The 49,476-nt window shown below is 69.6% G+C and carries 38 protein-coding genes, 4 pseudogenes and 1 riboswitch (1 of these 43 running past the window's edge); of the genes and pseudogenes, 24 read left to right on the forward strand and 18 right to left on the reverse strand.

Annotated elements, in window-relative coordinates; translation table 11 throughout:
• A protein-coding gene (locus tag IE274_RS21215) for an XRE family transcriptional regulator (RefSeq protein ID WP_190117405.1) crosses the window boundary here: on the forward strand, positions 1–116 show its 3' end. The gene continues 442 nt to the left of window position 1, outside the view; the window shows 116 of its 558 coding nt (coding positions 443–558); its start codon lies off the left edge, out of view; it ends in the stop codon at positions 114–116.
• 186 nt (positions 117–302) lie between these two features.
• Here IE274_RS21215 and IE274_RS21220 read toward each other — a convergent pair whose 3' ends face one another.
• Positions 303–683 carry a hypothetical protein gene (locus IE274_RS21220; RefSeq protein WP_190117406.1) on the reverse strand — a complete coding sequence of 127 codons (381 nt, stop codon included), beginning with the start codon at positions 681–683 and terminating at the stop codon, positions 303–305.
• A 131-nt stretch (positions 684–814) separates the two neighbouring features.
• Between IE274_RS21220 and IE274_RS21225 the strand changes: the two genes are divergently transcribed.
• On the forward strand, positions 815–4,711 hold the full coding sequence (locus IE274_RS21225; protein WP_229909697.1) for a CHAT domain-containing protein: 3,897 nt from the start codon (positions 815–817) through the stop codon (positions 4,709–4,711).
• 125 nt (positions 4,712–4,836) lie between these two features.
• On the opposite strand, the gene IE274_RS21230 is transcribed toward IE274_RS21225, so the two are convergent.
• Positions 4,837–5,496, reverse strand: coding sequence for a class I SAM-dependent methyltransferase (locus tag IE274_RS21230; RefSeq protein ID WP_190117407.1), 660 nt, complete (start codon positions 5,494–5,496; stop codon positions 4,837–4,839).
• Positions 5,497–5,929: 433 nt separating this feature from the next.
• On the opposite strand from IE274_RS21230, the gene IE274_RS21235 reads away from it, so the two are divergent.
• A complete protein-coding gene (locus IE274_RS21235) occupies positions 5,930–6,601 on the forward strand; it encodes a DUF4232 domain-containing protein (RefSeq protein ID WP_190117408.1) in 672 nt (223 codons plus the stop codon).
• 100 nt (positions 6,602–6,701) lie between these two features.
• Here the strand turns inward: IE274_RS21235 and IE274_RS39560 are convergent, their stop codons facing one another.
• Positions 6,702–6,971 (reverse strand): hypothetical protein, encoded by a 270-nt coding sequence (locus IE274_RS39560; RefSeq protein WP_198897841.1) that lies wholly within the window; start codon positions 6,969–6,971, stop codon positions 6,702–6,704.
• 175 nt (positions 6,972–7,146) lie between these two features.
• Here IE274_RS39560 and IE274_RS21245 point away from each other — a divergent pair, with 175 nt between their 5' ends.
• From IE274_RS21245 to IE274_RS21265, 5 genes are all read left to right on the forward strand, one after another.
• Positions 7,147–11,370 (forward strand): glycosyl hydrolase family 18 protein, encoded by a 4,224-nt coding sequence (locus IE274_RS21245; RefSeq protein ID WP_190117409.1) that lies wholly within the window; start codon positions 7,147–7,149, stop codon positions 11,368–11,370.
• Positions 11,371–11,865: 495 nt separating this feature from the next.
• Positions 11,866–13,779, forward strand: coding sequence for a twitch domain-containing radical SAM protein (locus tag IE274_RS21250; RefSeq protein ID WP_190117410.1), 1,914 nt, complete (start codon positions 11,866–11,868; stop codon positions 13,777–13,779).
• A 33-nt stretch (positions 13,780–13,812) separates the two neighbouring features.
• Positions 13,813–14,382 carry a hypothetical protein gene (locus IE274_RS21255; RefSeq protein WP_190117411.1) on the forward strand — a complete coding sequence of 190 codons (570 nt, stop codon included), beginning with the start codon at positions 13,813–13,815 and terminating at the stop codon, positions 14,380–14,382.
• A 6-nt stretch (positions 14,383–14,388) separates the two neighbouring features.
• Positions 14,389–15,291 carry a DUF6734 family protein gene (locus IE274_RS21260; RefSeq protein WP_190117412.1) on the forward strand — a complete coding sequence of 301 codons (903 nt, stop codon included), beginning with the start codon at positions 14,389–14,391 and terminating at the stop codon, positions 15,289–15,291.
• An 88-nt stretch (positions 15,292–15,379) separates the two neighbouring features.
• Positions 15,380–16,291 (forward strand): DUF6734 family protein, encoded by a 912-nt coding sequence (locus tag IE274_RS21265; RefSeq protein WP_190117413.1) that lies wholly within the window; start codon positions 15,380–15,382, stop codon positions 16,289–16,291.
• A gap of 5 nt (positions 16,292–16,296) precedes the next feature.
• Here the strand turns inward: IE274_RS21265 and IE274_RS21270 are convergent, their stop codons facing one another.
• Positions 16,297–17,343, reverse strand: a complete 1,047-nt coding sequence (locus IE274_RS21270; protein ID WP_190117414.1) for an LLM class flavin-dependent oxidoreductase — start codon at positions 17,341–17,343, stop codon at positions 16,297–16,299.
• Between the two features lie 594 nt (positions 17,344–17,937).
• On the opposite strand from IE274_RS21270, the gene IE274_RS21275 reads away from it, so the two are divergent.
• Complete coding sequence (locus IE274_RS21275; protein WP_190117415.1) at positions 17,938–19,116, forward strand: acyl-CoA dehydrogenase family protein; 1,179 nt, start codon at positions 17,938–17,940, stop codon at positions 19,114–19,116.
• Between the two features lie 132 nt (positions 19,117–19,248).
• Here IE274_RS21275 and IE274_RS21280 read toward each other — a convergent pair whose 3' ends face one another.
• Together IE274_RS21280 and IE274_RS21285 are read right to left on the reverse strand one after the other, a co-directional pair.
• Positions 19,249–20,283 (reverse strand): erythromycin esterase family protein, encoded by a 1,035-nt coding sequence (locus IE274_RS21280; protein WP_190117416.1) that lies wholly within the window; start codon positions 20,281–20,283, stop codon positions 19,249–19,251.
• A gap of 285 nt (positions 20,284–20,568) precedes the next feature.
• Positions 20,569–21,753: a serine hydrolase domain-containing protein gene (locus IE274_RS21285; protein ID WP_190117417.1), complete on the reverse strand. Its 1,185-nt coding sequence runs from the start codon at positions 21,751–21,753 to the stop codon at positions 20,569–20,571.
• 259 nt (positions 21,754–22,012) lie between these two features.
• Between IE274_RS21285 and IE274_RS21290 the strand changes: the two genes are divergently transcribed.
• Positions 22,013–23,212: a serine hydrolase domain-containing protein gene (locus tag IE274_RS21290; protein WP_190117418.1), complete on the forward strand. Its 1,200-nt coding sequence runs from the start codon at positions 22,013–22,015 to the stop codon at positions 23,210–23,212.
• A 254-nt stretch (positions 23,213–23,466) separates the two neighbouring features.
• Here IE274_RS21290 and IE274_RS21295 read toward each other — a convergent pair whose 3' ends face one another.
• The 4 genes from IE274_RS21295 to IE274_RS21310 form a co-directional block, all read right to left on the reverse strand.
• Positions 23,467–23,700, reverse strand: coding sequence for a hypothetical protein (locus IE274_RS21295; protein WP_190117419.1), 234 nt, complete (start codon positions 23,698–23,700; stop codon positions 23,467–23,469).
• Between the two features lie 43 nt (positions 23,701–23,743).
• Positions 23,744–24,682: a sigma-70 family RNA polymerase sigma factor gene (locus IE274_RS21300; RefSeq protein ID WP_190117420.1), complete on the reverse strand. Its 939-nt coding sequence runs from the start codon at positions 24,680–24,682 to the stop codon at positions 23,744–23,746.
• Between the two features lie 10 nt (positions 24,683–24,692).
• Positions 24,693–25,907 (reverse strand): NAD(P)/FAD-dependent oxidoreductase, encoded by a 1,215-nt coding sequence (locus IE274_RS21305; protein WP_190117421.1) that lies wholly within the window; start codon positions 25,905–25,907, stop codon positions 24,693–24,695.
• Between the two features lie 335 nt (positions 25,908–26,242).
• Positions 26,243–26,887 (reverse strand): dihydrofolate reductase family protein, encoded by a 645-nt coding sequence (locus IE274_RS21310; protein WP_190117422.1) that lies wholly within the window; start codon positions 26,885–26,887, stop codon positions 26,243–26,245.
• A 333-nt stretch (positions 26,888–27,220) separates the two neighbouring features.
• Here IE274_RS21310 and IE274_RS21315 point away from each other — a divergent pair.
• From IE274_RS21315 to IE274_RS21325, 3 genes and pseudogenes are all read left to right on the forward strand, one after another.
• Positions 27,221–28,023 (forward strand): annotated as a pseudogene (locus IE274_RS21315) (phosphotransferase).
• A gap of 188 nt (positions 28,024–28,211) precedes the next feature.
• Positions 28,212–28,727 carry a GNAT family N-acetyltransferase gene (locus tag IE274_RS21320; protein WP_190117423.1) on the forward strand — a complete coding sequence of 172 codons (516 nt, stop codon included), beginning with the start codon at positions 28,212–28,214 and terminating at the stop codon, positions 28,725–28,727.
• A gap of 165 nt (positions 28,728–28,892) precedes the next feature.
• The gene (locus tag IE274_RS21325) at positions 28,893–29,435 is read left to right on the forward strand and encodes a GNAT family N-acetyltransferase (protein ID WP_190117424.1); all 543 of its coding nucleotides are present in this window, start codon (positions 28,893–28,895) and stop codon (positions 29,433–29,435) included.
• Positions 29,436–29,645: 210 nt separating this feature from the next.
• Here IE274_RS21325 and IE274_RS21330 read toward each other — a convergent pair whose 3' ends face one another.
• The 3 genes from IE274_RS21330 to IE274_RS21340 all read right to left on the reverse strand — a co-directional run bounded on the left by IE274_RS21330 (position 29,646) and on the right by IE274_RS21340 (position 31,524).
• Positions 29,646–30,386 (reverse strand): class I SAM-dependent methyltransferase, encoded by a 741-nt coding sequence (locus tag IE274_RS21330; protein WP_190117425.1) that lies wholly within the window; start codon positions 30,384–30,386, stop codon positions 29,646–29,648.
• Between the two features lie 95 nt (positions 30,387–30,481).
• The gene (locus IE274_RS21335; RefSeq protein WP_190117426.1) at positions 30,482–30,853 is read right to left on the reverse strand and encodes a hypothetical protein; all 372 of its coding nucleotides are present in this window, start codon (positions 30,851–30,853) and stop codon (positions 30,482–30,484) included.
• The gene (locus tag IE274_RS21340; RefSeq protein ID WP_190117427.1) at positions 30,850–31,524 is read right to left on the reverse strand and encodes a TetR/AcrR family transcriptional regulator; all 675 of its coding nucleotides are present in this window, start codon (positions 31,522–31,524) and stop codon (positions 30,850–30,852) included. The genes IE274_RS21335 and IE274_RS21340 overlap by 4 nt, the downstream gene beginning before the upstream one ends.
• A gap of 72 nt (positions 31,525–31,596) precedes the next feature.
• Between IE274_RS21340 and IE274_RS21345 the strand changes: the two genes are divergently transcribed.
• From IE274_RS21345 to IE274_RS21365, 5 genes and pseudogenes are all read left to right on the forward strand, one after another.
• The gene (locus tag IE274_RS21345; protein ID WP_190117428.1) at positions 31,597–32,259 is read left to right on the forward strand and encodes an O-methyltransferase; all 663 of its coding nucleotides are present in this window, start codon (positions 31,597–31,599) and stop codon (positions 32,257–32,259) included.
• Between the two features lie 44 nt (positions 32,260–32,303).
• Positions 32,304–32,791, forward strand: a pseudogene (locus tag IE274_RS21350) (hypothetical protein); the annotation flags it as partial.
• A 19-nt stretch (positions 32,792–32,810) separates the two neighbouring features.
• Complete coding sequence (locus tag IE274_RS21355; RefSeq protein ID WP_190117429.1) at positions 32,811–33,581, forward strand: MBL fold metallo-hydrolase; 771 nt, start codon at positions 32,811–32,813, stop codon at positions 33,579–33,581.
• A 183-nt stretch (positions 33,582–33,764) separates the two neighbouring features.
• Positions 33,765–34,358: a DUF8453 domain-containing protein gene (locus IE274_RS21360; RefSeq protein WP_229909698.1), complete on the forward strand. Its 594-nt coding sequence runs from the start codon at positions 33,765–33,767 to the stop codon at positions 34,356–34,358.
• Positions 34,359–34,417: 59 nt separating this feature from the next.
• Positions 34,418–34,692, forward strand: a pseudogene (locus IE274_RS21365) (helix-turn-helix domain-containing protein); the annotation flags it as partial.
• 76 nt (positions 34,693–34,768) lie between these two features.
• On the opposite strand, the gene IE274_RS21370 reads toward IE274_RS21365, so the two are convergent.
• Positions 34,769–37,141 (reverse strand): ABC transporter permease, encoded by a 2,373-nt coding sequence (locus IE274_RS21370; RefSeq protein WP_190117430.1) that lies wholly within the window; start codon positions 37,139–37,141, stop codon positions 34,769–34,771.
• The gene (locus IE274_RS21375) at positions 37,138–37,860 is read right to left on the reverse strand and encodes an ABC transporter ATP-binding protein (protein ID WP_190117431.1); all 723 of its coding nucleotides are present in this window, start codon (positions 37,858–37,860) and stop codon (positions 37,138–37,140) included. The genes IE274_RS21370 and IE274_RS21375 overlap by 4 nt, the downstream gene beginning before the upstream one ends.
• Positions 37,861–38,101: 241 nt before the next feature.
• Between IE274_RS21375 and IE274_RS21380 the strand changes: the two genes are divergently transcribed.
• A complete protein-coding gene (locus IE274_RS21380; RefSeq protein ID WP_190117489.1) occupies positions 38,102–39,397 on the forward strand; it encodes a sensor histidine kinase in 1,296 nt (431 codons plus the stop codon).
• Complete coding sequence (locus IE274_RS21385) at positions 39,394–40,131, forward strand: response regulator (protein ID WP_190117432.1); 738 nt, start codon at positions 39,394–39,396, stop codon at positions 40,129–40,131. Before IE274_RS21380 ends, IE274_RS21385 begins: the two co-directional genes overlap by 4 nt.
• Positions 40,132–40,252: 121 nt before the next feature.
• Here the strand turns inward: IE274_RS21385 and IE274_RS21390 are convergent.
• Positions 40,253–40,465: pseudogene (locus IE274_RS21390) on the reverse strand (transposase); the annotation flags it as partial.
• Positions 40,466–41,267: 802 nt separating this feature from the next.
• Between IE274_RS21390 and IE274_RS21395 the strand changes: the two are divergent.
• The 3 genes from IE274_RS21395 (at position 41,268) to IE274_RS21405 (ending at position 44,923) form a co-directional block, all read left to right on the forward strand.
• Positions 41,268–42,179 (forward strand): alpha/beta fold hydrolase, encoded by a 912-nt coding sequence (locus IE274_RS21395; RefSeq protein WP_190117433.1) that lies wholly within the window; start codon positions 41,268–41,270, stop codon positions 42,177–42,179.
• A gap of 240 nt (positions 42,180–42,419) precedes the next feature.
• Entirely contained in the window at positions 42,420–44,681 is a 2,262-nt protein-coding gene (locus IE274_RS21400; RefSeq protein WP_190117434.1) for a hypothetical protein, read from the forward strand.
• Complete coding sequence (locus IE274_RS21405; RefSeq protein ID WP_307822152.1) at positions 44,678–44,923, forward strand: hypothetical protein; 246 nt, start codon at positions 44,678–44,680, stop codon at positions 44,921–44,923. The genes IE274_RS21400 and IE274_RS21405 overlap by 4 nt, the downstream gene beginning before the upstream one ends.
• Before the next feature lie 136 nt (positions 44,924–45,059).
• Here the strand turns inward: IE274_RS21405 and IE274_RS21410 are convergent, their stop codons facing one another.
• Positions 45,060–45,815 (reverse strand): transglycosylase SLT domain-containing protein, encoded by a 756-nt coding sequence (locus tag IE274_RS21410; RefSeq protein WP_190117435.1) that lies wholly within the window; start codon positions 45,813–45,815, stop codon positions 45,060–45,062.
• 4 nt (positions 45,816–45,819) lie between these two features.
• A riboswitch (cyclic di-AMP (ydaO/yuaA leader) is annotated at positions 45,820–45,976 on the reverse strand.
• A gap of 1,529 nt (positions 45,977–47,505) precedes the next feature.
• On the reverse strand, positions 47,506–48,135 hold the full coding sequence (locus IE274_RS21415) for a HutD/Ves family protein (RefSeq protein ID WP_190117436.1): 630 nt from the start codon (positions 48,133–48,135) through the stop codon (positions 47,506–47,508).
• A 34-nt stretch (positions 48,136–48,169) separates the two neighbouring features.
• On the opposite strand from IE274_RS21415, the gene IE274_RS21420 reads away from it, so the two are divergent.
• Entirely contained in the window at positions 48,170–49,351 is a 1,182-nt protein-coding gene (locus IE274_RS21420; RefSeq protein WP_229909699.1) for an alcohol dehydrogenase catalytic domain-containing protein, read from the forward strand.
• The last annotated feature ends 125 nt before the right edge of the window (positions 49,352–49,476 follow it).

Raw genomic sequence — 49,476 nt, forward strand, 5'->3', positions numbered from 1 at the left:
CCAACCAGGCGGCGGAGTTCCCCACGATGCTGCCGCACGCCATCGGCGCTGAGGGCGGCCCTTGCGAGATCTTGGGGATCTTCGACCGCGACGCCCGCCGCGGCCACCCGGCGTAGCGGAACGACGTCAGAGCCAAGCCGCCGCGCGGAGTGAATCTGTGCCAGGTACCGCAGGGCCGTCGGGGCTTGATCCACGCCCCGTAACACTGCCCGGATGACTGCGGTGATCATGGCGAAGGCGTCGGCCCCGCCGGAATCCCCACCGGCGCGGGACCGCGGCCGCGTCGTCGCGAGGGGGACCGCTCAGGGGCGCGACATCCGCGTCCACGCCAAGGCCTTACGGGCGGCGAGAAAGCCCGCGATCTTGAACGCCAGTTCGTGGGAGCCGAACCTGTCGGCGCGGGCGCGCCGCAGCACCACGCGAGTGGCGGTCACGACTCCGTGCTCGGGCAAACCGAGTTGCTCCTCGATCCCCGCCGCGACAGCCGCGAAGAAACGGGGCAGGTCCTCGGCAGGTTCGTACTCCACCGTCAGCCCTTGGGCTACCTCGAAGGCGAAGCCCTCGGCCGCGGGCTCGAAATCCACTGCTATCTCCGCGAAGTGCGGCGCGCAGTTCTGCTTCTGATGCAGCACGCGCACACCGCGGATCGGATACGGCGGAAACCGGGGCGTCGCTGACGTCATGCTGGAACGCTACTGGCGTTCGGCGCCCCAGGGATCCCCCCTTGCCCGACAGGATCGGCGGCATGACGTCACGGCTCCGTACCCGGCTTGGCCACCGGGGGCATGGCAGTTCAACTGCCCCCGCAGGGTGCATGATTGCGACCCTTGGTGGCGGGGCGGCGGCCCTGACGTACGGAGACGAGGCAGACGGCACGACGGGGGATCCGATGGCCGACAAGGGCGGGCGGGGAGACGACGACAGGCGGGCGGAGCTGCGGGAGCGCGCTGACGACGCCGTTCTCGAGGTCCGACGACTGCTGGACGACCCCGACGGTGCGGGGTCGGCCGTGGAGGAATTGGTGCGGACGGGAGAGCGACTGTTCGCAGTCGAGGCCGAGTTGAAGGCGAACGACGAGAGTTTCTCCCACGTCTTCGTGCACCTGGGCCTGCTGCTCGGCGCGTACTGTCTGGTCAAGCGTGAGACCGCGGCGTCCGAAGCCGAGGTGCGGGCGGAGGCGCTACGGCGGCTGCGGTGGGCGAACCGCAAGGGGTCGCTCACCGATCAGCTCGCGGTCGAGGCCCGCATGATGCTGGTCTTCCTGCTCGTGCCCTGGGCCCTGCCCCGTACCGACGGCACCCGCACGGCTCTGCTGGACGCGCTGCTCGCCGTGGCCGACGAACGGGTACTGACGGAGGCGTTGCGCCGGGACCTCACCGAGGCCGGAGAGGTGGTCGACCGCATCGCCGAGGCACCGGTCAGCCAGAAGTTCCGCCGACGGACCGCGGACATCAAACGGGACATCGAGCAGATGCTCGCCCCTGGGTCCGCTTCCTCCGGCTCGGATCCGGACGGGTCCGGCTCCTCCACCGTCCCCGTAGCCGGTGCGGAGGCCGCGCTGTTCGACGCCGTCCGCGGTCTGGTGGTTCTGGCGGGCTCGTGCAGCACCCGGCAGTTCACGCGCGTACTTCTCAGCCTGGTCACCACGTTGTCGTCCGGGCGTGACAGCGACTTGGCGGAGGTTCTGGGTCTGGTCCCGGAAGCCGCACCCCTGCTGCGCCAGGCGGCCCTCGGCAGGGAATCGGGCGCCGACGGCGTGCGCCGGGCCGCCGACCTGGCGCTGAAGGCCCGCCGCGCGTTGCCGGCCGAGGCGCCCGAGCGGGCCCGGGTCGCGAGGCTGCACGCCTACCTACTGGTCGCGTTGGAGATCCTGACGCCAGGACCGGTCGACTTCAACACCGTGGAGCGACCCACGCCGGAACCGGACGGCGACAGCCGCGACCGCTTCGAGGACTGGCCGATCGGCCTCACCGTGGACCCCGGGGTGATCCCTCATCCCGACGGCCCGCTACGTGATTTCGTCGCCCATCTCGGCATTCGCGAGCGCCACATGGTGGCCACCTTCGACCTTCGGCTGGCGCAGCGGACCGGTGATCCGGGCTATCTGGAGGACGCCGCCATCCTGCTCAGGGAGGCCGTCGACGCGAGCTCCACCGGCTCCTGGTGGGCCCTGACCCTGCGGGCGGAACTGGGCGAGGTACTGGAGCACGCCGCCACGGCCGGCGGCAATCTGTACGACGCCGAAGTCTCCCTGGCCACGCTGCGTGATCTGCGCGCCGCCCTGGAACGCGACGGCTCGGTGCCCGCCGACGCCCCGTTCGCCCTCGAACTCGCGCTCTCCGCCGCCGACCGCGAGTTGGACCACGCGCGGCGCAGCGAAGAGCACGAGGCACTACCACGCCTGCGCGAGGAGCTCCGTGGCCGGTACGCGGCCCTGCCGCCGGACAGCAGTTGGCGCGGGAAGCTGGCGGAGCGGCTGAGCCGGCTCGGCAAACTCGGCGCGCAGGCGAACCAGGCCACCGGACGACGGGTGCCCGCAGCGGCCGGGAGACCCGAGCACATCAGTGAGCCAGAAGGCATCGGCCTTGAGGGCTCCGAGCCGGATGTGCCAGACGTGCCGGATTTACCTGACGTATCGAACCGCCCGATCGCCGAGATGCGCCGCGATCTTGACGATCCGGAGTCGTATCGCGAGCACGAGTACGACCGGCGCGCCGCGCTCGGCCTGCGGCTGCTCCTCGCCGTGCTGGGCGGCGAGGAACCCCCGGCACTGCTGGACGAAGCCATCACCGAGCTGACCCGAGCCCGCGCGCTGCTCGTCCAGGGGCGTGGCAGAGCACACCGCGTGGACGTCCTGGCGAAGCTGGCCGAGGCCCACATCGTGCGCGCCGCGCAGGGCGGCCCGCACGCCGACGCCGACAGAACGGCGTTCGTGGAGTTCACCCGCGAGGCGCTGGGCGAACTGGCCGCCGACGTCCTGCTCCAGATCGGCGCCGACCACGGGTTGTCCGCGGCCCTCAGCGGCGCCGTACTGGCGCGGCGGCTGGCGTTCGTCGCCTTCCGCACCCGGCGTCCCGCCGACGCGGTGGCCGACCTGGAGAAGGGGCGGGCCCTGGTGCTTCAGGCCGCTGCCGCGTCCCGAGGCATCCCCGAACTCCTCGACGCCGCCGGCCACACCGAACTGGCCCGGCAGTGGCGCGCCCAGGTCCCCACAGGCCGGCTCCGGCCCAGGACCGACGGCGCTCCGCCGCCCCGGCCTACCGAGGACGCACCAGCCGCGCCTGCCGGGGAGACATCACCCGTACCCGACAAGGGCCCACCACCCCTGTCGCCCGACGATCCATCGATCCCCAGCGGCCTGCGGCGCAAGGCACTGACCGCGCTGGGCGTCGGCCCCGGCGCTCAAGAAGGGCCGAGTGTCCGGCAGTTGGTGGGCGCGACGGATGTGACCGAGCTGGCCGCCGGCCTCGCCGCCACGGACACCGACGCGTTGGTCTATCTGGTACCCGGCATGCCCCTGCCCAACGGCCCGCTCCCCGGCTACGCGCTGATCCTGCGCCCGGACGCAGGTCCGACCGCGCTTCCTCTGCCCACGTTGATGGCCCCGGGCAGCGCGCCCCTGGAGCGATACCTCGACGCGGCGGCGGAACGCTCCCGGGCGCTCACCGACCCGGACGCGGCCCCGTCGCGGCGTGCCACCTGCGAGAGGCACTGGCAGGACGCGCTGAGCACCCTGTGCGAGTGGGCCTGGCGGTCAGCCATGGAACCGGTGCTCACGGCCGTACGTCCGGCCCTTGCCGCCCAGGGGCCACTGGCCCCGCCACCGCGGATCGTGCTGGTGCCCTGCGGTCGGCTCGGCGTCGTACCGTGGCACGCCGCGCGCATCCGCGGCCTCGGCGAGCACAGCCACCGGTACGCCTGTCACGAGGCCGTCCTCAGTTACGCCCCGTCCGGCGCCCAGTTCCTGGCCGCGGCCGCACGGCGCCGGATGGCTCCTGCCACCGGGCGGCAGGTCCTCGTCGCCGACCCGGAACTGACCCTGCCCTGGGCAGCGGTGGAGACGGCGGCCCTGCGGTCCGTCTGCTACCCCGAGGCGCTCCGCTACGGTGAGTTCCTCACCACTGACGAGGTACGCGACGCCGAGGGCACACCGGCGGAACTGCTCGCCGTGCTGCCCGGTGGTGCGTCCCCGGCGTCCGTGGTCCACCTGTCCTGCCACGCCCTTGCCGCGCCGCGCCCCACCGACTCCGCGCTGTGGCTGGCGAGTCCGCCCGGCGCGGGGGAGGGCGCGGGACGGCTCACCGTGGCCGCGATCCTCGACGGCGCCGCGGGGCGCCGACCGGACGCGGCGGGCCCACTGGTCGTGCTCAGCGCCTGCGAGACCGACCTGAGCACGCGCCACCACGACGAGGCGCTGACCCTCGCCACCGCACTGGTCACGGGCGGTGCCGCCGATGTCGTGGGGTCCCGCTGGGCGGTGCGCGACGGCCCGGCCTCCGTGATGATGGCGGTCTTCCACCACCACCTCACCGCGGGCGGACTGGCCCCGCCGGACGCCCTGCGCGCCGCCCAGTTGTGGATGCTCAACCCGCACCGCAAGCCCCCGTCCACCCTCGACGGCCTCCTCCGCCACGAGGCCACCCGCCCCGACCTCCACCACCTCCAGCACTGGGCGGCCTTCACCCACCAGGGGAATCCGGCGGCGCGGTGAGAGGGCGGGGCGGATCCCGCCGCACCGGGCTGGCCCAACGGCAGCAGCCGCAGAACCGTGACCTACTCGGACAGCTTCAGCGGCCCACGGGGAAGTAGCAGGGCCACCGCGAACGGATGCGAACCTCATGGCCGTTCGGGCTTGTGGGCAAGGAAGGTGGCGAAAGCCCTCTCGGTCCCTTCGCGGGGTTCCTCGACCAGACGGGCGGTGAGGCCGAACCCCACCTGCTTCAGCAGCTCGGCAATCCGATCAGGCGGCAGCAGGTAGGACGCGTAGGACACCGGATGACCGCCGTATGCCCGGGTGGGACGCAGGTGCTGGTCGGGCCCCACATGGCCGGCCAGCATCAAACAGCCTCCCGGCGCGAGGGTGCGGTGGAACTCGCCGAACACCACGGGCAGCAACGCCGGTGGGGTGTGGTGGGTGGAGTAATACGCGAGGATGCCGCCGAGCCGGTCGTCCTCGATCGGGAGCGAGGTCATCGAGCCGACACTGAAACGCAGATCCGGGTGGGCCCCACGGGCCAGCTCGACCATGGCGGGCGACAGGTCTATGCCGAACGCCGGCACTTGCCGCCCGGCAAGGTAGGCCGTGACTCTTCCGGGCCCGCATCCCAGGTCGGCGACGGGCCCGAGGCCGGCCGTTCGCACGACCTCGGCGAAGACGTTCAGCATCCCTCGCGACAGCGGATCCAGCTCCGCCGGCGGCTTCACCTGGTCGAAGTAGTCCGAAGCGACAGTGTCGTACGACTCCTGGACGGCTGCGAGGTGGGAGAGATCAGGCATGCGGGCGACTCTAGTGAAGGGCCCGCAGCCTGAAGGGCAGGACATGACAAGCCTCCTCCGTGCGGGAATCGACCAGCGTGCTGCACGGATGGACGAGGAGCGTTGTGCACGGCCGAGCCTCGGCCGCTGTCGACCGGTCCGTCGACGTCGTCCGCGCGGTGTTACGACTACTGCGTCGCCCGTGCGTTGACGTCCAAGAACGTCCTGGACGCCTGACCGCGCTGCGACGTTCATGAACGTCCTGGACGCCTGGCCGCGCTGCTTGGTCCGCCCGGCGGGCCGAGCGCACCGTCATGGACCGGCTGGCGCAGGTGGCGCGGGCCAGGCCGCACGCCCGTGACAGAACGCAGACACCGCGGAGCACCACCTGTAACTCGGTGCGGGATACAAATACTCCCGACCGCACGCGCCGCGCTACCTCTGGGGGAACACCATGAAGCACACCCGCGTCACCGCACTCGCCGCCATGGGCCTTGCCGCCACCCTCTCGCTCACCGCCTGTGGCGACAACTCCGGCAAGGACTCGTCCTCCAAGGGCTCTTCGTCTTCCTCTTCGGGCTCCTCGTCCTCTTCTTCGTCCTCGGACGGCTCGAAGCCGGAGGGCGGCTCGGGCTCCGACGGCTCGGAGGCCGGCAACGCGAAGTCCGGTTCTGGCGAGGGCACCGAAGACCGCGCCGGTACCGCGAACGGCGAGACGAAGACCGACGGCAAGGTCGCGTTCTGCAAGACGGCGGACCTGGCGATCGACGCTGCGGATGCCGCGCCCGACGAGGCCACCGGCAGGATAGACATCACCATGATCAACCGGGGCTCGACCACCTGCTCGGCGACGGGCTTCGCGGGCGTCGACATCAAGGACACCGACAACACCTCGAACCCCATCGAGCGCGGCCACGCCCAGCCGCGCGTCACCACCCTGAAGCCCGGCGACGCCGCTGTCTTCAACCTCTCCTACGACATCGACGGCAGCGGCGACGGCCTCGCGAGCCCGACCAACCTCCAGGTCACGCCCCGCCCGAGGTCGCTGCTTGGCGTGACGCTCCGGCCCGGACCCGGATGGTCGTCCCCGGCTACGACCCGGCGCACGACGCCGAACACTGTATGACGGGCGGCTCGCTCAAGGAGTGGTTTGACGCCCTGGTGCACGTGCGCGAGGTCACGCCGACGCAGTTCCTCTCCTGGCCAGGCGGCCCGCACCCAGGTCCTCACCGGCTCGTCGGCCGGGTGTTGGGCGGGGACGCCGTGGCGCCAGCCGCCGGTCGCCACCAGGTCCTGCCGCGCCACCCGGCGGGTCCGGGTAGTTCGGATTCGAGGCGGCGCTGCAGTTCGCTGAGGGTCTCGCGTGCGAGGCCGAGCCTTTCCGAGTCGAGGCCTTCGGTGGTGCGCAGTGCCAGGTGGGTGTAGGCCGCCTGCATCCTGCGCAGTGCGGCGCGGCTGGTCGGGGTGACTTCGAGCAGGCTCGCCGACCTCGCCATCTGAACAGCCGTCAGGAGCCGATGTCCGGTGACGCTGCTCTGCGGCGTAACCGGGCTTCGCCGCGGCGTTCATAGGACGTTGATCAATAAAGGATCGCTCCTCGCGAGTCTTCACCACGGGCGCGTCCGCGCCCGGAATCGGCAAGAAGACCGGCAAGAAGAAGGGAGCATCCCTGTGCGTAAGAGACGCACGGCGGCTGCCTGGTGCGCGGCACTGGCCTTCGCCCTGCTCGCGACCCCCGCGGTCGCGGCGGACGGCCCGGAAGGGCCCACCAGACCAGACCGCCCCGAGAAGCCGCGGCCACCGGCGGCGAAGGCGACCGGCGGGGCGGGGGCTCCGTCGGCGACGGCGGGCACGGAGGCCGCCGCGGCGGCCGACGAAGGACCGCCGACCGACGGGAAGTTCTACATCCAGAACGCCTCCAGCGGCTACCACATGTCGGCGACCGACAACCCGGTCGCCACCCACCGCCCCAAGGGTGACGAGGACCAACAGCAGTGGGAGTTCACCCGGAACGCCGACGGCACGTACAAGATCAAGAACCCGGACCGGGACGGACAGTGCGTGACCGAGTGGGAGCACGCCATGGGTCCCAGGATCCGCATCGGTCCCTGTGACGCCGAGAAGACCAACTGGGAATTCCGGCACGACAAGGGTGATCGGTACCGCATCCACGTACCGGGCTCGGACCGCAGGCTGTGGGGCGGGCCAAAGAACGACTCCTCGGTCTGGGTGGACACTTCCGACCCGGACGCCGAGAAGCAGAACTGGTACATCACGCCGATCAAACCGCCGAAGTCGCCGATGCCGTCGGATCCGACACTCGACGACATGACGTTCCTGACGACGCACAACGCGTTCTTCAACTCGGAGGACTCGCCGCCGCTCGGGTTTCCCAACCAGCCGCACTCGGTGGAACGTCAACTCCGGGACGGCGCGCGGTCGGTGATGCTCGACGGGCACTACGCCAACGGGCGCGTGCGCATGTGTCACGGCAGCTGCCTGGGCGGCGAAGTCAGCTCGACCGTGACGTTCTCCAAGATCTTCGAGGACATCATCGCCTACATGCGGGAGGACAAGGAGGCCGTCGTCACCATCTTCCTTGAGGACTACACGACCGCGGAGCAGTTGGAGAAGGAGCTCGGCGACGACCTCGCCCCCGGCACCGACGCGGCCAAGATGGTCTTCCGGCCCGACGTCGAGGACGTGAAGGAGAAGGGCTGGCCGACCGTCAAGTCCATGGTCGACTCCGGCAAGCGCCTGCTCCTGTTCACCGGCGACCGGCAGGCCCAGGGGCAGGACTACGGCAAGAACAAGCTGGGGTTCATGTTCGAGGAAGACTGGATCGTACAGAACTACTGGTCGATGGGGCCGGGTCTCGGCAACAGCGACTGGAGCTGCTACAGCCGGTGGGCGGCTCCGCTCCTCAAGGAGGACAAGAACTTCCGGCGCCTGTACGTGATGAACCACTTCCGGGACGCCCCGATGGATCCCACCTACCGCACCGACAACGAGAAGCTCCAGGACCGCGCCGAGCGCTTCTGCACGCCCGCCGCGCGCAAGAAGCCGAACTTCCTCGCGGTCGACCAGTACAAGGACGGCGACCCCATGGCCGCCGTCAAGGCCTTGAACCAGTACACCTACCACGGCGACACCCCCGGCATGGGCGGCACCCCCGAGACCCCGCCGTCCACGGGTGGCGCCGGTGACCCCATGGACAACGCCACCGACGACCGCTCCGCCAAGCCCTCCACGTCCGGCCCGCACGAGCGGTGCCGCCCCGAGGGGCTCGCCGCGACGAAGGACGTCGACACCCCGTACTGCAGGGTGTACGGCGACGACGGGCGCGAGTGGCTCGGCGGCAACGGGCACGACAAGCGGGTCGTCGGCTACTTCACCGGCTGGCGCACCGGTGCCAAGGGCGATCCGCGCTATCTGGCGAAGAACATTCCCTGGTCGAAGGTGTCGCACGTCAACTACGCCTTCGCGAGCGTCGACGGCGGCAACAAGATCTCCGTCGGTGACACGGACGACCCGAAGAACCCGGCGACCGGAATGACCTGGCCGGGTGTGCGCGGGGCCGAGATGGACGACTCGCTCCCGTACCGGGGCCACTTCAACCTCCTCAACCGCTACAAGAAGAAGCATCCGCAGGTGAAGACGTTGATCTCGGTCGGCGGGTGGGCCGAGACGAAGAACTTCTACACCATGGCCACCCACGCCGACGGCTCCGTCAATCAGGCGGGCATCGACACGTTCGCCGACTCGGTGACGGGCTTCCTCGACCGGTACGGCTTCGACGGCGTCGACATCGACTACGAGTACCCGACCGCGCTGCCCGACAGCGGCAACCCGGCCGACTGGGAGCTGTCCAACGGGCGCCGCAAGGGCCTCCAGGCCGGTTACAACGCGCTGATGAAGACCCTGCGCGAGAAGCTGGACCGCGCGGGCGCCGACAAGGACCGCTACTACCTCCTCACCTCGGCGGGCTCCGCCTCCGGCTATCTGGTACGCGGCTACGACGCGGGCCAGGCCCTCCAGTACCAGGACTTCGTCAACGTCATGTCGTACGACCTGCACGGCTCCTGGAACAAGTACGTCGGACCGCAGGCGCCCCTGTACGACGACGGCAGGGACGCCGAGCTGGCCGCCGCGAAGGTCTACGACGAGAAGGAGTTCGACAAGACCGGCTACTTCAACGTCGACTGGTCGTACCGCTACCACCGGGGCGCGCTGCCGCCCGGCCGCATCAACCTCGGTGTCCCCTACTACACCCGCGGCTGGCAGAACGTTTCCGGCGGCACGGACGGTCTGTGGGGCACCTCGTCCCTCCCCGACCAGGGCGCCTGCCAGCCCGGCACCGGCGAGAAGGCCGACTGCGGCCACGGCGCCGAGGGCATCGACAACGTCTGGCACGACCTCGGCACCCGGGGCGAGGAGGTCGCCTCCGGCTCCAACCCCCTGTGGCACGCCCGGAACCTCCAGGACGGCATCACCCCCGGCTACCTCCCCTCCTACGTCGACACCGACAAGGAGTCCGGGAAGCTCAAGGGCACGTACACGGAGAAGTACGACGACACGCTCAAGGCGTCGTGGCTGTGGAACGCCGAGAAGAAGGTGTTCCTCTCCACGGAGAACGACGCCTCGATCGACGCCAAGGCGCAGTACGTGAAGGACAACGGCATCGGCGGCGTCATGCTGTGGGAGCTGGCGGGCGACTACACCAAGCGGGCCAATGGCGAGTACGGCATGGGGTACGACGTCACCAGCCGCCTGGACGGGGCGCTGCACGGCTCCGGGGGCTACAAGACGGAACGTGCCGGTGACACTCCCCTCCCCGACGAAGTCGTGGACGTCTCCGCCGAGTTCGTCGACTACCCGACGGCCGAGGGCGACCTGTGGCCGATCCAGCCGAAGCTGCGCATCACCAACAACACCAGCCGCACCCTCGGCACCGGCACCGAGATCTCCTTCGACCTGCCCACGTCCACGTCCCCGCTGCTCAAGGACGACGGCTGGTCGGAGCTGAAGGACGCGGTGAAACCCGGCCGCTCCGGGCCCAACGTGGGCGGCCTGAAGGCGGACTTCCACCGCGTGACGCTGAAACTCGGCTTCTGCGAGGCCATCGCGCCCGGCAAGTCCCACGACATCGGCCTCAAGTACTACCTGCCGGTGACCGGCCCCGCGAACGTCACCGTGTCGACCGGCGACCACACGTACGGCTCCGTCCAGGACGACCGCAAGGGCGTACGGACGGTCGAGCCGGACACCGGTGACGCCAAGGAGTGTGGCGCCCCGGAGTGGCAGCGGGGCTCCGCGCACGGCAGGACGGTCGGCCGGACCTTCGCGGCCTGGGACAAGGGCGACAAGGGCTGGCAGTTCGAGTACCAGGGCAACCTGATGGACCACCACCCCGGCGAGAACCGCGCCCACCTGGTGGAGCCGCAGCCCGACAATCCCAACCAGCTCTGGACCCCCCGCAGCGCCGGGAACGGCTGGTACACCCTCACCAACGCCGGCAAGTGCCTGACCGCGACCGGCGCCCGCGAGGACATCAAGACCGCCGACTGCGCCTCCTCGGAGGCCCAGCGCTGGCACTTCATCCCCATCGACCCGGCGACGGGGTCGGAGGGCTCCCCCTCCACCCCCGCCCACGGCAAGCTGTTCACCCTCCGCTCGGCCGGCGGCAAGGACGTCGAGGCCGCCTTCGGCGCCACGACTCCCAACACCCACCTGTGGAGCGGCAACACCGCCGATCCGGCTACCGGCGCCTACGTCTCCTGGAAGGGGTCGTACTGGGCGGCGTCCTGGTACACGACCGTCGAACCGGGCACTTCGGAGCGGGACAGCCAGGGGAAGGAGATATTTCCCTGGCGGAAGTTGGGGCGGGCGAGCTGATGCTGCCCTGAGGTCCTGGGTTCCTGGGGTGTGAGCCCCGCCGGGGCCTGAGTTCCCGTGGTCGTCGCAACACCCCGGCTCAGGGGATGCGATGGACTTCGAGAGACGAGTCCCCACCGGACCGTGGCGCCCGCGCTTGCTCCGCGGGCGCCACGGTCCACCGCGTCACGATAGCCACATCACCCGAATGGCACTCCCGTTCCCAGCGTTCCCGAACAGGAAACAAGCCATTCCGGACGTGAAAATTGCGCATTGCAGATCCGAGAGTTCAGAGAGTGGGGTGCGAGAACAGTCGTCTCCCCGGCGCTGGCCACGAGTTAAGTAGCGAAATCTGCTCGTTCTTGTGGCGCGCGGTATGGCTGGTCTTCATCTGTGGGCACTTATTCCCCATGGCGGACTCTCCTATCCCTCCGGGAGAATGCCGTCCGACGAGGCTGGTTCGGTTTCCGCGGCCGACCGCTGACGTTCTTCATCTGCTACCCGTCGGGAGCCGTGATGAGTCAGAAGCCCGAGACCAGGACTCCGCTCTGCATCGCCCCCTTCGTCTCGCTGGCCATCTGGGCCGACGGCGAGTCGATCATCTGCTGTGAGGACAAAGGGCCGCAGGCCGGTCGGTTGGGCCTGGTCGACGACGTGTCCGGGCTGGTCAACAGCGAGAAGATGCGTAGCGCCCGTCGGCAGTTCCTGCGCGGTGAGGTGCCGGAGGGCTGCCGGGCATGCCTCGACGAGGCAACGCGTCAGCCGACCGTCCACAACTACTACCAGGAGAAATTCGACTGGCGGGATGCCGAAGAGGCGTACGACGAGACGACCGGCGACGTCAGTCGGACGCAGTACTTGTTGATCGCCCTCAGCAACCTCTGCACGTACAGCTGCCGGATGTGCTTCGACAAGCTCAGCACCCGGCTGAATTCCGACCGACACCGCATGCTGGGCGTGGAGCCGGTCGGGTACCGGCGCAATGACATCGACAAGGTCATCAGCTTCATCCGGGCGAACCCGATTCGCATCGTCACGTTCCACGGCGGCAACCCCATCAACGAGCCCCGATTCCTGGACGTGCTGAACGAGCTGTCGAACGACGTGTCCGTGGAGATCATCTCGAACGGTTCCACGCTGACCTCAGGAAAGGTCGACATCCGCCCGCACCTGTCGCGATTCCAGCACGTTCATTTCAACATCAGCCTGGACGGGACACGGCGGACCACCGAATACGTGCGCATGCACAGCGACTTCGACGATGTGTTCCGCCACTTCACCGAGATCAAGGCACTGCCCAACACGACCGTGAACCTGCACAACACGATCACCAACCTCAACCTGTTCGACCTGCCCGCGTACTACACGATGGTCCTGTCGGGGCAGTTCGCCGAAGCCGACTCGATTTCCAGCTACATCGCCACGGTGCCTGCCGTCCACCGGATCTCCACGCTCCCGCCCGACCTGCGGCAGTTGGCGCGCGAGCAAATCGAGGGCTTTCTGCTCGGTCTTGGCGACGCGGGTGGGACGACGCCGTCGGACACGTTCGACTTCAAGGCGAACAACGCCCGGGCGTACGCGCGAAACGTCCTCCACCGGATCGACGCGGTTCCCTATTCCCCGCTCCTCTTCGCCGAGTTCCTGGATCTCACCCGGAGGACCGACGCGTTCTACGGCGTCGATCCGCTGCCGGAGTACAGCGAATACCTCGCGCCCGGTGCGCCTGGTGCGTCCGGTGCGTCCGGCTCATCGGGGCCGTCCCGGGCGAGCTCCGCACCCTCACCCTCATCCGCTTCCCAGCCTGTCGCTCCCGATGTGGTGGCGGCGAAGGGAGTCGTCGTGTCGCACCATGCCCCCGAGCCCGCCGAGGGCCCTGAGGCCCTCGCGGGCCCCTGCCCCTACGTCGGCCAGCGCAGGTTCCGGGTGTCCGAGTGCGTTTTCGCTTGGAACGCCGCGTACTTCCAGAACTGCACCGCTGTCACGGTACGGATCCAGCTCAACCCCGACGCGGGGATCACCCCCGCCACGATGGCGGCACTGCGTACGACGTGGGAGACCGGCATCGAGAACAAGTGGAGCAACCACTTCGTCTGCGCCGGGCCCTACGGCAGTTCCGTCATCACCGTTGACGTGCAGTGGGTGACCTCCAGCCCGCACCACGTCGTCCGGGTGCGCCAAGGCCCTGCCCAGACCGACATGACGACGTGGGACACGTCCGACAGCGGCCACGTCGCCGCGCACGAGTTCGGCCACATGCTCGGCAATCCGGACGAGTACTCCGACACCCGCTGCCCGAACCGGAACCCCGTCAACACGGGAACGGTCATGGACAACAACACCGGAGGGGCGCTGCAGCGCCACGTCAACCGGATCTGTGTCTCGGCGCCGCTCGCGGCCGAGGTCTTCTCGATCGGCCTGGATCTCATCTAGGCCCGACCGCTTCACGACGAGGACGAGGACGACATGAGGGTAACCATCGAATCCTTCACACGGCCCGACGTCGAGCGCATGAGGGCCGCGGTCGCACGGCTGGCCGAAGGGCCGACGGGCGATCGAGAGGGCGCTGCCGCCGACGTGACGTTCGACCTGTACATATCCGGCGGCTGCCCGGGGCAGCGGGTCGATTTCCGGGCTTCGGTCCCTTCCGGGGGCGAGGCCGAGGTGACCCATGTGGACGAGCTGAGGGACGTCGACGAACGGTTCTCGGAGGCGGTCCGCCCGGAGGAACTGGGGGCGCTGGCACGGCACTTGGACGTTGCCTCCCTGATGGAGCTCCCGTCGAACGCGGACGAGGGGTACGTGCCGGACTCGCTCGTCGGTTCGGTCGCCATCACGTCGGCGAACGCCCGGATCACGTTGTGGTTCCCCGTCGAGGACGAGGATCCCCCGGCGGGCGATGAGGTGGCGATGAGGATCGACCGGGGGCAGGTCCCGTTCGTGCTGCGCGCCTCGATGACTCCCGAGCGTGTCCGTCCGGCCTTTGCCCAGTTGGCGAAGGTCGTCAACCGGCTCACCGGCCGCCCGCAGCTCTGACGCCGGATGAAGGCCATCCACGTCAACTCGACCGTGCCGTCCGTGCCGTACCTGGGGCGGCTGAAGGGCCCCGCCGGGTACGAGGTGGAGGACTTCGAACTCCTCACGACCATCCTCTCGGCGGCTGCCTGGCGCCGCTTCAACGGCTCGATCAAGCTGTACACCGACCGTGTCGGGGAGGCGTACTACCGGCGCCTCGGGATGACGGAGCTGTGGGAGGGCGGGATCGACACGGACGTGCTGGAGTCGCTGCCCGCCACCATCAACCACGACGTGTTCTGGACGGCCGGACGCGTCGCGGCCCTGCGGGCGGAGGCGGCACCCTTCGTCTCGCTGGACACGGACCTCGTCGTCTGGGGGCCGGTCGACACCCTGATCACCTCGGAGTTCATGGCACTGCACCAGGAGCCGCTGCACCACAGTGTGTACCGACCCCGGTGCGAGCTGAGCACGCCCACCAGTTACGTCTGGGAGGAGTGGGACTGGGAGGCGCTCCCATGCAACGCCTCGCTGACGTACTACGCGGCTGACCGGCTCACCGAGACGTTCCATGCCAAGGCGATGGAGTTCATCCTGGGGAACCCGATCCGCCGGGAGGCCGAGAGCCGTCTGCCGGTCCACGACGTGTTCGTGGCCCAGCGGCTGCTGCCGATGTGCGCGCGGAGACTGGGGGTGCGACCGGCCTACTTCCTCGACTGGCCCAGGCCCGAGCTCAACAGCGAGACGATGGCCGACGGAGCGAGGAACCGGCTGGTCACCCACGTCTGGGCCTACAAGGACCAGCTCAAGAGCGACCCGGACTGCCGGGAGGCATTCTGTCGGCGGTGCGTGGCCCGGATCCGCCAGGACTACCCCGAACTCGTGGGAATGCTGCGTCACATGCCCAGCGTCCGGCGGTACCTGTCGTGAGGGAGCCGCCGTCCGCGAGCCATGGCAGTCCGCCGGTTCGTGGCCGTACGCGGGATCGTGGGCCGGGGCGCCGTGGGAGGGGACGACCGTGAGGGCGATCCACGTCGTTTCCACCCGGCCGACCACGAATTACTACGTCTCCCGAGCCAAAGGCTCCCCCTACCGGCAGGCCGACTTCGAGGTCCTCACGACCGTCCTGTCGGCCCTGGAGTGGCGTCGGCACAACGGAGTGGTCCGGCTCTATACGGATCCTCCGGGCCAGGAGTTCTACGACCGGCTCGGACTCCTGGACCTCTGGGACGACGGGGTCGACGCCCGGCTCCTGGAATCGGCGTCCCAGACGATCAACGGCGGCGTCTTCTGGTCCTTCGGGAAGATCGTCGCTCTGCGGCAGGAGGCAGCGCCGTGCTGCGTCATGGACGTCGACCTCATCGTCTGGGACGGCATCCGGCAGCTCGTCACCGCGGAAGTGATGAGCCTGCACGAGGAGTCACTCGGCTTCGCCGCCTACGTCGGCCGGGACCGCCTCGTCGCACCACCCGGTTTCGACTGGAGCGGCCTCGACTGGTCGGTCGCTCCGTGCAGCGCCGCGCTGCTCGTCTTCACCCAAGACGCGTTCAAGGATGAATACGCCGACCGGGCGCTGTCGTTCATGGCGGGCAACCCGGTCCGGTCGGAGCCCGGGTCAGTGCCCGCACACCCGATCTTCGCGGAGCAGCGGCTGCTGCCCATGTGTGCGAAAGCGAGCGGTGTGCGCATCGGTTCGTTCCTCCGCGACCACACGGGGGCCGAGCTGTGGTCCGGACGGAAGAACAGGACATTCACCCACCTGTGGAACGCAAAGTCCCTCCTGCACGACAACCCGAGGGAGAGAAGGGACCTCTGCGCACGGTACGCCCACAGAGTGCGACGGGACTATCCGGACGTCGCGAAGGTACTCGCGAGGTCCGAGCTCCTGCGGGAACACTTTCGAGCGGGTGACGGCCTGCGGCACCCGTAAAGACGTCATGCCAGCAGCCGCGCGAACTCCGCCATTTCGGCCGGCGGGTCCACAACGGGCTGGATCACCAGTTCGTCGACCCCCGACTTCTCCAGCACGTTGATCCGCTCGGTGAGTTCGGCCCTGGTACCGACCAGGCCGAATTTGTCCACCAGGGAGGGCACGATGAGCTCGCGGTCCTCGGGGGCGAGACGGCCCAGGTAGTTCCGGTAGAGCGCCTGGTGAAACTGGGGATCGGTGGGGGTGGTGCCGCGCAGCTGGAGCAGGCGGTCGACGGCCGCGGCCTCTTCTCGCGGGAGGACGGCGCGGAAGGCGGGGTTCTCCGCGCCGAGGATCAGTGCGCTCAGTGCGATGTGCCCCATCGAGTCCTTGACCGGATCGCCGTAGCGGTCCTCGCCGTCGGCGAGGACATGCAGGGAGGACATGAGGTACGAACGGGTCTTCTCGGAGCTGCCCGCGTCCCGCGCCGCCGCCCGCCGGGCCTGGCCGATGGCGGACCACGCCGCGGGGTCGTGCATCCCGAAGGAGATCACGCCCGCGCCGAGCCGGCCGGCGACCGCGGCAGCCTTCAGACCGAACGCGGCCACGACGAACTCCACGGGAGCCTCGGTGTTGACGTACGGCCCGACGTGCAGGAATCGCACCCTGCTGGACCGGGTCCCCTCGTGGTAGTCCGACTCGCGGCCCGCGGTGAGATCCTGCAGGGTGGCCGTGAACGACTCCAGCTCCGCCGTCTTCGTGGGCCGCATGGCGAGCGCACGGCGTGCCGTGTTGCCGGTGCCGACCCCGCAGACGATGCGGCCGGGGGCCAGGGCGTTGAGGCTGCTGACGGCCGCCGCCGCGGCGGGCGCGGAACGCAGCGCCGGTGAAGTGACACCGATGCCGAGCCTGATCCTGCGCGTGGCCCTGGCGCAGAGGGCGAGGCTCACGAACGGGTCGCCGTGGACCATCGGCGAGTCGTACACCCAGAAACTGTCGAAGCCGAGTTCCTCCGCGCGGACAGCCAGGTGTTCCACACCCGGCCCCGCTGTCGTGACGATGCCGGTCCGCATGGCGACTCTCCTCCCCGTCGAGTGAAGTGGCTGAACCACTCCAGTGGCAGTTCACCGTCGTCCGTGGTCAAGATGCTGCTCCCCCGTGACTGGCGGGTCTACCGCAGCGGTTTCAGGATCGGGAAGGCGTCGCGCGAGCACGGCAGGGCTTCCTGCGGAGGACCCGTGGGTGGCGCTACACCTGGTCACCGGTGACGTGGCGTTGAGTCGGCTGATCATCATCGGCGAAACGGTCGAAGGGGTGGCTGCCGAGTCCGGGGCGGACGCCGAACGTGACCTTCCCGCCCCGGCCCGATTCCACACATCGGGCGCTCGGGCCGTCCCCTCCCCCGGCCCCTCACAGGCCGCCGACGCGGGCGGTGGTGGTCCGCGTCGCCGCGGTCCTGGCCGACTTCCCGGTGGTCAGCGGAGTGTGCGGTGCCCTTCGGTGCGGGTGTCGCCTCCGTGAGCTGTGCGAGTGGTTCATTCTGTGTGATCGTGCAGATGGCGCCGACTTCAACAGCCTTACGGGCGGGGCTGGTTGGGGCCTCCTGACCGGGCTGCCGGGCGGGTGCGTGAAACGATCGGGAAACAAGCCACAAGGAGAGGGATTTCATGGGGGACAAGGGTCAGCTGCACGTCAGTACGGAACTGGCGGGGGTGCTGGGGCGGATCGACGCGCTCGGCGCGATGCTCGACGACCGGGCCGATGCCGCGGAGGAGTTGGGGAGGCTGCCGGAGGACACGGCGCGGGCACTGCTGGACACCGGGATCGTACGGGCGGAGCTCCCGCTGAGCCTCGGCGGATACGAGTTCGCGCCGCGGCAGCTGATCGAGACGGCGGAGCGGGCGAGCTACCACGACGCCTCGGCCGGGTGGACCATGTTCGCCCTGCAGATGATGACCGGGACCACCGCTGCGTACCTCGCCGGGGACGCGGTGGCCGAGCTGTTCCCCGACGTACCGAACGGGAAGTACGCGCTGCTCTCCGGGCACGGCACACGCCCCGGCCGGGCCGTCCCCGTGCCGGGCGGCTACCGGGTCAGCGGCCAGTGGCAGTTCGCCTCCGGGATGGCGCACGCCACCCACATCCACAGCGCGATCCAGGTCGAGGGCACCGGCGAGCTGCGGGTCCTCGCGATGCCGAAGTCGCAGGTGACCCTGGACGGCAACTGGGACGTGCTCGGGCTGCGCGCGACACACAGCGTCGACTACCACTGCACCGACGCCTACGTACCGCACGAGTACACCTACGTCGCGACCACGGACACCCCGGTCAACGGCGGTGCCGTCTACCGCCTCGGCCTGGTCAACATGTCAGCGATCGGGCACACGGGCTGGGCCCTCGGCGTCGGCCGACGGCTCCTGGACGAGCTGAAGCGGGTCGCGGCGGCGCGGACCGGCGCACGAGGAGCCGCGGTCGACACCTCCCAGTTCCACGCCGAGTACGCGACGGCGGAGGCCGGGCTGCGGGCAGCCCGGGCCTGGGTGCACGACGTCTGGCGGGACGTCGAACATGCCCTGGACCAGGGTGAGGTGCCGAGCACGGAGCAGGACACTCTGATCCGTCTCGCCCTGAACCACGCGACCTCGACCGTGTCCGAGGTGGGCCGCACCGTGCACCGCTGGTCCGGCTCGGCGGCGATCCGCCGCGGCCCGGTCGACCGCTTCCTGCGCGACCTCGGGACGGGCACGCAGCACATCACGTCCAGCCCGGTCGTGCTGCAGAACTGCGGCAAGTGGCTGAGCGGCGCCCAGCCGGACGCCCGGTGGAGCTTCCTCGACCTCACCTGAACGGCCTGGGCCGGCCATCCGGGGGCGGCCGGTGCGACACCACGCACCCCGCGCCCGACCAGGCCGCCCTGCAGATCGCAGATGCTGTGAGAGTTGAGGGCCGTCCCCAGCGAGGCCGACTCAACATGACCCTTAGCCCAGGCGGTGCCCCGGCCCTTCGCCATCGTCACCGGCACTCCGTGGTCGGGACAAGACCCGGACCGGGTAGGGCGGTTGGCCACCAGGGGCCGCGGGCGCCAGCCCTAATTGGTGGTGTGCGTGGGGTAGACCTCGACGTCGGTGTAGGCGCCCTTGATCGCGCCCGCGCCCTCGGGCCACTTCAGTTCCACGGTGTGGGTCTCGTTCGGGGGCGGCGGCGCGCAGGTCCAGCAGATAGGCGGCGCTGTCCGGTCCGGCCGCGTCCAGGGTGTGCTCGGCCAGTACGTGCCCGGGCGGCGGCACATGCAAGACGCCTTCGTCCCCGTACGCCCGCACCTGACCGCGGCCGAACGTGAAGCCGACCGGACGGTAGCCGGATCCGAAACGCTCACGCGGCAGGCTGCCCGCGTTGCGCTGGCCGCGCGGTATCGACGCGGGGAAGTGCACCGCGCGGCGGAACCCGTCGGAGGCATGGCTGGTCGTGGACCAGAAGAAGGTGCGGTGGCCGGTGGCGGCGTGCCAGGCGGCGATGCGCTCGGCCAAGCCGTGCTCCAGAGCAGCCATGTTGTGCGGGTCGTCGGGCGGTGGCGGCAGTGTTCCCCAGGCTGCGACGGCGTCAGCTCCCATGTCGGCCCCGAGAACGCGCACCTCGTCGCCCGCGTGTGCGCGGTTGTGCTCCCGGGCCCACCGGATCAGGTGGAGGAAGGGTGCGATGTTCCAGAACGGCTCGCTCTCGCGGAGCAGCCTGCGGGGGTCGCCGGTTCCGGTGCGTCCGTAGGTGTCCAGGGCCTCGCCGAGTGCGCGGTCGCCGTCGAAGGCCAGTGTGCGAAAGCCCGCACGGGTCACCAGAAAGCGAGCCATACGGGCCTGGAGGACCGTCACCTCGTGAGCCGCACGGCTGCCGTCGCCACCGCCCACGACCGACGCGCCCTCGACCACGGCGAGCAGCGGCTTGAGGTCGTCGAGCGGCACATCGGCGTCGGTGGCCAGGGGGTGAGCGTCGTGGTCGATCCAGCCTGCGGGAGTCACCCCCGCAGGCTGGCACCTCAACTCAGCTTGAGGTCAAGCTGGTTCGGCTCGTCCAGGAGCCGTCGGCCAACGTCGAGGGCTCAGCCCGTGTGCCCGATCGCTGCGGGTAAGCGGGACGAGCCCGTCCGGCGCCTGGGGGGCGGGCGGGCTCGTCGGCGCGGACGACGACGCCATGGCAGGCGCGCGGTGTGAGTGGGCGCCCGAACTCTCTGAGCGCCCGCTGACCGGGTCCTCTTTGCGCGCCCGCCGGCCGGACCCTCTTCGTGGACGGCGGAGAGCTCGACGCTACTCGTGCCCGGTCCGCGCCGGGACCTTGCCGCAGAACTCGGCCTCGACCACGTCGGTGTACATCGAGCTGTCCCGCAGCCAGTCGCCGTTGATGTTGAACGTCAGCTGGTGCTTGCCGTCTGCGGTGCCGACCATCGCCGAGAGCGAGCCGTTCGTGCGGCCGGTCTTGCCCACCACCTGCACCCCGCAGGACAGCTTCGCGAACTCGACGCCGAGCCCATACCCGATGCCCTGTCCGTCAGGCACTTCGTGGAGCATCTCCTTCATCTGGGCCTGCGGTAGCAACGCCCCGCGCATCAGGGCTCGTTGGAAGCGGTTGAGGTCGTCGGCGGTGGAGATGACGTCTCCTGCCGCGCCGAGCCAGGTCATGTTCTGCTCGGTGGCGTCGATCACTTCGGCGTCGGGGGCCTCCTGGTGGAGCCGGGAGTACCCGACGGGGTGCGGGTTCGGCACCTGCGGTGCCGTGCCGGGGAACGACGTCCCGCGCAGCTTCAGCGGGCCGATGATCCGCCGGGTGACCTCCTGCGCGTAGCCGTGGCCCGTCGCCTTCTCGATGACCATCCCGGCGATCACGTAGTTGGTGTTCGAGTACTTCGGCGAACGCTCCGGGGCGGGGTACGGCGGCCGCTTGAGTGCGACTGCCACGAGCTCTTCGGGGGTGTGGGTGTCGTACCGGTGTGCCGGGAAGCCGGGGCCGGTGGAGTTGTGGGCGATGGTGGGGTTGTCGGTGTAATTGGCAATGCCGCTCGTGTGGTTGAGCAGGCGGCGCACTGTGATCTTGCTGCCGTCGTACCCGTTGCCCTGGACCAGGCCCGGCAGCCACTCCTCGAGGGTGTCGTCCAGGCTCAGCCTCCCCTCTGCCTCGAGCTGGAGCAGGACGGTGGCGATGAAGGTCTTGGTGATGCTGGCCCCACGGAAATGCTCAGCGGCCGATCGCTTGCGCCCCGTGTCGGTGTCGGCGTACCCGGCCGTGGCGGACCACGTCCCCTTGCTGTCCCGGACCTTGGCGGCAACTCCGGGCAGTTCCCCCTGCTCGACCAGCGTACGCAGCGCGGCCCGGGTCGCTTCGTGTCCGCGATCCGTCCGCTGCGCCGCGTGTGCTGAGGGAGCGACGGAGGCCGCTCCCAGCAGTGCGACCGCCGCCATCGCGAGTGAGGTGGTACGCATAGCCCGCTGCTTCATCGGTGCTGCCTCCAGGTCATCGTCTCCGAGGGGGCAGGTATGCCCCTGTGGTGCGTGTGACGTCGACCTCGGGCTACACGGTTGATCACTGGGGCGAGGACGGCACCGTGGTACTACGCGAACAGGACCGGGGGCCCACCAGATCCCGCCACGTCCCACCAGGGCGCGATGCCGAACCCCGGGGCGGCAGGCAGCCGAACGCCCCAAGCGTGTCGCGCTGCTCGCGCCCGGGGCGGCGCGTTGATGCCATCATGCGGGGGTGAATCGCGACGTGAGTGCGGAGGTGCGGGCCCGGGTCGACAACCTCCTGCACGGACTTGTGAAGTCCGGCGCGGAGAGCGGACTGCAAGTCGCGGCGTACGTGGACGGGGAGCAGCTCGTCTCGACGTGTGCGGGCACGTACGACCCGCCCGGGAGCCGGGCACAGGAGCCTGACGCTCCGGCCGCTCCGGCCGCTCCGGCCGCTTCGGCCGCTCCGGCCCCGCTCACGCCCGACACGCCGATCCACAGCTTCTCCACCGGCAAGGGCTTCATGGCCACGCTCGTGCACGTGCTCGCGGAGCGCGGCCTCATCGACTACGACACCCCGATCGCCCACTACTGGCCCGAGTTCGCCGCCCAGGGCAAGGACCGGGCGACCGTGCGCGACGCCCTGACGCACAGGATCGGCATCCCGCAGCTCCCGTCCGACATCACCCCGGCCGAGCTGTGCGACTGGGACACGATGTGCGCCGTCGTCGCGGACCTCGCACCGCTGTGGGAGCCCGGCTCGGACAGCGGCTACCACGGCTGGACCTTCGGCTGGATCCTCGGCGAGCCGGTGCGCCGCATTACCGGCCTCGCTCCGGCCGAGGCCCTTCGTACGTACGTGACGGAGCCGCTCGGCGTCGCGGACGAGCTGTACTTCGGCCTGCCCGAAGCGGAACTTCCCCGCGTCGCACCGCTCGTGGAGGGCAACTGGGCGGCCTGGCTGGAAGAGCTGCCCCCGTCCGTGCCCTTCCGCCGCCTCGTCGTACCGAACCGCAGCGTGTGGACCACCGCCGCCCTGGCCAACCGCCGCGACTACCTGCTCGCGGACACCCCGGCGGGCGGCACCACCACCGCACGCGCCGCCGCGCGCATGTACGCGGCACTCCTGGGTGAGGTCGACGGCGTACGCCTGATCTCACCGGAGCGCCTGGAGCAGGTCACCGCGGTCGCGGTCCAGGGCAAGGACCAGATGCTCCTCGGCCGCTTCGCCAAGGGGCTCGGTTACTTCCTGGGACTGCCCGAGATGGGCGGCGAGCGGACGGCCTTCGGCCACCACGGCAGCGGCGGCAGCATCGCCTTCGCCGACCGCGAACGCCGCCTGTCCTTCGCGCTCACCCGCACACGGCTGGTCGGCGGCGAGGCGGACCGGGCCGCGCGCCTGGTGGCGGACGAGATCCGGTCCCATGTGCCGAAGACGGCCATGCCGTAGGCCGCAGGGGCGCCCGGCCGGGTCGCGGACCCGCCGCAGGAGTTCTCTCCGGCGCCGGGACTGTGTGGGCAGCTCGCCCGCGAGTACACCGCGCACCCAGGCCAGTACGTTCGCGCCGACGTCATCGAGCCGAGCGGCGCCGAACGCGTTGTCTCCCTCACCACGGATACCCACCTGACGGCCCCGGACATGCTGGAGCGCCACCGGCTGATTGCCGCAGCAGATGTCAGGCGACAAGCTCAGTCTCAGCGGCTCTACGGCTGGACCTGGCTCAGCGCCCAGATCACCCAGATGAGCAGGATCAGCGGGAGCACGACAGCCGTCGTGCCGAGCGCGACACCCATGCGTGCCCGGAAGGGATCGGCACCTTCCCGGCTCCGCATCCCGCGCTGAGCGACGAGACCGGTGATGACCGCACCGATCGCCGCGGGCCCGAGGAGATACACGGCCCGCTTCGGCGTCGCGAAGTCGCCGACCGGCCGGATCATGGATCAGCTCGGTCCGTTCCTCGCGCTCCGGACCGGTCGCCCGTCACCACTGGTCGATGACTGGCGCGTCGGGTTCGTGCTGCCGCCACATCCCGGTGAGGCGGGTGAGCCGTTGCGCTGCGGCGAAGCCGTGCAGCGCTGCCACTTTGCCGTCGCTGATTTCGAACGCCGTGGCGCCCACGATCCGGTCGTCGAGCACGGCGAGCACGGCGGGCCAGCCGTTGACCTGCCCGATGTGGATGGTGGGCGAGCCGCCGACCAGGCGCCGCTTCGCGGGAGTGGATTTGAAGGCGGTCCGCATGACGGCGGCGACGCGCTCCGGGGTCTCGTAGCGCCACAGCCTTTTGGCGAGGCCCGCGCCGTCGGAGATCGCGGTCGCGTCGTCGGTGAGGAGCGCCACCAGCCGTTCCGTACGACCCGAGGAGGCGGCAGCGAGGAACTCCTCCAGGACCTTGCGCGCGGACGCGGGGTCGACCTCACCGCCGCCGCGGCGCGCGGCTGTGATCCGGCGCCGGGCCCGGTGGGCGTGCTGCTGGCTCGCGGACTGCGAGATGTCGAGGATCTGGGCGATCTCGGGGTGGGAGTAGGAGAACGCCTCGCGCAGGACGTAGACGGCCCGTTCGACCGGCGAGAGCCGCTCCATCAGGGTGAGGACGGCGAGGGACACCGATTCGCGCTGGGCGAAGGTGTCGGCGGGGCCGAGCATCGGGTCGCCGTCGAGGAGCGGCTCGGGCATCCACGCGCCGGCCGTGCGTTCGCGGCGCACCGGTGCCGAGCGGAGCCGGTCCAGGCACAGGTTGGTGACGACTTTGGTCAGCCACGCCTCCGGCACCTCGATCCGCTCCCGGTCGGCGGCGTGCCAGCGCAGGTACGTGTCCTGCACGATGTCCTCGGCGTCGGCTGCCGAGCCGAGCAGACGGTACGCGAGCGAGGCCAGCCGTGCCCGGCCGGCCTCGAAGCGATCAGCGACGGTGCTCTCCATGCGGATGACTCTATGCGGCGGCATTTTCGGGCGCGGCGGCAACGGCCTTGACGTCGGTGGCCGTTGTGCCGGCCGCCAGGCGGCGCTTGCGCTTCGGCATGCCGAAGGTCGGGTGCGCGATGCTCCACAGGCTGCCCTTGAGGATGGCGGCCTTCAGTCGCGTGGCCTTCCGGCCGCCCAGGAACCAGGACTTCGCCCGTACGTCGCCGTCGACCATCTGGAAGATCGCGTCGTGCCGCCCGAGGCTGATGTGGTTGCCGACGTAGGTCTTCTTGACGTGCGGAACCCGGCGTCCGGTCAGTCGTGCCACGATCGCGTCCGTCGCCTGCATGTTGGTGTGTCCTGCCGAGGCGCAGGACATCGGCAGTGGTCGGCCGTTGTCGCCGATCGCGTACGCGCTGTCGCCCGCGGCGTAGATGTCCGGGTGCGAGAGCGAGCGCATGGTGTCGTCGACGACGATCCGTCCGTCCTCGGTGACCTCGAGACCGGCGGCGGCCGCGATGGGGCCGACGGCGAACCCGGCCGTCCACACGGTCGCGTCGGCAGGGAAGGAGGTGCCGTCCGCACCGACCGCGTGCGTCGCCCCGACGGCTTCGATGCCGGTGTGCTCGTGGACGGTGATGCCCAGCCGGTCGAAGGCCTCGCGCAGGTGCAGTCCCGCGCCGGGGGAGAGCCAGGCTCCCAGCTCACCACGGGTGGCGAGCGCCACGGAGAGACCGGGGCGCGACTCGGCGATCTCGGTGGCGGTCTCGATGCCGGTCAGGCCACCGCCGACGACCAGCACGGTGCCGACGGTGCCCAGGCTGTCCAGGTGCGTGCGCAGCCGCAGCGCCGACGGCCGTCCCGCGACGTCGAAGGCGTGCTCGGCCACACCGGGGACACCGTGGTCGGCGGCCCGGCTGCCGAGCGTGTACAGCAGCGTGTCGTACCCGAGCTCGGCGTCACCGTCCGCACCCGTCACGGTGACGGTCCTGCACTCCGGGTCGATCGCGGTGACGCGCGCCACGCGCAGCCGTATCCCGGTGCCCGTGAAGACGTCGGCGAGCCGTCGGGGCGCGAGTTCCCGGCCCGCCGCGAGCTGGTGGTTGCGCATCCGCTCGACGAAGACCGGCTCGGCGTTGACGACGGTGATCTCGGTGTCGGCGGGCGAGAGGCGACGGGCCAGGCTCCCGGCGGCGAAGGCCCCGGCGTAACCGGCGCCGAGGACGAGGATGCGGTGCTTCATGGTGTGGCTCCTGTCTGAGTCGCTTGTCCCTTGAGCGGGACAGCACGGCGATTCCTGACAGGAGCGGGGTGTGAGGTGGGTCACTGGGCCGGGTGCGGGTGCGGGTGCGGGTGCGGGTACGGGTGGCCTGGTCGCCGTCGAGCCACCGTGGTGGAGGTGGGGCCCGCGATGTCGAGGTCGGTGCTCGGGGCACGGGCGCGGTCAAGGAGAAGGCCAGCGTTGCCCTCGCCTCGACCGAGTCCTTCGGGGGCCGGACCGACACCTTCGCGGACTCCCGCCTCAGGGCAGCCCCGGAGAGGCGGAACAGCCAGGCCGGGACCAGCCCTGAGGACCGGTCACTTGCGCCAGAACAGGTGGTGCGTCACGCCGCTCGGGCTGGGAACGACGTCCAGGTGGAACCGGTCGAGCAGCTCATCGGGGGACTCCCACAGCCGTACTCCGGACCCGAGCTTCACCGGCGAGACCGTCACATGCATGGTGTCGACGAGGTCGGCGTCGAGGAACTGCCGGATGGTGGTTGCCCCGCCGCCCAGGCGGACGTCCTTGCCCTGCGCCGCCTCCCGCGCCTGCTCGAGGACCGTGGCCGGGTCGCCGTCGACGAAGTGGAACGTGGTGTCGGACAGCGTGAACGAAGGACGCTTGTGGTGGGTCATGACGAACACCGGGGTGCGGAACGGGGGCTTGTCACCCCACCAGCCCTGCCACTCATGGTTGCGCCAGGGCCCACGCTGGGGCCCGAACTTGTTGCGGCCCATGATCTCGGCGCCGATGTTGCGGTCGTAGTCCCGCGTGAGGTAGTCGTCCAGGCCCCGGCTGCCCCCGGGGTCGGTGCGCATGGGCCAGCTCGCCGTGGCGCCGGCCCAGGCGAACAGCCGCTCGGGCTCGACATGACCGAATGGCCTCTCGAGGGTCTGGTCTTCACCGGCACCGATGCCGTCACTTGAGACGTTGAAGTTCTGGACTCTCAGCAGCTGAGCCATGTGTTCCTCCTGTGCTGTCGACAACGGAGGTGAGACTTGCCGGGCCGGTAAAACTCATCGCTGTGTCCGTGACCGGCCAGAGACTGGGCTGTCCGATGCCCCGATCTGTGAGGTTTACGCGATTTGGGCAAGCTTCTGCGGTGACGTCGTCCCTCATCGATCTCGCCTTGGCCGTCCGTGAGCCCGGAACACTCCCACGTCGGCCGGCGCGACGGCCCGTGCGGAAGCGAGGGTCACGGCGTCGGAAAACCCCCGCGTCCGCAGGGGTGTTCCGACTCGTGGCTCGCTTGGGGCCCGGCCCGCGCGGGTCGACGTAGAAGTAGCCTGATCATCATGACGACTGAGGACGAGGCGCTGGTCGGCGGCATGGCGAACGTCGGGGCGGTCTTCCGCCGGGGTGCCCTGGTGGAACGCCCGGCGTCGCGCAACGCACCCGCCCTGCACGCCTATCTCCATGCGCTGAAGGAGCGCGGATTCGAGGCGGCGCCGACCCCTGTAGGTCTCGCCGAGGAAGGCCGTGAGCAACTGACCTTCATCCCCGGCGACGTGGGTCTACCGCCGTACCCGGACTGGGTGATGACGAAGGCCGCCCTGGAATCGCTGGGGCGCTTGCTGCGGCGCCTGCATGAGGCCAGCGCGACCGTCACGGTCGAAACCAGCTCCAAGTGGCCGAGCGATCTCGCCGACCCGCAAGGGGGGGGACGATGCTGTGCCACAACGACGTGTGCCCGGACAACGTCGTCTTCCGCGGCGACCGTGCCGCTGCCCTGATCGATTTCGACATGGCAGCCCCGGGCCGTCCCCTCTGGGACGTCGCGATGACCGCCCGCTACTGGGCGCCCATGCTCGATCCCGCATCGGCAGCCGCTGTCTATCCCACCGGGCTGGATGTGCCCGCCCGGCTGCGGATCCTTGCCGACAGCTACGGCCTCTCGCCGCAGGACCGCGTCGAGTTGCCTGGCGTTGTCGAGCAGGCCACCGAGGTCTGCCGGGCCTTCGTCGCCCGGCGTGTGGCTGACGGTGACCCCGTCTATCTGCAGGCGCTGACCGAGCGCGGTGGATGGGAACGCTGGGACCGCGTGCAGACCTGGCTGGCGGACTGCCGCGAGACGTTCACAGGCGCCCTGCTGAACTGATTGAGGGCAGGTGGGTTGATCGATCCGCGAGTCTGGATCGTCACCGATCCATCCGAGAATTCCCCCAGTACGGCCAGTTACTGAGGCAACTGAGTGTGTCCGCAGTCGGCTTGGCGTGCGGATTTTTGAGTCGTCGCGCCCAGCAGCAGTGCTCGCGATGCGCCTCGCGCGGCTGACAGACTGCACAGATGATCGACAATCTTCCCGCTGGCCTGCGGGCCCGACACCTTACTGACGAAGACCATCTCCGCGTGCTCGCCGTGCTGGACACGTGGTGGGGTGGCCTGAAGGGGGAGGCAGGGGCGAAGGAACGCGCGCTGCTTCTGCCCCGGCTGTACTTCCAGCACTTCACCACCACCAGTTTTCTGCTCGAACACGACAGCGGAGAGATCGCCGCCTTCCTGGTCGGTTTCCGATCACAGACAGAGCCCGACACCGCTTATGTGCACTTCGTCGGCGTCGACCCGGCGCTGCACGGGCAAGGTGTCGGGCGTGCCCTCTACCGGGCCTTCTTCGAGCTCGCTCGGTCGCACGGGCGCCGTTACGTGCACTGCGTCACCAGCCCGGAGAACACTGCGTCGCAGGCATTCCACACCCGACTCGGCTTCACGGCCTCAGCCGTGAAGCCGGACTACGACGGCCCCGGATTCGACCGGGTGGCGTTCACCATCGACCTTTCCGCGGAGGCGGTGGCCATCCCCTGAAGCGTGCTGCACAAGGCCGTGTTCGGGCAGGTCAGGGTCCGTGTGCGCGGTCGTCTGTGCCTGATGCGAGGCCGTGTTTGCGCAGCGGGCGACAGGCTGTGGGGCGTGTGCCGAGAGTGCCTGGTGGGGATGGTGAAGAGCCGGTTTGTGATTCAGAATGATGGGATGGTCACGCTTGAGACTGCCCGTCTGATCCTCCGTCGCTGGCGTGAGGAAGACATCGCGCCCATGGCTGCCGTCAATGCCGACCCCGAGGTCATGCGGTGGATCCGTGACGGCAGTGTCCGTGACGAAGAGCAGACTCGCCGCGGGGTCCGGGCATGGGAGAGCGAGTGGGAGTCACAGGGCTTCGGTCTGTTCGCCGTGGAGGTCCGGTCCACTGGCGAGCTGGCCGGGTTCACCGGCCTTTCGGTGCCCCACTTCTTGCCGGAGGTACTGCCGGCGGTTGAGGTCGGCTGGCGGCTGGGACGTTCCCACTGGGGGCAGGGCTTGGCCACCGAGGCTGCTGCGGCCGCTGTACGGTTCGGGTTCGAAGAGCGAGGGCTGGAGCGGATCGTCAGCGTCACTCAAGTGGGCAACAACGCCTCCGAACGCATCATGGCCAAACTGGGGATGCATCCGGTCCGTGAGACCGTCCATCCCACCTGCGGTCGGCGCGTGCGCGTGTTCGAGTTGTCGTCGGACCAGTACGTCACCACCACTCGTTGACGGCGGCAACGAGGACGGCAGCCTTCGCGTGTTCGTAGGCGATCGGTGAGCGTTGTCCGAGGGCGGAGTGGCGGCGGACGGTGTTGTCAGCGGTGCAGCCATCGAAAGAGGTCGAGCCGGGCCGCACGCTCACTGTCCCAGGCCCTGCGGCCGGGCAGGCCCTAGGCCTGCCCGGCGAGGGGATGCCTGCACGTCTCGGCGCGGCGGAACTCACGGTTTGTGGGTTACCCAGAGCAGTTCCGCCGGCCAGCGGTGTGCCCAGTCGGGCGGGTCGGTTTCGTTGTAGCCGTTGGGTGTTCCGAGTTCGGGCCGCGGCTCGATGAGGTCGTCGATGATGAGACCCGCGCCGCGCAGGACCTTGACCCAGTCGCCGTAGGTGAGCTGATAGCTGGTCGCGCCGTCGCCTTCGGCGATGGTGTTCAGCCTGAAGTAGTCCTGCTGCAGCGTCGTGGTCACGCGGCTTGCGGCTTCGTCGTAGCAGGCTTCGAACCATGGGCTGGCGACGTTGAACACCAGGCGCCCACCGCGGCGCAGGATGCGTGCGGCCTGCGGGACGGCCAGGTGCGGGGGCGCCCAGCTGAGCCCACCGAAGTCGCAGAACACCAGGTCGAAGCTGTCGGCGGCGAAGGGGAGTTGTTCGGCGGCGCCTTGCACCAGCGGGTAGCGGGCCGCTCCCATCGCGCGGGCCGCTGCGGCGAGTTGGGCTTCGGACAGGTCGAGCCCGACCACGGTGGCGCCCTCGGCGGCGAGCGCCCTGGACCACTGGCCGGCGCCGCAGCCGAGTTCGAGGACACGCTTGCCGGTGACGTCGCCCAGGGCGTGCAGGTGTGCGTCGGGGATGGAGTACATGCCCCACAGCCGGGGTGCGGCGCCGATTTGCGGGTCGTGCTCGTGCTGGTAGGCGTTGCTGATCTGGTTCCAGAGCCGCCGGTTGGCGGGGATGCTGTCCACGTGCCGACTCCAGCACTGCCTACCGGGGGTGGTCAACACGATTAGGGCGCTGCCCGGCCCTCGCCTCGGTCCGGCCCTGGCCCCGGGACGTGCCCTCAGGCGGGGACGAAGACGTCCTCGTCGGCCCCGTCGAGGATGAACCCGTTGTCGAAGCGGACCCGCACGCTCACGCGAGGCGCCCGTTCCTGGAATGCGGTCCACGCGGGTTTCAGCGAGCCGACCTTCTCTTCGAGCTGCCTCCTGCTCTCCGTGGGCATCTGGCCCCCGAAGGTGTCGAGCAGCGACTTGAGCCGCTCGTACTCGCGTACGTCGTCGCTCTCGTCCTGGTGGCCGACCACCTGCTCGACGGTCCCGCCGGTGCCCGCCGCCAGGGACAGGAACCCGACGACGACCCCCGACACCTCGGCCGAATCGGTCAGCGGGGTGTCGGCTGCCAGCACCACCCGCTGGCCTGCCTTGAGAGTCATCTGCTTCCCATCTCCCTTGTGTCGGCTACATCCGCTACATCCGCTACGTCCGCGCGGTGCAGGAACGCCTCGACGAGCCGGTCGGTGAAAGCCTGGTCGACGGGTTCCGCCGTCACCAGGACGCGGTGGTAGACCGGTCCCACGAGTTGGTCGATCTCCGCCGCCATGTCGAGTCCGGCGGCGAGCTGGCCGCGTTCCACCGCGCGTTCCAGCGGGAGTCGGTCGCGTCGGCGCTGTTCGTCGAGGTACCCGGACCGCAGGGCGGCGGCGAACGCGGGATCGTGCTGGGCGTGCCCGATGAGGGCCTTGAAGACGGCGCCCGCGTCGGACCGGGTAAGGAACAGGGCCAGTTGGCGCAGGTGGGCGCGCAGGTCCGGGGCCAGGTCGCCGTGGTCGGGCGGGGTCAGGGCTTCGGCCGCGTCCTGGAGGAAGGCGTCCAGGAGGATGTCGGTCTTGGTCCTCCACCAGCGGTAGACGGTCTGCTTGGCGACGCCCGCCCGGGCGGCGATGCCCTCGATGGTGACGCCGGTGAAGCCCTTCTCGACCAAGAGGTCGTCGGCCGCCTCCAGCACCGCCTGCCGGGCCTGTTCGCTGCGGCCGTGCCTGTTGCCGTGGTGGCGTGCCGCCGGTTCCGGCCCGGCCGCCGCGGCGGCTGTACTTCCTCGTTCCATGTCTGCCTCCTGGGGGCCAGAGTAGGCCAGAACCTCTAGACGCTACGCAACGGTGCGTCTAGCCTAGGTTTCATGGCACCCACCAACACCCTCGAAGACCCCCGCGTCGCCTCCGCCCTCGACCGGATGTTCCGGCATGCCGAGCAGGACGAGGTGACCAGCAGGCGGGCCCGGGCGGCGTGGCCCCAAGGTTCCGCGCCCCTCGGCCCGCAGGAGCAGGCCGACGTCAACGCGGAGGTGTACATGCCGATTTCCGCGCAGGGCGGCCGCCTCCTCTACAACCTGATTCGGGCCACCCACCCCGCCGCCGTCGTCGAGTTCGGCACGTCCTTCGGCATCTCCACGCTCCATCTCGCCGCCGCGGTGCGCGACAACGGGAAGGGACGGGTGATCAGTACGGAACTGAGCGCCGCCAAGGCCGCTGCCGCCCGCCGGACGTTCGCCGAGACGGGTCTTGACGACCTGATCACCGTCCTCGAAGGAGATGCCCGCGATACCCTCGCCGCAGTCACCGGCTCCGCGGACTTCGTCCTCCTCGACGGCTGGAAGGACCTGTGCCTGCCCGTCCTGCGGCTCCTCGAACCACGCCTCGCGCCCGGCACCCTCGTCGTCGCCGACGACGTCGACCTGGAAGACCTCGCGCCCTACCTCGGCTACGTCCGTGACCCCCGGAACGGCTACCAGAGCGTCACGTTCCCCGTGGAGGACGGAATGGAGATCAGCTGCCGCCTCTAGACCTGTGTGACGTCGTGGTCAGTTGTGGGTATCGCCTTCTGACCGCCCGCGCCGAGCAGACAGACTTGTCGCTGGTCAGCGCTGATTCCACCATGGTCCGCGCCCGCCACGACGCCGCCGGGACGCGCGTTAGCAAGCACCTCATGGACGCTCTGGAAGAAGCTGCCATAGAGCAGGAAGCAGCCCGAAAAAAGGAGGCGGCCACAAGGAACAGAACGGCTACGAGGAACAGAACGGACAGGCCGAGCGTCGGCGCCGACGAGGGCTCCGCCTGAAGGAAGCCCCGCCCGGCAGGTCCCGGGGCGGGCCGACCAGCACAATTCATCTCGCCGCGGACAAGGCCTACTCGTCTCGCGGCAACCGCTCCTACCTGCGCAGACGCGGCATCAAGGTAGTCACTCCCGAGAAGAAGGACCAGGCCGCCCACCGGAAGAAGGAAGAAGAAGGCCCCCGAGGCGGCTGGCCCATCACCTACGACGCCGACCTCCACACAGAGCGGAACACCGTCGAGCGCCTGATCAACAAGCTGAGAGACGCCCTAGGATCCCTGGATGATCGACGACACCTTCCGGCTCACCGTCCTGGGGTCCGCGACGCCGTACGCGAGCGTGGACAATCCGTGCTCCGGCTACCTCGTCTCCAGCGGCGGCACCCGGATCTGGGTGGACGCCGGCAGCGGGACGCTCGCGCAGCTGCAGCGCCACACCCACCTCGGCGAACTCGACGCGATCTGGATCTCCCACCTGCACGCCGACCATAGCGCGGACCTGCTGACCGCCTACTACGCGGCGCTCTACGCGGACCTCCGACTCACCGCGCCCATCCCCCTGTACGGCCCGCCGGGCACCGCCGACCGCCTGGCACACTTCCTGACCAACGGCCCGGTGCGCAGCCCCGTCGAGTCCGCCTTCGCCGTCCACGAGCTGCACGACGGGCATCAAGTACGGCTGGGCCAGCTGATGTTGACGAGCGGGGCCGTGCAGCACGGCATGCCGGCCTTCGGCGTACGTATCGAGGCCGCGGGCCGTTCATTGGCCTACTCTGGGGACACCGCACCGTGCGCGGCCCTCACCCGGCTGGCCGCGGGCTGCGACGTACTGCTGTGCGAGGCCGAGTCCAACGAGGCGCCGACCGAGGGCGATCAGGTGCACCACACGCCCGAGGACGCCGGCGATACGGCGAGCGCGGCGCGGGCGGGCCGACTGATCGTCACGCATGTCGGCCGGTTCCTCAGCCCGGAGCAGGCGGTGGCGCGGGCTTCGGGGCGGTTCGGAGGGCCGGTCGACTACGCGGCGCCTGGGGCGACGTTCGCGGTCGGCTAGGCCGCTTCGATGAGCTCCCAGGCGGGGTACTGGACGCCCGCCAGACGCTCTTCGTAGGCGCCCTGGGTCCCGCGTGCAGCGATGATCTCGTAACTGGAGACGTGTGCGCAGAGTCGCAGCAGGGCCGACGGCCACGATCGCCGTGTCCATGGAAGATGACGCTAAAGCTTGCCCCGTACCTGCATGGCGACCAAGCCGCGCTGGCCGGCGATGCGTGCGAACCTCAACCTGGGGCACACTCAGCCGCTACTGCCCGAGCGGGTGCTTCGACCGGAGGGTCGTATGGGAGTAGGCGCAGAAGCCGTTGTGGCCCTCTGCGCGGTCGTGATCGCGGTTGCGTCGCTCGTCGTCTCTGTCTACGAGGCGCGTGTCGCGCGGCAGCACAACCGTCAGTCGGTTCGCCCGCTCCTGCAGTTGCATCGGACCTGGCAGCAAGGACGCCGGGCGGGGATCCTGCTCACCAACGTTGGACTCGGACCGGCGGTCATCGTCAGGACCACCGTGACCGTCGACGGCGAGCTGATCGGTTCGTGGGACAAGGCCACTGCTGACAATGTGCGCGACAGGCTGCCCGCCCGCCCCTCCGCCGTGACGTTCAGCGCGGATGAAGTCATCGCCATCAGCTATGAGCAGTTCTTGCTCAGTGTCGCCAGCTATGACCCTCAAGCCGATGCCGGGTTCGAAGAGTTGGCCAACCGGCGGCTCACCCTCGAGATCCGTTATGAGTCCCTGTACGGCGGAGAGAACTTCCAAGTCGTCCTCCATACGCATCGTTGAGGCCGTCACACACAGCCAAGACCGCCCGTAAGCCACACCGCGGGTGCAATGATCACGATGTGGCTGGTACGAACACGGCGTCGGAGCCGCCCTGGATTGGTCCGTTCGCCGGGCTGGGCCCGTGCCGCTGGAGGACCGGGTGCTGCTGGTCGCGGCTTACCGACGCACAAACTTGACGATGCGCCAGCTCGCCCCGCTGTTCGGGGTCTCCAAGTCGGCCGCCGACAACCGCGATGACTGCAAGGCGTGGGCGGAATCCGGAGCCAAAGCCGCCATCGGAAAGACCATGACGATCGCCGACGGCGGCCATCCCGGCACCGGACTCCTCATGCCTCAGCCGGTGAGACCCGCCGACCGGCCCTCACCACTCGCGCGGTGGGGGCCGACTGGCGGGTCTCGAACCCGCCGTCCTACTCAGTGCGGAGCGCCGTGGCGGTTCGTGCCCTGGCGGCCCAGCTGGCGGGCAGGAGCGCGCCCAGGGTGGCGATGAGCAGGCCGCCGAGTGCGAGCGAGAGGAGTTCGGGTGCGTGGTAGACGGCGATGACGGAGTCGGGGAGGCGGAGTCCCACGCTGTCGCCCATGGCGGGGAAGACCTTGCCGTGCAGGGCTACGCCGAGCGGCACGCCCAGCGCGCCCGCGGCAAGGCCGGTCACGACGACTGAGGTGAGGACCATCGCGACGGTCTGCCGGGGAGTCATGCCGAGCGCCTTGTGGACACCGATCTCCCGGACGCGTTCACGAGTGTCGAGCAGCACGCCGTTGAGCACACCGAGCGCGGCGACGGCGACGAGCATCAGGGTGAGGATCGCGGACAGTGCGTTGAGTGTGGCGACCATGTCGCTGCCGGCGTCGAGCCCGCCCGCCTGAGCGGTGACTCCGAGGGCTGCCAGGTCCTTGTTCAGCGTGTCGACGTAACCGGTCACGTCGGTGCCTGGCGTGACCGCGACGTGATGGCTGGTCTCCGTCAGGTGGGGATGGGCGGCCGTGAGGGTGGAGGCGTCGGTGAAGACCTGCATGCCGTCGTTGCGGGGGTCGAGGACCTCGCCGACGATGCGGACCGTGACCGCCTCGGCCAGGCCGTTGAGGGTGACGGTGTCGCCGATGCGGGTGCCGGTCGCGGCCAGGAAGGGGGTCGGGACCACGGCCTCGCCGGGTCTGTCGAGCCAGCGGCCCGAGACCATTGTGTAGCCGCCCCAGGAAGCGTCGCCGGTGAAGGCGATCACGTCGGTGGTGCCGTTCAGCCCGGACACGGTCGCCCGTACCGTCGCGGCACGGTAGTACTTCTCGGTTCCGGCGGCGTCCTTGATGGCTGCGGTGACCGCGGCGGGATCGGTCTTGGGCTGCTTGTCGGGGCCAGGGCCGGGACCGGTTCCGGGGCCGAGGCCTTGGGGACCGAGGTCCGGCAGGGGCGCGGGCACGACCACGTCGGCGGCGTCGTGGGCCTTGGCTTTCATCACCTGGCCGAGCGAGGCGCCCATCCCCACGGTGAAGGTGACGGCGATGGTGCCGAACAGGATCGCCGTGCCCATGGCCAGCGCGCGGGCAGGTCGCGCGAAGGGCCGGGTCAGCCCGAGGGCGACCGGCTGCGGCAACGGCAGCCGTCCGGCCAGGCGGACCGCCCACCGGCCGTGCCCCGCCGAAGAGTTGCGCCCCACGGCGAGCGCTTCGATCGTACGCAGCCGCCCGGCCCGCCAGGCACTGCCCCACGCGGTCGCCGCCACCAGGCCGAGCACCCCGGCGATCACCGCCAGGTCGACCCAGGGGGCGATGGCGAGGGACGAGGTGCCGTAGACCTCCTCGGTCTCGGCCAGTACGGGGACGGCGAGCAGGTGACCGGCGAGGACACCGAGGGCCGTTCCGGCGGCGGCAGGGATCAGCGCCTGGCCCACGTAGGCCCGCACGACCTGGGCGGGGGTGAAACCGATGGTCTTGAGGATGCCGATGCGGCGTGTTCCCGTGCCCACGGCCGACGCGACGACGTTGCCGACGATGAGCACCGACATGACCAGGCCCAGGGCGCCGAACGCGATGAGGAACGGGACATAGAGGGCGGTGTCGCGCTCGGCGGTCTTCCTGACGGTGAGCCATGACTGTTCGCCGACGGCTGCTCGGGGCGGCAGGGATCGGGTCACGGCCTCGGCGCCCGCGGTGATCTGCGCGGCGGTGCCTGCGTCGGCGAAGCGGTACAGCATCTGGTAGCCGCCGGTGCCGGGCGCGGTGAGCGCCGGCATCTGGGACGGAACCACCCACGCGTCGGCGGTCTGAGTGACCGAGCGGGCCACACCGACGACCGTGAGTTCCGGATCCCCGGGCAGATCGGGGAAGGCGAGCTTCGCCCCCATCGTCGGGATGATCGAGGAGTTGGCGGACACCACGATCTCGCCGGAGCGCGTGGGCCACCGCCCGTCGATCAGCGACACCTCGTCCACGTCCCGGCCGGGATCTCCCCGGCCGACTACAGTCACCGGCCACCCGGGGCTCGCCCCGTCGGACTGCGGGGTGACCGTCGCTGTACGGAAAGGCCCGGCCGCACTGCTCACCCCTTCGGTGTCCTTGGACTTCGACAACTGCCCGGCACGCGCCTTGCCCGCGTCGAACTGCACGGACAGATGCGCGCCGTGCTGCTTGGCGAAGGTGTCGTCGAAGGGCGCGCCGGACACCACGAGCAGGGATCCGCCGAGGACGGACGCGGCCACCGCCATCATCGTGGCGAGCCCGATCACCAGCGTCTGTACCCGGCGCCGTCCCACCCCCGAGCGCACCACCTTGCCGAGCGCGCTCACCGGGCGGCCTGCGATGTGACGGTCTGCGAGGTGACGGCCTGCGACCGGATGTCGCCAGTGATCCGGCCATCGGCGATCCGGACCGTACGGTTCGTGCAGGACCGGGCCAGAGCCAGGTCGTGAGTGACCACGACGATGGTCTGGCCCTCGGCATTGAGTTCGGTGAGCAGCCTGCTGACGTCCTGTCCGGCGGCCGTGTCCAGGGCGCCGGTCGGTTCGTCGGCCAGGAGGAGTGCCGGCCGGTTCATCAACGCCCGTGCCACCGCGACGCGTTGCCGCTCGCCGCCGGACAGCCGCCCCGGGTAGGCACGGGCGCGCCGGTCAAGGCCCAGCAGCCCGAGGAGTTCCGCCGCCCGGCGATCTGCCGCGCCCCGTGCCATACCCGCGAGACGCGCGGGCAGGACGACATTGCCGGTGACGGTCAGATCGTCGAGCAGGTTGAAGAATTGGAAGACCATGCCGATCTTCGACCGCCGGTAGCGCGCCGATCCGGCTTCGCCAAGCCGGTCCACCCGCACCCCGTCCACAGTGACGGTTCCCGTATCGGGCCGGTCCAGGCCCGCGATCAGATTGAGCAGCGTGGACTTGCCACTGCCGGAAGGGCCGAGGACCGCGACGGCCTCGCCGGGCCGCACGGTCAGTGACACCTCGTGCAGAGCGGGCGGACCGTCGTCGTATCGACGGCTCACCTCGCACAGTTCGATCACCGGCATGGTCATGAAAGGCTCCCTGGGTACGGGCAGTTGGCTCCGTGAACGCTATGGGCGGGCCCAGCCCGCACGCGTCGCCCGCTCGAACCCCTTGCGGTACCGCGCTGGGACGATCACCGTGAACGTCATCCCTGCGATGTAGGCGGGTGATGTAGCCGCCGCGACGGAAACGACCACGGAGGCGGACTCCGCAGGTCCGCACGGCGGCGACAATGAGCCGGTGACGGACATACGGACGACGCTGGAGCGCATGCGGGAAGCCGCCCGCAGGACGGCCCGCGACGCCAGGCTGCCGAGCGGCCCACCGCTGCGACCCACCCGGCGCGCCTGGCAGTTCGACATGCTGGTGGCACTGACACTCGGAATCGCCACCGTCTACTACGGCATCGACAACGCCGACAACGTCGTCGTGCGCCAGATCGCACCCGGCGTCGAGTACGTCATGGCACGTCCCTCCGGCCCCGGCGGCCTCGCCTTCATGGTGACCCTCGCGGCCATCGCCTCGGGCGCCCTGGCGCTACGCCGCCGCCACCCGCTCGCCGTGCTGTGCATCGTGACGGCCGCGACCCTGGCGACACCGCAGAGCGTCCTCAGGCTGACCTTCTACGCGTTCGTCATCGCCGTCTACAGCGCCGCCGTGTACAGCCCGTACCGGGTGGCGACCCTGGCAGCGCTGCCGGTGGCGGTCGTCCTGGTCGGCACCTCGGGGAACTCGGTGACACCGATCGTCCCCAACGAGTACATCGCCCTGCTGATCCTGGTCCCGATGGCCGTCGCCGCCGTCGGTCTGCGCACCTGGAAACTCCGTACCGACGAGGGCCGTACCCGGCTCTCCGCTCTGGAACGCGAACAGGCCGAGGCGCTGCGCCGGGCCGTCGAGCACGAACGGGCCAGGATCGCCCGCGAACTGCACGACGTCGTCACGCACAATGTCAGCGTGATGATCATCCAAGCGGGCGCCGCCCGCAAGATCATGAAAACCTCCCCGGACCAGGCGAGCGAGGCGCTGCTCGCTGCCGAAGCGGGCGGGCGGGCCGCCATGACCGAACTGCGCCACGTCATGGGACTGCTCACCATGACCGACCAGGACGCGGGGACGGACGGCGGTGCAGCCCTGGCCGACACGGCGGCGGACCTGGCCCCGCAACCCGGCCTGGACCAGCTGGAAACACTGGTCGGACGGGTCCGGGACACCGGGCTGCCCGTCGACCTGACCGTGACAGGACCGCCCCGCCCCCTCCCGCCCGGCCTCGAACTCGCTGCCTACCGCGTGGTCCAGGAAGCCCTGACCAACACCGTGAAGCACGCGTCCGGCGCCTCCGCCGCCGTGACCGTCGAATACGCCCCGCGGTGGCTTCGGGTGGAGGTGGTTGATAGTGGTGGTGATGCGGGTGTGGCTACGGGAAGCGGTCGGGGTCTGATCGGTCTGCGTGAGCGCCTCGCCGTTCATGATGGATCTCTCAGCGCTGGCCGGTGTTTGACGGGTGGTTACCGTGTGGAGGCGCTGATCCCCTTGGAGGCGCTGATCCCTTTGGAGGCATCGTGACGGAACCGCTGCGTGTACTCCTTGCCGATGACCAGACTCTGGTCCGCACCGGGTTCGGGCTGATCCTCGGTGCCGACGGCATTGACGTCGTGGCCGAGGCGACGAATGGAACGGAAGCGGTCGAAGCGGCTCGGCGTACGCGTCCCGATGTGGTTCTGATGGACGTGCGGATGCCTGAGATGGACGGCTTGGAGGCCACCCGTCGCATCCTCGGCGTCCCTGGGACTCCCCACTCTGGTGGGGCGGGACAGACTCCCTTCTCCGGCCCGCCCCGCGTGATCATTCTGACGACGTTTGATCTTGATCGGTATGTCTACGCGGCGTTGTCGGCCGGGGCCAGCGGCTTTCTCCTCAAGGACGTCACCCCTGAGCAGCTGACGACGGCTGTCCGTACGGTCCGTACTGGTGATGCTCTGCTGGCTCCTGCGATTACTCGTCGTTTGGTGGGGCGGTTTGCTCGGGGTGGTGGTGGGGGTGTTGTTGTGCATCGTGATCTGGGTTTGCTGACGGCGCGGGAGTTGGAGGTTTTGGGTTTGTTGGCGCGGGGTCTGAGTAATGCTGAGTTGGCTGCTGGGCTGTGTGTGGCGGAGGCGACGGTGAAGACGCATGTGGCGCGGATTCTGGGGAAGCTGGGGCTGCGTGACCGGGTTCAGGCGGTCATTGTCGCGTATGAGACGGGGCTGGTGAGTGCTGGTGAGGGGGAGGAGGTTGAGCGGTCCGCCGGGCAGTTGTGAAGTGCGGGTGGTTCGCTCTGTTGGGCGGTTGTGAGGGGCGGGTGGTTTATTTTGTGTCCGGTCGGGGCTGGAGGCCGAGCAGGATGTGCTGGATGAGTTCGGCGCTGTGTCTGACTGCGTCGTTGCCGAAGCCCATATCCTTGGGCAGGTACTCCCGCTGAATTCCGGTGTGCAGTACGTACAGGATCCCGCACAGCACATCCCGGTCAGGCAACGCCTTGCGACCAGGGTGTCGGAAGCGCCGTTCGCGCTGCGGCAGCAGCGGCTTGACACGGTCCCACAGCTCATCCGGCACGATCCACGGCGACGTCTCCACACCGGACGGAACGCTCAACTCCTCACGTAGGCACGGTCAGCAGCAGCGATCCAGCTCATTGTGTTAGCCGCTGTAAGTGACCTCGGCTGTTTGCTCACAGGCTCGGGGTTGAGGGGACGAGAGCGGCGCAGAAGTTGGCTCCACGAGGTGCGCCTGATCCACCGCGCACCGGCATGAGTGGGCGACACTCAAAGCGGAGTGTCCACGGAACGAGCGCCAGAGCCCTCAGACACTGACATGCAGATGGCAGGACGTCAGGTTGCGGGTCAGCTCTCTCGGTGCTTCATGTGGGTGATGCGGGCTGTTGCGCTGCGGTGAGCAGGCGACACTGGATGGCCTGTTCCCTGACTCTGCCATCCCTGCCGGGCTCTACCCGATACAAACAAGCCTGAGGCGTTCGTGTCACACAGTCCGTCGGCAGACCGCCCGTGAAGAGGGCGCCGACGCCATCCTCGACTGCCCATCCGGTGAGATGCTGCGGCGGGGCGGTCGACAGCCTGGCAGATCGTGCCCGAGGCGGTGGCGAAGTCGGTGATCGGTGGCTTTCCCCGCCGCGCCCCCGACTCAGAAGCAACCCTCTCCTGACCAATCCCTGCCAAGAGACGTACGCATGGGTCAGTGAGCTGCCTAATCTGCCGGATGGCAGCCGAGTCTCTCCACAACCAGTGCCGTGTCTTTCTGCGTCTGTTGTTCGTGTGCCTTGCCACTTGTGGCAGGGCGCGATCCGGCAGGTCCTGCCGTACGAGGACGTGCAGGACGTGCCGTGTCGCCGTCGCTCGCCCCGGGCAGCCGTGCTGCCATCCGTACCAAGGAGACGTTCGTGCCCGAGATCCCCTGCACCCTCGTCGGCCTGCCCCGGCCCGACGGCGCGCGCCTGGCTCTCTACCTGCATGGGCCGAACGACCCTGACCTGGTGATCGTCCTGGCCCACGGATGGCAGGCGACCTCCGCCATCTGGGACAAGACCGTGGAACAGCTGAACCGCCCGTCCACCCTCATCGTGCGCTATGACCAGCGCGGACACGGCCGCTCCACCACCGGCACCGCACGGCCGGCGATGTCGCTGCTGGCCGACGACATCCAGGCCGTCATCGCCGCCACCGCGCCCGGGGACGTACCGGTCATCCTCGTCGGCCACTCCATGGGGGGTGCCGCGGTTCTCACGCTGGCCGCTTCCCGCCCCCGCCTCTTCGGGGAGAAGGTGATCGCGGCTCTGCTCGTGGCCACCAGCGGTGGCGGCCTCGACCTCGCTGCCGCCGGGTTTCCGCTGCGGACGCGGCTGGTCGGCCTGCTGCGCCACGCCATGGCCAGCCTGTGCATTCACGCCCCCGGCGTGGCGTTGCGCCTGCACAACCTCTGGCAGCCGCGGCTGAGCACACAGCCCCCCATGGATGTCGCCGGGCGGTGGTTCAAAGCACTGATGCGCCACGACGCCACCGAGCTGGGGGCCTTGCAGCGGGTCCCGGTGCACATCCTGGTGGGGGAGGAGGACCCCACGGTTCCGCCCGTCCACTCACACCGCCTGGCCGAGCAGGTCCCCACCGCTGAACTGCACGTCGTCCCGCGAGGCTGTCATCGTCTGCCCACCCGGCACTCGTCAGTCGTCGTGTCGGCGATCGAGCGCACCTGCTCCGACGCCCTCCGAGGGTCCGGCAGCCGACTGCCCGTGGACAAGACCGACGGCCCCGCGACCGGCCTGGGCCCGGCCGCGGTCCACACACCGCTGGCGTGACGCCGAGCATGGGTCCCAGTTGGAGGTGTCGGCGGTGTCGGCGGCGTCGGCGGTGTCGGCGGTGTCGGCGGTGTCGGCGGCGTCGGCGGTTTCGAAGGGCGCGCCGAGCATGGTGACCGCGTCGGCCACGACGAGGCCCACGGGCCCGAGGTCGACCGTTATGAGTCCGGTGGTCCGTACCCCGAACCTCACGGAGCCGCCGTCCCTGCGTCGCTACGCTGTTTCCCGGGGGAGTGGCCGATGGCGTACGACGGTAAGGCTCAAGACCGCGGTAACGAAACCGAAGCCCGCAGGGCAGAGACCGACCAGCCTCACGTACACAACGAAATCCGCGACAGCAGCATCGGCACCAGCGTCCAGATCGGGACACTGAACGGGCCACTACATCTCGGCCGGGACACCGACCCGGCCCGGCTTCGGGCCGCCACGCCCGCAGTCGTGCCCGTCGCACAGGCCCTGCTCCACCCCTACCTGTTAGGCGTGCATCGCCCGATCAAGGAAGCCGAAGGAGGACTGCCCGCCTACGTAATCCGCGAACACGACCACGAACTTGCCACTCGGCTGACCGCCTCAGACCACTCCATGGCTGTACTGGTGGGCAAATCATGCACAGGCAAGTCCCGAGCGGCCTACGAAGCCGTGCGTTCCTGCTACCCGACCTGGCAACTGGCCGCCCCGACCAGCGCCGAGAGCCTCGTAGCACTGCTGGGCAGCGACGCGATCACGCCCCACACCGTCCTCTGGCTGGACAACCTGAACCTCCACCTCCTGGGCGAAACCGGCGAACAGGCCGCCGAGCGCCTGCGCCATCTGCTGAGCGAGCCCGGACCCGTGGCCGTCATCGGCACCATCTGGCCCACCTTCTGGCACAGCATCCGCTCCGCCGCCGACGGCCAGAACAGACACGCACAAGCACGAGCCCTGCTCCGCCTCGCAGCCCCGGCCATCGACGTACCGGACACATTCACACCGACCGAACTCACCCATGCCGAAAGCCTGGCAGTGTCCTCCGCTCCTCTGGCAGCGGCCCTGAGCGCCCACTCCGGCACGAGACGCCTCACCCAAGTCCTCGCCGCAGGCCCTGAACTCGTCACCCGCTACCACAGCGCCGACGACATCACGCGCGCGGTGATGACGGCCGCCCTGGAGACCTGGCGACTGGGCTGGACCACCCACCTCCCGCACGAGATGCTCCGCGCCGCGGCCGCAGGCTACCTCCCGGCCGACACGGCACTGCCCGACGACTGGTTCGACCAGGCAATCGCATACGCCACCGAACCGGTACTCGACGCCACAGCCCCGCTCACCCGCATGCGGCTCACCGGCAGCCCACCAACAGACGCCTACGCCGTGGCCGACTACCTCGCACAAGAGATCGTGCTCGCCAAGCCGAACTGCCTGGGACCCAAAGAACTATGGGACAGCACCCTGACCCACGCCCACTCCGCCGATGCCACCTCTCTGCACCAACTGGCCGCGAGTGCCATGCAACGCGGCTTGTACCGGTACGCCCTACGCCTATGTGGCGAAGCCGCGACGCGTGGGGACGCTCTCGCCCAAGTGCAGGCGCTAACCCTGCTGGGGCACATCGGTGAGGGACAACTGGAGCGGACCACCACCCGCCAGAAGTGGCTGCTGCGCCTCATACGCGCCGCGCCCTCGCTGCTGTACACGGCCGGCTTTGCCGCGTACGCCAGCCGGAGCAACCTCAGCGCCGGGCAGATGACCTGTCTCACCGCCGCCTTCGTCGTCGTACTTGGCGAACAGCAGTACCGGAGGCACGCGGACTCCCGCAGCCGACGAGCGGACGAGCGCAGCGGGGAGCGCCAATTCCTCACAACGGCCGCAGCAAAGATGCGGGACGGAGATGTCGAAGCGACCCTCGCATTGGCCTCACACCACACAGACAGGGCCAACTACGGAGCCGCGACAGCCTGCCTGCGCCGCCTGGAGGTCTGCGACTTTCGCGACAGGCCGGACAACTTCCTTCCGAACAGCAGCTGGTACCCACGCTCCGCTGAACTGCTGAGCCTCGCCGGCGAGTATGACGAAGCCGAACGCCTCCTTCGGGCGGCGCTGGAGGCAAGCTTCCCGCCGCTTGCACAGGACATGACCGAATTCCGCATCAATTGCACCATTGCACTGCTGAGTGTTCTCGCTGCCCAAGGCCGCACTCGAGAGATGGTCGAGGTCCAGGAACAGGCTCGACGGGAGCTGCCGAGGGAAGCGGGCCGTTACCTGACCGACACCGCGGCGACGATCGCCGCCGAAGAGGCCCGCAATACCGGGATGGACGACGAGGCCGAGCTCAGGCGGGGCTGCGCCATCGGAGCGCGGTGGTCGATGCAGCGGCTCCTTCACCGGCTACGCCGAACCGGACCAGCCGAGGAGTTCGACCGTGTACGCAGGTTCGGACTGGAGCCCGGGGGAACGACTGCCGCTCCTTGGGGACGCGAAGAGCTTTCCCATGAGGAAACAAGCGCCGTGTTCGACGGGCTATGAGCGCACCCGTCTCCGCCGAGTACACCGAAACCCTAAGAACCGACGAGCGCGAAGTTGCCGCCCGCATCGCTGCTTGGGTGCTCAGCCACGAGGAGTTGTTGGACCGCTTCACCGCACTGCCAGCCGAGAAGTTCCCGCAGACTCGACGCCATGCCTCCGAGCTGATCTCCGGCACCGGAACCGACCGCTTCGAGTTCACTCTCGGCCTGCTCATCAACAATCTGCGACCCGCATCCGGTTGAACTGCCGGTCCGGTCCAACCCAGTCCGGTCCAGTCCGGCCCGGCTGTGCCTGCCGCTGCGGTCCGGTCCAGTCCGGTCCGGCCCGGCCTGGTCCAACCTGGTCCGGTCCGGTCCGGTGGGGTGGGGGGTTGGGGGGTTAGTAGGGGCCGTTGACGTTGTCGATTGATCCGTAGCGGTTGGCTGCGTAGTTGCAGGCGGCGGTGATGTTGGCGACTGGGTCGAAGCTGTCTGTTGAGGTTCCGGGCAGGCGGTAGGCGGTGAAGGTGGGGTCGATGACTTGCAGGAGTCCTTTGGAGGGGGTTCCCGCGGCGGCGTTGGAGTCCCAGTTGTTGGTGGCCTGGGGGTTGCCGGAGGACTCGCGCATGATGTTGCGGTGGATGCCTTCGTAGGAGGCGGGGATGCCGTGCTGGGCCAGGATGTCGAGGGATTCCTTGATCCAGCCGTCGAGGTTGTTGGTGTAGGCCTTCTTCGCCGGGGCAACGGCGGGCTCGGCGGCGACCGCGTTGTCACGCTCGGTCCGATCCGCCTGCCTGCTGGAGGCAGCCGGCTTCTGTGCGGGCCGGGCCGGGCCCTTCTCGCCGAGGGTGAGGGTGAGGCCGGGGCGGATCATTCCCGGGTCGTCGCCCAGGGTGGCGCGGTTGTCCTGGTAGAGCTTCTTCCAGCCGCCGTTCAGGGAGTGTTCCCGGGCGATGGTGGAGAGCGAGTCACCGGCGGCGACGGTGTAGGTCTGGGGGGCCGCGGCGGGTGTGGCGGCCGGGTGGGCCTGCGCGGCGGTGGCGTGGGTCGCGCTGAGCAGGGGGAGGGCGAGGACGGCTCCGCCGGTGCCTGCGGCGGCGATGCCGCGGGTGAGCGGGCTGGACTTGGGGCGGCGGTGTTTTCCCCGTGCGGGCATGACGTGTTCCTCTCCGTCGCCTGCGAGGTGAGCTGTCGGGTTCGGACGGGAGATGTCCGGCCGCGCTGCTGGGCGCGGCTTCACCCCGAGCCGTTTCCGGGTTCCGGACCGGCGTCTTACCTGGGTCCCCCGCTCCTGCCGTGCGTAGGTGGGTGAGTGGGTGGGTTTCCGGACGGCGGCAGGATTCGGCGTTCCGTCCGGATTTCCGGTGACGCTAGGCGAGGAAACCCGCACGGAACAAGACCCGAATTCGAAGAAGGAATGAACGAGCCCTGTCCCGGGCGGCTGCCGTCCCTCGTCTTCCTTTGATCAAAAACTCCAACCTTCTTTGCGCAGAACGGAAGCGCGCTCAGCGGCTCCCGAAGCCGCTGCCCCTGCGTGTGACTCATTTCACCGGACGGGATACGGGCTGGAATGCGGTCCGGCGGCATATCAGAGCACACTATTTCGGGCCCATGTTCCGCAATGCAGACGACACTTCCCGTACGCCACCAATACCTGAAGAGGCAGCTTTTCAACGCAAAGACGGACATTGTGCGGGGGTGGTTTCACCCGGATCCTGCCGGGCCTTCCATGCGCCGGCGGGCCTGAAAAGCGCGGGGTGGACGGCACGGTGAAGCCGGCAACCCTGCACGTCGCGCCCTCGGCCGGGGGCCGCGGGATGATCCGGCGCCAGCCTGCGGGCGGGGCAGGCCGTGGAACGGACAGGCGGCGGCCATGCGGCACCTGGGCCACGAGGCGCTCGCGGGGGAGCGGCCGCCCGGCCGTCCGGGCACGAAGCCCAGGAAAGCCGCCAGGCAACTCCCGGAAATCCGCACCCGGCGCATCTGCCTGACGGCCACTGCCGCTGGAGGGGCGGGACAGGGCAGAAGGGGGGGCAACTGGCCGTATTCCAAGGGGGGGGGCAGGTTGCGGTCCTGGTTTCCGCCATGAAGAACCGGCCTTGTCGGCGGCCTGGAAACTCCTTACGCGAGGAACCGGCGGAATAACGGAATATCGGCCGCGCGCAAGGAATTGACGGGACGTCGGCAACGGGAGGGGGCTGCAGAGAACCTGGCAGCCCTTCAATTCCATCGGCCAACCCGGGGGGCAGGGCATCTGGGACCTCATCAGGTCAATGTCTCATGAGGAAAGCCGGTCAATGGGAAGGCTGAGAGTGCGGTGGCACAAACCGCTGTGTGCGCCCTGGACGCTCATGCCGCCTGTGTTCGCCGCCCCTTCCCGGACCGTCCGCGCTCCGTACGGTCCAGCAACGTTTTGCCCCGCAGCGCATGACGCCGCGTCACGGGCATCCCGGAGATCCGGCAGGCCCGGAGATCCGGCAGACCCGGAGACCCGGAGATCCGGAGATCCGGCATCCCGGAGATCCGGAGATCCGGAGATCCGGAGATCCGGAGATCCGGCAGACCGGCACCACCGGCCGAAGCGAACGCCCGCACACACCGCTCAGCAACCCGCACAAGGCAACAGGCGAGTGCCGGTTTGTACCGTCAGCACACCGGGACGGTCAGCACACCGGGATGGTCAGCACACCGGGATGGTCAGCACACCGGGATGGTCAGCGCGCCCGGGGTAGTACGCCGGGACGGTCAGTACGCCCGGGACGGTCAGTACGCCGGGACGGTCAGTACGCCGGGATGGTCAGCGCGCCCGGGGTAGTACGCCGGGACGGTCAGTACGCCCGGGACGGTCAGTGCGCCGGGGTGATCCTGATCTCGGCCACCGTGCCGTCGCCTCGCAGGGCCAGCGGTCCCGGTCCTTCGTGACGTACACAGTCGAGACGGCCGAGCGCAGCCTCCGCTGTGTCTGGCGCGCCCGCTGTGTCTGGCGCGCCCGGTGCGGTGACGGTGATTCCTCCGGTGACGGCCATGACGAGGAGGACCTCACCCCCGGTACACGCCACCGTGAGCGTCTGCGCGGCGGTGACGGGGAGGATCTGCACGTGTGCCGTTGCCCGGCCCCGGCGGGTCATCACGTTCAGGTCGCGGACCGCGCCCGCCTTCAGCTCGCAGTCTGTCGCTGCGTCACCGGAGAAGGAGAAGGGGGCCAACCGGGCGACCGGTTGCCGTGTGCCGTCCACGGTGAGGACCATGCCTTCGCCTTCGACCAGGGTGATCACACGGTCGATCCCGGGAAAGGAGGAGAAGGGCCCTTGCGTGTCCACGTCCGCGACGCTCACCCGCCAGTCGAAACCCGCTACGGGCTCCGCCGGGGCCAGCGGCGCTCGCATCGCATCCGCTGCGACCTCGCGGGTCACGCCGCCGCTGTTCTTCCACGGCACGCTGGGGTACTCGCTCCAGCGCAGGACATCCACGCCCATACGACGCCGCCTCCCGTTTCCCTCGCCCTGCCCGATGGCCTTTCGCCGCCGCAGCCGGGCCACTGCCACCCGGGCCTGGTGTCCGTCGGACCGCAGGAGCACACCGAGGCAAGCGACCACTGATTCCCGCGCCAGCCTACGTGCCAGCCCGGGTACACAGAGCAGGGTGCGCCTCACCACCGGGTGCACGACAACGGACCCGCCAACCCGGACGACCCGGACGCCAGGCCACGAAGGCGCAGACGCCTGCTCCGTCCGGGCAGCACCGGGCAGCACCGGGCAGCACCGGGCAGCACCGGGCGGCGCCTGGCGGCGCGGGCCGTCCGGACCGGGAGCCGCTCTTCCCTCAGGAGCAACACCCTTCAAAGGGCCCTTCGCACCGGGCCACGAGTGCGTAGCCCGGATCGTCGAACCAGGCCCCGACTGCACCGCCCCCACCACCGGAGACCTCGTCGTCGTGCCCTGGCACATCTCCTGCGGCACCTGCACCCGCTGCGTGCTCGGCCGCCCCTCACCATGCGAACGCACTCCCCGCTACGCCATGTTCGGCCTGCCCCTCGGAGGCAACTGGGGCGGCATGTTCACCGAACGGTTCACCGTGCCCTGGGCGCAGGCCAACGTACAGCGCCTGCCCGACGGCGTATCACCATCGGCGGCCGCCGCCGCTTCCGACAGCCTCACCGACGCCTGCGACGCCGTACGGCACGGCCTGCAACCCCACCCCGCGCAGGACATCGCGGTACTGGGCGGACTGACACACGGCCGCTGCGCCTGCGCCTGCGCGGCATCCCTGGGAGCCGCCGGCGTGATGTACGTCGACCGCGACGGACGACGCCGCTCGATCGCCGAAGGGTTCGGAGCCACAACCGTGGACAACGCCCGCGAACTCGGACAACGACGGTTCCCGGTCACCACCGACGCCGCAGGAGACCCCCGAAGCCTGGCCGCGGCCCTGAAAGCAGCGGCTCCCGGCGGCCACTGCCACAGCATCGGCATCTGCTTCCAGCCGGCCCCGCTCCCGCTGATGACCATGTACATGGACGCCATCACCTTCACCACCGGGCGCCCCGACACCCCCCACCTCGCCGACGTGCTGCACCTGCTCCAGACCCACAGCGTCGGCCCCCTCGCCGCCTACAGCCATCCCATCACCTTCGACGACCTACCAGAAGCACTGCCGGAACTGCCCGCCAAACCACGCGTACTCCTCGACTGACAACTGCCATCACGGGACCTGTACGAGACCCATGACAGCGCACACACAACGGTGGCGCGGCACACGGCTAAGAGGTCCTAACAGAAGTGGTTGATGGTGTGACTGTTGGCTTGTCCGCTCGTTGG

Source organism: Streptomyces flavofungini (assembly GCF_014650815.1).
GTDB lineage: Bacteria > Actinomycetota > Actinomycetes > Streptomycetales > Streptomycetaceae > Streptomyces > Streptomyces flavofungini.

Excerpts from the sequence above, each read along its gene's own strand:
- IE274_RS39560 (WP_198897841.1), bottom strand. The coding sequence starts at position 6,971 with ATGGCGAGGTCGGCGAGCCTGCTCGAAGTCACCCCGACCAGCCGCGCC.
- IE274_RS21355 (WP_190117429.1), top strand. The coding sequence starts at position 32,811 with ATGATCGACGACACCTTCCGGCTCACCGTCCTGGGGTCCGCGACGCCG.
- IE274_RS21335 (WP_190117426.1), bottom strand. The coding sequence starts at position 30,853 with ATGACTCTCAAGGCAGGCCAGCGGGTGGTGCTGGCAGCCGACACCCCG.
- IE274_RS21360 (WP_229909698.1), top strand. The coding sequence starts at position 33,765 with ATGGCGACCAAGCCGCGCTGGCCGGCGATGCGTGCGAACCTCAACCTG.
- IE274_RS21220 (WP_190117406.1), bottom strand. The coding sequence starts at position 683 with ATGACGTCAGCGACGCCCCGGTTTCCGCCGTATCCGATCCGCGGTGTG.
- IE274_RS21400 (WP_190117434.1), top strand. The coding sequence starts at position 42,420 with ATGGCGTACGACGGTAAGGCTCAAGACCGCGGTAACGAAACCGAAGCC.
- IE274_RS21300 (WP_190117420.1), bottom strand. The coding sequence starts at position 24,682 with ATGGAGAGCACCGTCGCTGATCGCTTCGAGGCCGGCCGGGCACGGCTG.
- IE274_RS21375 (WP_190117431.1), bottom strand. The coding sequence starts at position 37,860 with ATGACCATGCCGGTGATCGAACTGTGCGAGGTGAGCCGTCGATACGAC.
- IE274_RS21260 (WP_190117412.1), top strand. The coding sequence starts at position 14,389 with ATGAAGGCCATCCACGTCAACTCGACCGTGCCGTCCGTGCCGTACCTG.
- IE274_RS21340 (WP_190117427.1), bottom strand. The coding sequence starts at position 31,524 with ATGGAACGAGGAAGTACAGCCGCCGCGGCGGCCGGGCCGGAACCGGCG.
- IE274_RS21225 (WP_229909697.1), top strand. The coding sequence starts at position 815 with ATGATTGCGACCCTTGGTGGCGGGGCGGCGGCCCTGACGTACGGAGAC.
- IE274_RS21310 (WP_190117422.1), bottom strand. The coding sequence starts at position 26,887 with ATGGCTCAGCTGCTGAGAGTCCAGAACTTCAACGTCTCAAGTGACGGC.
- IE274_RS21255 (WP_190117411.1), top strand. The coding sequence starts at position 13,813 with ATGAGGGTAACCATCGAATCCTTCACACGGCCCGACGTCGAGCGCATG.
- IE274_RS21320 (WP_190117423.1), top strand. The coding sequence starts at position 28,212 with ATGATCGACAATCTTCCCGCTGGCCTGCGGGCCCGACACCTTACTGAC.
- IE274_RS21270 (WP_190117414.1), bottom strand. The coding sequence starts at position 17,343 with ATGCGGACCGGCATCGTCACGACAGCGGGGCCGGGTGTGGAACACCTG.
- IE274_RS21405 (WP_307822152.1), top strand. The coding sequence starts at position 44,678 with ATGAGCGCACCCGTCTCCGCCGAGTACACCGAAACCCTAAGAACCGAC.
- IE274_RS21345 (WP_190117428.1), top strand. The coding sequence starts at position 31,597 with ATGGCACCCACCAACACCCTCGAAGACCCCCGCGTCGCCTCCGCCCTC.
- IE274_RS21410 (WP_190117435.1), bottom strand. The coding sequence starts at position 45,815 with ATGCCCGCACGGGGAAAACACCGCCGCCCCAAGTCCAGCCCGCTCACC.
- IE274_RS21305 (WP_190117421.1), bottom strand. The coding sequence starts at position 25,907 with ATGAAGCACCGCATCCTCGTCCTCGGCGCCGGTTACGCCGGGGCCTTC.
- IE274_RS21235 (WP_190117408.1), top strand. The coding sequence starts at position 5,930 with ATGAAGCACACCCGCGTCACCGCACTCGCCGCCATGGGCCTTGCCGCC.
- IE274_RS21275 (WP_190117415.1), top strand. The coding sequence starts at position 17,938 with ATGGGGGACAAGGGTCAGCTGCACGTCAGTACGGAACTGGCGGGGGTG.
- IE274_RS21285 (WP_190117417.1), bottom strand. The coding sequence starts at position 21,753 with ATGAAGCAGCGGGCTATGCGTACCACCTCACTCGCGATGGCGGCGGTC.
- IE274_RS21295 (WP_190117419.1), bottom strand. The coding sequence starts at position 23,700 with ATGATCCGGCCGGTCGGCGACTTCGCGACGCCGAAGCGGGCCGTGTAT.
- IE274_RS21415 (WP_190117436.1), bottom strand. The coding sequence starts at position 48,135 with ATGGGCGTGGATGTCCTGCGCTGGAGCGAGTACCCCAGCGTGCCGTGG.
- IE274_RS21380 (WP_190117489.1), top strand. The coding sequence starts at position 38,102 with ATGCGGGAAGCCGCCCGCAGGACGGCCCGCGACGCCAGGCTGCCGAGC.
- IE274_RS21230 (WP_190117407.1), bottom strand. The coding sequence starts at position 5,496 with ATGCCTGATCTCTCCCACCTCGCAGCCGTCCAGGAGTCGTACGACACT.
- IE274_RS21325 (WP_190117424.1), top strand. The coding sequence starts at position 28,893 with ATGGTCACGCTTGAGACTGCCCGTCTGATCCTCCGTCGCTGGCGTGAG.
- IE274_RS21420 (WP_229909699.1), top strand. The coding sequence starts at position 48,170 with ATGGCCTTTCGCCGCCGCAGCCGGGCCACTGCCACCCGGGCCTGGTGT.
- IE274_RS21250 (WP_190117410.1), top strand. The coding sequence starts at position 11,866 with ATGAGTCAGAAGCCCGAGACCAGGACTCCGCTCTGCATCGCCCCCTTC.